Below are 44,440 nucleotides of genomic sequence, written 5' to 3'. Positions count from 1 at the left end.
ACCAGAGCCAGAGCCAGAGCCAGAGCCAGAGCCAGAACCAGAGCCAGAGCCAGAGCCAGAGCCAGAGCCAGAGCCAGAGCCAGAGCCAGTATCTCGTGATGGGCAAGATTATTCTGTTAGAACTGGTCAGCAAGCTGTGTTCGCTGTGCTAGGGACAGCGCAACGTAATAGTTTGGTAACCATTAAAAATAAATGGGCAGATATTTTGGCGCAATTTGATGTAGCTGGTCGAGCTTTATTGACAACAGCAACGCCAGTTGCTGCTAGTCAAGTTGCAGTAGTGCTGGCTTTTGATTATCCTGCCTTACTGGAACAAGTTTTACAAAATACGGTATTGCAAACGCAATTAAAAGCAGTACTGAATAAGCATGCGTTATCGAATGAATTGGTCATGATTTCGCAAGATGAGTGGCATCTTGATCGAACAGAATATGTTGAGAAACTTAAAACAGGTGCCGCACCTCAAATTGACTTGGCTACATTACCTTATGTCAAGGTTGCAAAAGCAACACAATCAAACAATGCGCAACAAAATGCTGAACATGAATCAATTAAAACAGATGAGCCCCAAATCGTTTCAGAAGCTAAAAAGCTATTTGGTGATGATCTCGTGAATATTGTTGATTAATGTGACTGATAAAGTATTTGAAAATGGGAAATAGTGATGCAGTATCCAGAACCAATCGCTAAGTTAATAGATAATTATACAAAGTTACCCGGAATAGGGCCAAAAACAGCCACCCGATTAGCTTTTTACACTTTGGGTATGGACAATGAAGATGTGGAAAGTTTTTCCAAGTCGTTAATTTCAGCCAAAAAGGATTTAACCTTTTGTGATACTTGTGGCATGATTACTGAAAAAGATATGAATCCATGTATTATTTGTCGTGATAAAAGTCGCAATCAAGGGACAGTTTTTGTCGTTGAAAATTCAAGAGATGTGATGGCGATGGAAAATACCCGTGATTATCATGGTTTATATCATGTTTTGAATGGTGTGATTTCACCAAGTGCCGGGACAGGCCCAGAAGATATTAACTTGCCGAGTTTGGTTAGGCGTTTATCCGAGCATGAAGAAATTAAAGAAGTGATTGTTGGTACCAATGCTAACGCGGAGGGTGAAGCAACTGCCATGTATCTGGCGAGATTGTTAAAGCCTGCTGGCATTAAAGTGACGCGATTAGCACATGGATTGTCTGTTGGATCAGACATTGATTATGCAGATGAATTAACATTAATAAAAGCTGTGCAAGGGCGGACAGAATTATGATTTTTGGTAAAAAAGAAAAGATATTCGTAAAGAATATGATCAAGCATTAGTATTTCAAATCGACAAGGCCAAAATAGATTGGGAATCAGCTCAAAACTCTGAAAACGCTTTACTGGACGGGCAAGTTAATGTACGCTTAATACAAGCGCAAACAGCTTTGGCTAAAGCAAAATTCTTTTATTTATATCGCGAAGCGCGACGGCGCAAAACAGTTGGTCATATGCAAACGCATGTTATCAAATCGGATAAATAGGAGTTGAAGATGTCAGAGGCAAAGTTTATTTCTTTTGAAGGTCCTGAGGGCGCTGGGAAAACGAGTGTGTTACAAGCTTTAATTGGAGAATTAGGACCCATGCTGGGTGATGATCTAGTAACAACACGAGAGCCTGGGGGTAATCCAATTGCTGAAGCGATTCGTGCTATTCTACAACCTGAAGAAGATAATGGGATGGATAAGCGTACCGAGGCATTACTTTATGCTGCTGCTAGACGCCAACATTTAGTTGAAACGATTCAACCTGCGTTAGCTGCAGGAAAAGTTGTGATTAGTGATCGTTATATTGATAGTTCTTTAGCGTATCAAGGTGGTGGTCGCGATTTAGGCGTAGACCGTATTTGGACGCTCAATCAATTTGCAACAGAAGGACTATTACCCGATTTAACGATTTACCTAGATGTACCAGCTGATATTGGCTTAAAGCGCGTTATGCAGCATCGTCAAGGTAAAATTGATCGCCTTGATAAGGAAGATTTGAGTTTTCATATTAAGGTACGCAATACTTATCTTGCCTTACGTGATCAGTTTCCTGACCGTATCCAGGTCATTGATGCAACGCAACCGTTAGAAATGGTTATTACAGCAACACGTGCATTGATTTGGCAACAATTAAAAAATAGAAATGGAGTTCACTCATGAAATTAATTACGGCAATTGTTCAAGATAAAGATACTAACAAATTAAGTAATGCATTCGTTAAGGCAAATGTTCGTGCAACACGTTTGTCTACTTCTGGTGGTTTCTTACGTTCAGGCAATACAACGTTCATGATTGCCATTGAAAAAGACCGCGTTCAAGAAGTTTTGGACATTATTAAAAGTATTTCACAAACGCGTAATCAATTCATGGTACCGCCAATGAATTTAGATGCTGGTATTGAAGGTGCTGCCTATCCAATCGAAGTGCAAGTTGGTGGTGCGACAGTATTTACGCAAGATATTGAATCGTTTCATCAATTCTAATGACAGTAGAGTTTATTGAAAATGCACGTCAAAGCTATCCAAAACAAGTTGGACAATTTCTCAATTTAATTACTGAAGAAAAATTGAGCCATTTATATTTATTGGTTGGATTTCCACAAGATCTCAAACTTGACTTTGCACGTTTTTTAGCTTGGCAGATTGTCGGAAATGATCATCGCAATGCGCAACGTATTGTTGATGGTGATCATCCTGATGTACATATTGTTACACCGATGACACCAGGAACTGCCTTAAAAGTAGCCCAAATTAGAGCGTTGACGCCAGAATTTGTGACGCGTGCAACGGAAAGTTCACGTAAGGTTTTTGTTTTGGATGCAGTTGAAACAATGACGACTAGTGCAGCAAATTCTTTATTAAAGTTTATTGAAGAACCAGCTGGTCCACAACTTATTTTGATGTTGACCAACAACTTAAATGATGTACTGCCGACGATTCAATCACGGGCTCAGATTGTTCATTTACAATCTGAACAGCATTCAGGGTTACCAGAAATAACGAATGATTGGCTCCAGCAGGCACAAGGCATAACGTTTAAATGGGTTGAGCTCATGATGCAACGACAAATTGAAGCCTTTGCTTATGTGCAAGCTAAATTATTGCCGTTAATTGAAACAGTAACGCAACAACAGTTATTTTTCAGATGGCTACATGAGGTGATCAGAGATATGATGATTTATGATTATATCTCTACAGAAGATTTGAAATATCCAAAATTAGTTGGTTTCTATAAAAGTCTCAGACGTAGCTATACTATAGATAAATTAGTACGTGTGAGCGATAATATTTTGGCAGATGATAAGTTACGCAAGGTTAATATTTCATTGCAAAGTCGTTTAGAAAAAATTGTATTGGATACATCCATTATTTTAGGAGAGTAGGATGCAACAACAAAAAAGTTTTGAGCAACACGAAACAGGTACTTTATACCTCGTACCTACTCCAATTGGAAATTTAGCTGATATGACACCTCGAGCAGTAGAAACGTTGCAGCAAGTACCATTGATTGCGGCGGAGGATACACGCCATACACAAAAATTATTAAATTATTTTGATATTCATACTAAACAAACGTCTTTTCATGAACATAATTGGCAAAATAAGCGCACAGAACTCATTGATCATTTATTAGCAGGTCATGACCTAGCACAAGTGAGCGATGCAGGAATGCCATCGATATCTGATCCTGGAAAAGAATTAGTTGCTGCTGCTGTGGATAACAATATTGTGGTGGTACCTATACCTGGCCCTACAGCTGGTGTTACAGCGCTGATTGCCAGTGGTTTAGTCCCACAACCTTTTTATTTTTATGGCTTTTTATCGCGTAAGAAGAGTGAACAACTTGAAGAATTGCATCAGTTATCCACATTTAGAGATACGGTTGTTTTCTATGAAGCACCACATCGTATCAAAACCACATTACAGCATATGCAAAAAGTAATGGGTGATGAACGGCGTGTTGTCTTAGCTCGAGAATTGACTAAACGTTATGAAGAATTCTTGCGAGGCACATTAGCTGAATTAGTATCTTGGGCAAGTAGTAATGAAATTCGTGGTGAATTTGTGGTGATGTTATCGGGTTATACTGGAGATATTACTGCTGTTGACCAGGTAAATGACGAAGAAATGGTTGCTATATCACCAGTTGATGCTGTGAAACAGTTGATTGAAGCAGGAGAAAAACCTAATGTCGCCATTAAGCAAGTTGCTAAGCAAAGAGGGTTAGCACGACAAGATGTCTACAATCAGTATCATGGTTTAGAGGGTAAATAATATGGGGATTCCTTTTGAAATAGTACATAAAATTGAATATTTTGAGAGTGATATGTCGGGCAAACTATCACTACCAATGATTTTGAATTTGGCCGTATTATCATCCAAAACACAAAGTGATCATTTGGGTGTTGGACAAGAAGAACATCTTTCACGTGGTTTGGGATGGGTTATTTTACAGTATGATGTCCACATCAAAAGGCGTCCTACTGTGAATGAGGTCATCCGCATTGAAACACAAGCCTCACAGTATAATCCGTTCTTTGTACATCGACCATTTGTCTTTTTTGACGAACAGAATGAAGAAATCATTCGTGTTGATTCTATATGGGCAATGTTAGACATTGATAATCGACGTATGGCACGTATTCCACAAGATATTATTGATAAATATTCAGCCGAACGTGTGAAACAGATTAATCATATTCCACGACCAGATAAAATCACGACAACGGACGACATTATTGAAAAAAATTATCACGTTCGTTATTTAGATATTGATACAAATCAGCACGTCAATAACTCTAAATATTTTGAATGGATGCAAGATGTTTTGGATTTAGATTATCTGAAACATCATGAAATCACAAATATCAATATTAAATATGAAAATGAAGTGCGTTTGGGACAAGAAGTTATTAGCCAAGTTGCGATAGCTGATAATGTGACTAAACATCGTATTATGGTTGCAGCGCATACATCTGCAGAAGCTATTTTCACATGGCGTAGTGTATAATTGGATACAGAACTAACTTAAAGTTACTGATATCAAAAGCTATTGGAGGCAAACATGGCAGTATTAGTATTAGGTGGTGCGGGTTATATTGGCTCACACATGGTAAAACGTTTAATTGAAGATGAACGTGAAGTCGTTGTTGTAGATAATTTGGTGACAGGACATCGTCAGGCAGTGCATCCAGATGCTAAGTTTTACGAAGTTGATGTACGTGATAAAGCAGCACTTAATCAAGTATTTGATCAAGAAAATATTGAAGCTGTTGTACATTTTGCTGCCTTTTCTATTGTTCCAGAATCCGTAGCCAATCCGCTTAAATATTTTGATAATAATACGAGTGGTATGATCACCTTACTTGAAGTGATGAAAGCACATGATGTGAAGCAGATTGTATTTTCATCTACTGCTGCAACATACGGTAATCCAGTCAACATTCCGATTAAGGAAACAGATCCGCAACAGCCAATTAACCCTTATGGCGAAAGTAAACTAATGATGGAAAAAATCATGGCTTGGGCAGACCAAGCAGATGGGATCAAATGGGTTGCTTTGCGTTATTTCAACGTTGCAGGAGCTGCTGAAGATGGCACAATTGGTGAAGATCATGCACCTGAAACACATCTAGTGCCAATTATCTTACAAGCGGGATTGGGACAACGTGATTATATCGAAATGTTTGGGGATGACTATAATACACCTGATGGTTTCAATGTGCGTGATTATGTTCATGTATTGGATTTAGCTGATGCGCATATTTTGGCATTAGACTATCTAAAAGAAGGTGGCGACAGTAATCAATTTAACTTGGGTTCTGCAACTGGCTTTTCAGTTAAGGAGATGGTTGAAGCGGCACGCAAAGCTACTGGTGTTGATATTCCGTCTAAAATTGGCCCACGTCGACCAGGGGATCCTGATATTTTGGTAGCCAATTCAGATAAAGCACGTCGGGTGCTTGGCTGGGCACCAAAATATGATAATGTTGAAGATATTATTAAAACAGCATGGCAATGGCATCAAAGTCATCCAGAAGGTTACACAAAATAAATCATAAAAAGCACCAATATTGTAAGTGAAAACATTTACAATATTGGTGCTTTTTTATTATAGAGTGGTTTATTTTGGTGCGTTAGTTGGATTTCTAGGATTGCTATTGTCTGTTAAAATATACTGGTTAATAATGCTAACGACTTCGTTATTATCTGGTAAATTTGAATGCTGTGCTTCATTACCTGATAAAGTAATTTGCATATATTTTTGTGTATAATTCTGGAAAATATATTTACCCGCCGTCACACTTTGAACAGGGACAATCCCATCATCAGTGTAATCTTCTGTTCCGGCAATCGAGTAGACTATAAGGTTTGAGGGTAGTTGGGTACGCCCCTGAATCATATCCTTTAACATTTCAGTTTTACGGCTAATCGATGTTTCTGAAAAATTATATGGTGTTCCCAAAGTCATTAAGTGATTCATCACAAATTGCTGATTGTTAAAGTATTTTTCTAGATAACGTGTCCAAATTAAGCCGCCATTTGAGTGACCGATGGCGTCAAAGTGATGAAAATGATAGCGATTTTGTAACAAAGTGAGGACATCGTCAATATAACTTGCTTGCTTTTTGATATTGCTATAACCATCGGCGTTATTTTCAAAGCCAATCACAATGAATGGTCGAAAGTCTGTTTGACGAATCGTACCAGATATATCATATTGACCGTCCTTTTTAATGTTAATTTTTAGTACACTGTGTTTTTGATTAGGATTAGCATTAAGCTTGTTAAATAAATCGTCGAATCGATTAACCGTGGCGGAGGACCCAGGTATAAAAATAACAGGGTATAATCGTGAATTTTGGATTTTGGACTGATTCAAACGTGTTTCATCAACCCATGAGCGACCTAATATACCAATGATAACCAACAGGATAATACTCAAGATGCATAAGATATATTTACGTTTGCTCATATTATGATTCTTTCTGAGATTTCATGGCGATATTGAAGAATGGTAAATAAATCAATACTGATACTATGATTAGGAGAATACTGACAGCTAAGGCTATTAGATTGCCGTTAGTAGCTAAGTATGCTCTGATGAGATATGGCGTACTGAGGGGAACTTGATAGACAGGAATTGTAATGACATGTAATTTAACGGCTAAATACCCTAGAGATGTTGTGACAACCGGGCTAACTAACATGGGTATGAGAAATAATGGTCGTAACAATAATGGATAAGCAAATAAAAGTAATTGATGATTATTAAATAGACTTGGTAATAAGGACCATTGCCCTAAACGTTGGTCGCCAATATTTCGCGATCGGAATAAAAGTAACAAACATAAAGCTAAACCACCGACAATACTAAACATACTAAATGTATTATATAGGTTAATCGGATAAGGAATATGTGCCGTCGTATGCTTGGTCAAAAAGAAGTTTAAATTTTCTGAAATCGCAGTAGCAGATGCCTGACTGACCAATAAGTCACTTGGAATTGAAATACCAATCCAAGATAACAACGGTAAGATTAAGGCAAAGATGAGAATAGCTGGAATGTGATTAAAGATACTAGACGATAGGTATTGATTAATGGTTGCTTGGAGAGCGGCTGAATGTAGGAAGGGCTTGAGTACTGTTGCAATTGTGATGATAATTGCTGCCCAGCCAATATTAGCAAACGACAATGGGTTTTGTGGTTGTTTTAACAGTTTTTGGTACAGGATGTAACTATTGACAACAGCATAGACTAACAATATTAAAATGAAATAGTTTTTAATTAAAATAACGTTGAAATTATTTTGATTTTGGAACGATGTCATCGTACTATAAAACATAGTCATCATAATTAGTGTGGCATCATGATCAGGACGACGACGTTGATAATACTCTTTAGCTAATAAGGTACTAAAAAAGGTCATGGTGATGATATCAATTATTAAAACAACATTTTGTACAATCGGGGTATAAAAAGGAAGTTGATAGTCAAGAATAGTCGGGAAAAGTGCATTGGGTAATAAGAATAATAATGCGATGATATGCGCATAAACATCGATGACTAAGATAGTAAATATTTTACGATACGTGGTATATATGGCGGAAATGAGGGGCTGATGTTGCCATCTTTTATCCCACTTTGTTAATAATGAAAGTCCTTTGGAAAATATAGACATCTAATCATCCTTATCTTTAATAAAGTAAAATTATATATTTCAGATACTTTTGTCATTCATGTGTTATATTATATACAATATTGACTTATTATGATATATACATTAAAATAATAAGCTGATTATATAAAAACGCTGGGGGAGCAAATATGTTGCAAAAGTTTTTTCAAAATCGCCTCGTTAATTTTATCGGGCGAACATTTTTTATTTTGCCATTATTATTGCACTCATCTACTTGTATAGTTATTCAGGTGTGGGGCAAGGCCACTTCATTTACAATGAGTTTTAAATTAGGAGTTAATAATGGTTAAAAGTATAATTGGGGCAATTGACCAAATTGCACAAGAAAATGGTCAGTTTGTTGCTTATGATGAACTAGGAGTAGTACATACTTATCACGATTTAAAGATTGCTTCTGATCGTATCGCAACGTACTTATTACAACAAGACTTACCTGCTGACGCACCAATCATGATTTATGGTGGACAGCAATTTGAAATGATTGCGAGTTTCTTGGGTAGTGTTAAAGCGGGGCATGCTTATATTCCAGTGGATGTTAATTCTGCAGATGAACGGTTATTAGATATTTTAGAAATTGGGCAACCAGCTGCGGTTATTGCAGTAGATGATTTACCCATCAAAATTGCTGCAATTCCAGTCATCACTAATGAAGCATTGGCAAATGTCATGAACACGGCAGTTGCATTACCAACACTACCAACTGTTGATCACGATCAAGATTTTTATATTATTTTCACATCTGGTACAACAGGGAAACCCAAGGGTGTTCAAATCAATCACCAAAATTTATTGAGTTTTGTGAATTGGATGCTATCGGATGAATTTGGCTTTAAGCAACAACAGTGTGTCTTATCACAGCCACCATATTCTTTTGATTTATCTGTCATGGATTGGGCACCAACATTGGTTTCAGGTGGTATCTTAAAGGCATTGCCTAAGACTATTGCGGATGATTTTAAACAATTATTTGCTACGCTACCGCAGTTAAATTTAAATATTTGGGTATCAACGCCTTCATTTGCTGATGTTGCATTGTTAGATCCAGAATTTAATGAAATTAATAATCCACACTTACAACGTTTCTTATTTTGTGGTGAAGCATTAACCTCTACTACTGCCCAAAAGTTGCATGAACGTTTTCCAAAGGCCAAAATTTTCAATACATATGGTCCTACTGAAGCAACAGTAGCAGTAACGGGCATTGAAATTACTGAAGAAATTTTGAAAAATCATACTAAATTACCAATTGGTTTTGTTAAGGCTGATACTACGATAACCATTCAAGATGTTGATAGTCATGCGACGCAACCCACTGGTCAGGCCGGAGAAATTGTGATTTCTGGGCCATCTGTATCTAAAGGTTACTTAAATAACCCAGAGAAAACGGCAGTTGCTTTTACAACTGTTGAAGGACAACCAGCTTATCGGACCGGAGATCTGGGTATGCTTGATGAACAAGGGTTACTCCATTATCAAGGGCGTAGTGATTTTCAAATTAAATTGCATGGTTACCGCATTGAACTTGAAGAAGTTGCACAGGTATTGCAGCATAGTCAGTGGATAGAACAAGCAGTATCTGTGCCACGATATGATCAAGATGGTAAAGTCAAGCAGTTATTAGCCATTGTTGTTGCAAAGAAAAATGATTTTGACAAGCCAATTTTATTGACTAATGCGATTAAAGCAGAATTGAAGGACATTATGATGCCTTATATGATGCCATCGCGATTTATCTACCGTGAATCTTTACCAATGACTGCCAACGGTAAAACAGACTTGAAAACCTTGATTGCTGAGGTGAATGGTAATGCTTAATTTGCAACCATATGCTGATCCAAAATACTTTATTGTGCTCATTTTAGCGCTTGTACCTTTGGCAATTGGTATGTATTTTGGTAAGCGTTTTGTTTGGTATGAATCAGTTGTGTCGCTTATTTTCATTTTCCTCATGTTTAATGGTCATAAATATCATGAGGGCATTGCCTTAATTATTTATATGATTTGGCAGTGGTTGTTAGTATGGGCATACACGCTTTATCGTAAAAAGTATAATAATAAATTTATTTTTACGGTGCAATTGTGATGTCAATACTACCGCTTGTGTTGATTAAAATGGCTGCTGCTGGACATTGGGCTAGCATCTCAACGGTATTAGGGTTCACAGGAATTTCATATTTGACATTCCGTTCGGTAGGTATGATTATGGAAACGCGAGATGGCTCCATCAAGGATTTTGATGCTGTTCTCTTCGCACGATTCATGTTATTTATGCCTACCATATCATCTGGTCCCATTGATCGGTATCGCCGTTTTGCTAAAGATGCCATTACTGTGCCAGACAGAGATAAATATTTGACGATGTTGTCAAAAGCAGTGCACTACCTTTTCTTAGGTTTCTTGTATAAATTTATTCTCTCGCATATTTTTGGTACACTTTTACAGCCCAAGATAGAGAGCTTAGCAATGGTTGCTGGTCAAGGACATGGCGGTCTGTCATGGTGGTTAATACCATTCACATATGTCTGGGGACTTAATTTGTTCTTTGATTTTGCTGGTTACTCACTCTTCGCAGTGGCAATCAGTTATATTATGGGAATTGAATTACCCATGAACTTTAATAAACCATTTCTATCTAAGAACTTAAAAGAATTTTGGAATCGCTGGCATATGACATTGTCATTTTGGTTTAGAGATTATGTCTTTATGCGACTAGTCTTTACCATGATGAAGCACAAAACTTTCAAAAGCCGTATTACGACGTCCAATGTCGCTTATATTTTAAATATGCTACTCATGGGGTTTTGGCATGGTTTGACATGGTATTACATTGCGTATGGCTTATTTCATGGTTTTGGATTGGTCATCAACGACGCTTGGTTACGTTACAAGAAGAAACATCAAGTACCGCATAATCGCTGGACAGAATGGCTATCTATTGTGATAACGTTTAATGTTGTCATGTTTAGTTTCTTGCTATTCTCAGGATTCTTAGATCGATTATGGTTTCATTAAAAGTGCAGTTTGACGTACAGTACAAAAAAGCTTTATGATGAGTAGTGGTTAACTTCAACAGTGAATTAAAGGCTGTTATACGATTTTAGGAGAATGAACAATGAACGTAAAAGAAGACGTAGTAGAGATTTTAAATACAATTATCGGTGAAGATATCTCTGATCAAATGGATGATAATTTTTATGATAGTGGTTTATTGGATTCAATGGCTACAGTAGAATTATTATTAGAACTTGAAAATAAGTTCTCAATTCAAGCACCAGTATCAGAATTTGACCGTAACGAGTGGGATACACCTAATAAAGTCATCGCCAAAGTTGAATCATTGATTGGATAAGAATATGAAAGAAAAGAGAGGGCTTTGGTGGATATTTGGGCCAGTGATTATAGCCTTTATCATGGTTATTTTCTTTTCTGGCACCATTCTCGTTACATTATTCATCAAATCAGAAATTAAAAGATGCGTCAGTTTCGTTTTCTAAAGACGTCTTCAAGGGGCAGACGGTGAAAATGGCGGCTTTTAATAATAAGACAACACACTATGTGCCTTTTTTGGTTCTAGTGAACTGCTAAGAATGGATGCCTTACATCCCGCTATTTTAGCTGCCAAATATCATCGTTCTTATCAACCCTTCTTATTGGGGATGGCCGGAACTCAATCCTTAACGCACTATTTGAGTATGCAAGGGATACAACCAGCGTTACATAAAAAGCAAGCCGTCTTTGTTATTTCACAACAATGGTTTACTAAACAAGGGATGCAAAAATGGGCATTTGACAGCTTTTATTCACCATTGCAGACAGTACAGTGGCTACAACAAGCAAAGTCTGATAATGCAACGGATCAATACGTTGCACAACGCTTATTATCGCAAGATCAGATTAAAAGTAGCTATACGTTAGAACCAATGGTGCGTAAGATTAAAGAAAATAAGCCACTCACTAAGACTGATATGACGCTATTAAATGTTCAAAAGCGCATGTTGTTGAGCGAAGATGGGTTGTTCTCTAATTTACCAGTTGGGCATAATTGGCATAAAAAGGTATTAACAGGCACAAAGCGATTACCTGAACAAGAGCAGCATAGTGTCTTAGAACAATATGCAATTCAAGCAGGTGAGAAGGCGACGAAGAATAGCCGGTTTGGCATTCGTTCTGGCTTTTATCAACATCGTGTCGCACCAGACCTTGATAAGTTGCGTCAGTCACAGACAAAATTTGATTATCGCGAGTCTATTGAATATGCTGATTTTCAAACAGTATTACAGGAATTTGCTAAGAATCAAACAGACGTCATGTTTGTGATACAACCGGTTAATAAAAAGTGGTCAAACTATACAGGTTTAGACACGAAGATGTATCAGCAAAGTGTTGATAAAGTAAAGCATCAACTTGTTTCTCAAGGATTTACGAATATTGCAGACCTATCAAAAGATGGAGCTAAGCCGTACTTTATGGAAGATACTATTCATATTGGCTGGCGTGGTTGGTTAGCTGCAGATCAAAAGATCAACCCATTTTTAACGAAGGGTTATCAAAAGCCAAATTATCGTTTAAATAATGATTATTTGACAAAGAAGTGGCAAAATCTCAACCCAACAGAAAAGAATTTATTGGCATTTCAATAAATGAACTATAAAAGGCTAAGTTCTCACATAAATTTGTTAGCACTTAGCCTTTTAATATCGTTATAATAAGAACATGATTATTGGAATAGGAAATGATACAGAGTCAATTAGCCGTATTCATGGTGCAATTGAACGTAGAGATAATTTTTAACTTTTATTCTAACGCCCAATGAATTAGCTGCTGCTTCAAAAAGAAAAGGCAAGCATTATACAGAATTTATTGCGGGCCGTTTTTCTGCTAAAGAAGCTTTTGCTAAAGCAACAGGTTATGGCATTGGAAATAAAGTGCATTGGCATGATATTGAAATTTTAAATGAAGATAATGGACGTCCTATTATGCGGGTGAAAGATTTTCCGTACACAACGCATGTTGCTATTACGCACAGTGGGGATTATGTCAATACAATGGTCGTCATTGAAAAATTATCATTATGGCATAGCATCATGCATTATTTGTTTAAGAAGCGTGAGGTATGATGAAGGTGAATAACAGTAAGCAATTAACACGGCCAACATGGTTGCAAGTTGATTTAGCAGCCATTCAGAATAATGCAAAAGCTATTATGAAGCACGCAGGTGCACAAAAAATGATTGCGGTTGTTAAGGCGAATGCGTATGGTCATGGCGCAGTAGCTGTTACTAACAGTTTGTATGCGATTGGCATTCGTGATTTTGCTGTGGCGACAATTGATGAAGGCATTGAATTACGTCAAAATATCACACAGCAAGATATCAATATTTTACTTTTGGGTGTTCAGGATGTTGCACAAGTTCCTGTTATATTGCAGTATCATTTGACACCAGCTATTGGTGATATACAATGGCTGATGAAAGCAACGCAACTAATGGCAATGGATGATGTGCTGAATGTTCATTTGGCAGTCGATACTGGTATGGGGAGAATGGGGGCACGTAATGAACACGATGTCCAAATGGTTAAGGACTTTATTGATCAAAGTTCTCACTTTGCCCTTAGTGGTGTGTTTACACATTTTGCAACTGCTGATGATCACAATGATGCGTATTATCAGCAACAGGTACAAAAGTTCCAACTATGGACAACTCATGCTCAAATACCAGAAGAACTATGTCATCTTGCCAATACAGGATCGGCATTGTGGCACCATAATGAAATCAATACGCATACCATTAGAGTTGGTTCAGCACTATATGGTTTCAATCCTGGGACACCTCATTTGGAGATGCCATTGCAGTTACAACCAGCAATGGCTTTGAAGACAAAAATTGGTGCAACCCATCAAATGGCCGTTGGCGAATCAATCAGTTATGGTGCGACATACACAGCACAACAACCGCAATTAGTTGCAACGCTACCAATTGGATATGCAGATGGTTATTTACGTCGCTTACAGGGAATGAAAGTGTTAGTTGATGGTCATTTCGAAAAAGTAGTCGGCCGTATTACAATGGATCAAATTTTAATTACTTTGAAGCAACCATATCCAGTTGGTACAATAGTAACGTTGATGGGATATGATGGGGAACAGCAGATATCTGTTGAAGATATTGCGAATTATGCCAAGACAATTCCACATGAAGTATTAACGATATTAACTAGCCGTTTACCAAGAATCTATTAAAGCAATGAAGGCCATGCCTTCGTACATATATGAAGTGAGTATGCTATGACAGAAAATCAAGAAATTACGCGTGGTGATATTTTTTTGCCGATTTAAAACAAGGCATGGGATCAGAGCAGTCTGGTGTGCGCCCTGTACTTATCATTCAAAATGATATTGGGAATATGAACTCACCAACAACGATTGTGGCGGCAATTACGTCTCAAATATCAAAGCCAAAATTGCCAACGCATGTTTTATTACCGGCACATCTAGGTGGTATCAAGCGAGACTCGGTTATTCTAACAGAGCAGGTGCGAACAATTGATAAACGACGGTTGCGAGATAAGATTGCCCATTTGAGTAGCCAATCTCAAGAAATGAAGCAAGTAGCACATGCTTTAAAAATTAGTGTTGGTTTAAAATAAAAAGTACACGATATTTATCGTGTACTTTTTATTTAAAGCGATCTAGATTTTCGATACTGTGGACGTCGTATGTTTTTCTCTTGAGTTGTTTAACAATTTTTTCAAGTTGTTCACTATCATAAGGCAATGCTAATGTGAAGAGAATGACCAATGGCTGTTGCGCATCATTTCGTAACGACTGAACGGAAACAATGTCTGCATATTTCGTAATGATTTTGGATATCTTAGTTAAATCACCACGTGTGTTGTGAGAAATAACAGCCATGGCAACACCACCGTCATGGACTGACCAACTTTGTGCTAATAAATTCATTAACGTGTCATGTGTGAAGATACCATAAAAAGAATGATGTTCATCTAACACGGCGATAAAAGGAAGATCGCGAATTGCAAAGAAAGCTTCGTAAAAGTTACTTGTGGTAAAAATAAATTTTGTTGAGTTACGCATCATCGTCGTAACCGGTAAATCTAAATCACCATTCTTTGCTACATGTTCAAAAACGTGTTGTTTATAAATATTGCCGCGAAATAAATCACCAGTCTGGTCAAGAATAGGAATGGCACGGGTATGTGCGTGCTCACTCTTATTAAAGAGTTCGTAGACTTCGGCAAGTGTTGTATTTTCAGTCACAGTTGTTAGTTGTGACTTTGGGATAACTAATGATTGTTGAAACATACTTATCAATCCATCTTAATTAATTTATAATATTTTGTGTCAAATATTATAATAGCATAGAAGCCAGTAAAAAATCAGTTTTTTACCATGGTATAATTAACGATTAGTATTGAAATTTTAATTTTAAAAGGTAAATTCACATGAAATATATTTTTGGATTAGGAAATATTGGGAAAAAATATGAGAATACACGTCATAATATTGGCTTTATGGCAATCGATGCATTAGCTGAAAAATATAATGCAACATTCTTGCCAAGTAAGCAATTTGCGTATACCGCCAAAATTAATATTGATGGGGTTGCTGTTATGCTCGTCAAACCAACGACGTATATGAATGAGTCCGGGCAAGCAGTTCGCGCTATTTTAGACTATTATAATGGTAATATAGAGGATGTTTTAGTGCTTGTAGATGACATGGATATGCCGTTTGGCAAGTTACGTTTCCGAGACAAAGGTTCTGCAGGAGGACATAATGGCTTAAAGAGCATAATGTCACATATCGGCTCATCCAATTTCTTACGTCTAAAATTTGGTGTAGGCCATCCTAATCATGAAAAACAGGCAGTGATTAACTATGTTTTAGGGCAGTTTAGCCAACAAGAGCAAATCACAGTTAACGAGATGTTTGATAGAAGCACAAGTGCTATGGAAAGTTGGCTACATGGTGCCAACATCGAAACACTTAGTAACCAATTTAATGGATAATGACAATTTTAAATTATTTAAAAACGACACCAACAATTAAAAATTTAAATCAAAATATTCGACCTAACAGCCAACAACTATTATTAGGTATTAATGGTACGGCTAGGGCTGCGACTATTGCAAGCTTATTTAGCACGCAGCCACGACCTATGTTAGTGATTACTGATACACAGGCGCACGCCGAACAATTATATAGCGACCTAGTGCAGTTACTGAATGTAGATGTTGTGTATCATTTTATTGCTGAAGAATCTTTGGCAACCGAAATGGCTGTGAGTTCACCTGAGTTGAGATTCATGCGTGTGACAACGTTATTAGCCATTCAAAAAAGCAACCGGTAATTGTCGTGGCAAATGTTATTGGTGCTGAGCGTTTATTACCCGCACCAAAAATATTACAGATAGCACAATTAAACCTGAAGGTTCAAAATCAATATAATTTATCTGAAATTCAAGATAAATTATTAACCATGGGTTACGAACAAAATAATTTAGTTCAAGGACCGGGTGAATTTGCGCATCGTGGCGCGATTATTGATATTTTCCCAATTAATGCTGATAATCCAATACGTTTAGATTTCTTTGATGATGAATTAGATCAGATTAAGGTGTTTGATATTGCGTCACAAAAAAGTCAACAATCATTAGATCATATTGGTGTGATTCCAGCCACAGAATTTGTTGTGACGACGCAGCATTATCAACAAGCAAAACAACAGGTTGAAGATATCTTTAATACGTATCGACAAGGATTAGTTGGTGTTGAAAAGAAACATGCGACTGAGGGCTTCGCACCATTGTTGCATCAATTGTATCAGCAGGAAAGATCTAACGCGTTGCTACCTTATTCACATTACTTCTTTGATGACGATACAACATTACTTGATTATTTTTCAGATGATGCTTTGATTATTTTTGATGATTATACGCGATTAATGGAAATCAAAGAAAACAGCAACAGCGTGATACTGATTGGATGGTACAGCAAGTCTCAACTTATCAATTGCTTCCTAATCAAATATGGTGGCGGACGATTGATGAGCAGCTTGCCAGCCAATCACGCTCAAGCTTATATTTGGCTAACTTTCAACGTGGCTTAGGTCGCATGCAGTGGACAAACATTGAAGAAGTGACAACACGTCCAGCAACACAATATTATGGTCAAATTCCAGCGTTAAAAGAAGACCTCAATTATGCGCAAGAATCGGGCACCACTGTTGTTTTATTGTTGAGTGATGATAAGCGGGCACAAGCTTTTTCTGAAAGTTTGACCGATTTTGAGATATCAATTGCTCAGACCCAAGCGGTCCAAAAAATCAAGTTCAACTGATGATTGGTGATTTATCATCTGGGTTTGAGTGGCCACAATTACATTTAACCATTCTCACTGAACGTGAATTATTTACAAAAACAAGAAAAGTAGCACCACGACAGCATAAAATTGCTAATGCTGAACGTTTAAAATCGTATAATGAGCTGAATGTTGGCGATTATGTTGTCCATGTTCATCATGGTATTGGTCGGTATGAGGGGTTACAAACAATTGAAGCGGATGGTGGGAAGCAAGACTATCTAACAATTGCATACCAAAAAATGCTAAGATTTTTATTCCGGTGACCCAGCTCAATCTCATTCAGAAGTATATTGGGGCATCTGACGCTGCTAAGCAACCTAAGTTAAATAAATTAGGTGGTAGCGAATGGGCTAAAACAAAACGACAAGTTGCGGTCAAAATTGAAGATATTGCGGATGATTTGCTTGAATTATACGCCAAACGTGAGGCACAAAAAGGATACGCTTTTGCACCAGACGGTGAAGCGCAATTGAAGTTTGATATGGCTTTTGGATACCCCGAAACACCTGATCAAGTTCGTAGTATCGAAGAAATCAAATCGGACATGCAAAAAGATCGACCAATGGATCGATTATTGGTCGGGGATGTTGGATTTGGTAAAACAGAAGTGGCTTTGCGTGCCATTTTTAAGGCCGCTCATGAAGGTAAACAAGTTGCTTTTTTGGCACCGACTACGATTTTAGTGCAGCAACATTATGAAACGATGTTAGCACGATTTAATGATTTTCCAGATATAAAAATTGGTGTTTTAAGTCGTTTCCAGACACCGACACAAAATAAACAAGTTATCCAACAATTAAAAGCGCATGAATTAGATATTGTTGTCGGGACACATCGTCTATTAAGCAAAGATGTCTCTTTTGATGATTTAGGACTTTTAATCATTGATGAGGAGCAACGATTTGGCGTTAAACATAAAGAGCGCTTAAAGCAATTACGTGCCAGTGTGGATGTCTTAACGTTAACAGCAACACCAATTCCAAGAACTTTGAATATGGCAATGGTTGGTGCGCGTGATTTATCAGTTATCGAGACACCGCCTGCAAACCGTTATCCAATTCAGACTTATGTAATGGAAGCAGATTGGACGGTTGTGCGCGATGCTATTGAAAAAGAAATTGCACGTGATGGGCAAGTTTTTTATCTGCATAATCGTGTGGCAGATCTTGACCGTGTGGCTAGTCAAATTGAGGATTTAGTACCTCATGCGCGCGTTGCTGCTATACATGGACAAATGAGTGAAACACAATTAGAAGGTATCTTATACGACTTTCTAAATCATGAATACGATGTATTAGTGACAACGACGATTATTGAAACTGGCGTTGATATTCCAAATGCTAATACGCTGGTTGTTGAAAATGCTGATCATATGGGCTTAGCGCAATTGTATCAATTAAGAGGGCGTGTTGGCCGATCAGCCAGATTAGCTTATGCTTACTTTACTTATCCCTTTAATCGAACACCAAGTGAAGAGGCTGAAAAACGCCTGTCCGCTATTCGTGATTTTACTGAACTAGGATCAGGATTTAGAATTGCGATGCGAGATTTATCTATTCGTGGAGCTGGTGATTTGTTAGGTAAGCAACAGCATGGCTTTATTGATTCAGTTGGGTATGATTTGTATACGCAAATGCTAAAAGATGCAGTTGCACGCAAGCAAAATCAAACAGCGACTAACAAGGAACCAGCTACTACTGATGCTGAGTTGATTTTGGGTGTTTCGGCCTATTTACCTGAAAACTATGTGGTAGATAACGCCCAGAAGATTGAATTATATACTAGAATACGTCAAGCACGAACAGATGAACAGTTTGAAGAGATTGAATCAGATATTCTGGATCGGTTCGGCGATATGCCAGACGAAGTAGCGCGTTTGATTCTGGTCGGGCAATTAAAACAATTAGCCGATCAAGCTCAAATTATCAATATGCGACGTCAAAAAAATCAAGTGATTATCACGTTCAATGCTGAAGCAACACAACGCCTATCAGGTGAAGCAATTTTTATTGCCTTAAAAGATGTTGCCTTAAAAGTGGCCGTACGTAGTGATAATGATCAACTGCAGGTGATCATGACGATTGATACAAACCAAGAAAGTAGTATTTGGCTCAATATTTTAAGAACATTTTTGTTAACAGTTATTAAACAGGAGAATAGTGGAACAGATGAGATTGGATAAATATTTAAAGGTGTCTCGCTTAATTAAGCGCCGTACAATTGCTAAAGAGATCGCTGATCAAGGCCGTATTTCGATTAATGGTAAAGTAGCAAAATCGTCCAGTGACGTCTTGACTGGCGATAACCTAGAGATACGTTTTGGTAATAAGACGTTAACTATCGAAATTACCAAAATTGTTGAAACAACTAAAAAAGAAGCTTCTGCTGAAATGTATACAGTCATTAGTGAGCAATATGAGCGCGATTATCGTCAAGTCGGGGATGAAAAATAATATTTATTTAAGGATTCTTAAAGAATGTTGTTTTATACTTAAGAAAGTGTCAAAATTAAGTTTAGGTGATACGACTAATGATAAGAAGTTCAAACAATCAGCAATCGAATATTACCCCGTTGAACCCCAAAATTGCCGAACAAATTCGTGATGCGCAAAGTGTTAATGCAAAGCGCGCGGCTTATTATCGCAAAAAGCATAAGCAACGTGAGAAACGAATTTACATTATTGGTGGCATTTTGATGGCTTTTTTGGCATACAGTTATTGATCGGTCAAGTTAAATTACATGCTAGTAATCAAGCAGTAACGAATACACAGCAAGAGTTACAATCAGTTAAGCGTAAAAATGCGAATTTAAAAGCCGATTTAACACAGTTGAATGACCCAACCTATTTGCAGATGATTTTGCGTGATAAGTATGGGTACACCAAAAAAGGTGAACTTATTTATAATTTACCGGATAAAAATTAACTAACGAGATAAAAGTACCCGATAGGGTGCTTTTTAATATAGGATAAATGACACAGAATATTTTAGATCAAGTACAGGCTTTACAATTACCAGATAAAGTGATTGTCGCAGTTTCGGGAGGTGTTGATTCTGTTGTACTATTAGATGCTTTGATCAAAACCCAACCCCAAGTTGAATTTATTGTGGCACACGTTAATTATCATTTGCGTCCTCAGAGTGATAATGATGCACATTTTGTAGCTGAAATAGCTAAAAAATATCATGTGGTATTAAGAAAAGTTGATTGGCAAGGTATTGACCAAGGGAGTGTTGAAGAAGCTGCTAGAGATTTCCGCTATTGCTTTTTTGAAGAACTGGCAAATGAATATGCAACAAATACCATTTTGGTGGCACATCATGCCAATGATCAAGCAGAAACGATATTATTAAAATTAGTGCGTGGTGGAAAATTAAGTCAATTATCTGGTATGCAACCAACACGCCAGGTATCAAAAACAGTTCAAATAGTGCGACCATTATTACCTTTTTCTAAACAACGCATTAAATTATATGCACAGCAACATCGTTTGGAGTGGTGCGAAGATAGTACAAATGCGGATAGTGCTTATACACCGCGAAACTTGATTCGACTAGAAATCTTACCTCGGTTAACGACCATCAACCACAAGGCCATTGAGCACATTAATCAGACGGCTTCTCAAATCATGCAACAAGAGCAGATGATTACCATGCAAGCGACACAATATCTTGATGACATCATGCAATCCCAAAAAAGCTGGGGAGATATCCCAGAAATATGGTTGAGTGCCGTATTATCTATATGGTTGCAGAAGCAAAAGATTTTCAACATTAAACAAGTCCAAATCGATAACGTTAAGCAGTTAATTCAAAACACGCATAAGACTTATGGTATGATACAAATTAATCACCAATATCAGGTTGTTAAATCGTATCAAAACCTTACGCTTGAAAGTCGATTACAAAATTCCAAATCATCCCTTGATTTTCCTGAGTTTATGTTAAAATTGAACCAATGGCAAATTAATGGACACATGCAGTTTCAATGGACAAATCAAAAACCACTATCTGGACGTTTTATCGCGGTGCATAGCGATCATGATATTGATCAGGTGACGATGCGTCGTGCTAAAACCTCGGATAAAATTGCTATCAAATCAGGGCATAAGACGATGAAGCGCCTTTTTATCGATAATAAGGTTGCCCACGATGAACGACATCAATCATTGATTATTGAGGGGAATGGACAGATACTAGCAGTACGGTTACGTGATGACCATTGGCGTATAAGTGACGATTTTATTGCCAAACAAGATAGTCAACCAAATTATTGGTTACTATGGCGAATTGAGGAATAATTAAGTGGATAACGATATTGAAGAGATTTTATTTGATCAAGCTAGTATTCATGAAGCGGCACATCGGTTAGGCCAACAAATTACAAAAGAGTATACGGATAGTCGCCCGATTGTACTATCTGTGCTGAAGGGGGCTTACCTTTGGACAGCTGATTTACTGCGTGAAGTGGAATTGCAAGTTGAATTAGAGTTCATTAAGATTTCTAGCTACCATGGTGGTGTTGAAAGTACCAACGAAATTAGTCTAGTAACCGATATTCACTCAAATGTTAAAAATCGAGATGTGATTATTCTTGAAGATATTGTGGATACCGGTCAATCATTGCAATTCATGAAGGAATTATTGCAAGAACGCGGTGCAAATTCAATTAAAGTAGCGACGCTACTTGATAAAAAAGAGGGCCGCAAAGTAGATATTAAGGCTGATTATGTTGGCTTTGATGTTAGAAATGAATTTGTTGTGGGCTATGGGTTAGATTACAAGGAGCTTTATCGTAACTTACCTTATGTTGGCATACTAAAACCACAAATATATGAACAGTAGGATAAAAGCCAACTTAATTGTGTGCTATTATCATATAACAGGAGAAACGGATGAATAACAATCGCCGAGGCGGCTTCATTCGAAGCAGCTTATTTTATATTATTGTATTCCTTGCTGTTGTTGGCATGATTTATGGGCTTTTCGGAAACGATAAGACCTCGTCAAAAACCATTACATCAAGTGAATTTATTAAAGCGCTGGATCGTGGACAGATTAAGAACATCACAGTTCAACCAGGTAATAGTATTTACAACATTACCGGTACTTATAAGAAAGCGCAGACAGTCAATCAAGATCGTGGTTGGAACGTGTTGCAACAAAAGCAGCGCGTGACAAAGTTTACGACAACATTGTTACCTAATGATTCGTCACTAAAAGAAGTCACTGAGATATCTAAAGATACGAATACAGATGTGACAACGAAGCAAGCAGAGACATCAGGATTTTGGGTTAATCTCCTTGTAACATTAGTACCAACTTTGCTATTAGTAGGTGTCTTTTACCTCATGATGAGCCAAGCTGGTGGTAAAGGTGGCCAAGGTGGTATGATGAGCTTTGGTAAGTCCAAGGCTAAGCCATCTGACCCAAAGGATAACAAGGTACGTTTTGCTGACGTTGCAGGTGCTGAGGAAGAAAAGCAAGAATTAGTTGAAGTTGTTGAATTCTTAAAAGCCCCAAAGAAGTTTGTTAACTTAGGTGCACGTATCCCCAAGGGTGTTTTGCTAGAAGGACCTCCAGGAACTGGTAAAACTTTACTAGCTAAAGCTGTTGCTGGTGAAGCGCGCGTGCCATTCTTCTCAATGTCTGGTTCAGACTTCGTGGAGATGTTTGTTGGTGTTGGTGCTTCACGTGTTCGTGATTTATTTGAAAATGCTAAGAAGGCTGCACCGGCCATTATCTTCATTGATGAAATCGATGCTGTTGGTCGTCGTCGTGGAACCGGAATGGGTGGCGGAAACGATGAACGTGAACAAACGTTGAACCAAATTTTGATTGAAATGGATGGCTTTGAAGGCTCTGAAGGTGTGATTATTTTGGCATCTACCAACCGTTCAGATGTCTTAGACCCAGCCTTGTTACGTTCGGGACGTTTCGATCGTAAGATTTTGATTGGTGCTCCTGATGTTAAGGGCCGTGAAGCCATTTTGAATGTTCATGCTAAGAACAAGCCATTGGCTGATGATGTTAACCTGAAGATGATTGCGCAACAAACACCAGGATATGTTGGTGCTGATTTGGAAAACTTGTTGAACGAAGCGGCTTTGTTAGCTGCACGTCGTAACAAGAAAGCGATTGATGCTGCAGATATTGATGAAGCAGAAGATCGTATTTTCCAAGGCCCAGCGAAAACAAATCGCGGTATGAGTGAATCAGAACGTCGGACAACAGCATTCCATGAAGCTGGTCACGCGTTGGTTGGTTTGGTAAAATCAGAAGCTAATATTGTACGTAAAGTAACTATTGTACCGCGAGGGCGTATCGGTGGTTATGCCTTAATGACGCCAAAAGCAGACCGTTACAATTTGAAATATTCTGAAGCAAAAGAACAGTTGGCTGGATTAATGGGTGGTCGTGCAGCAGAAATTGCCATGTTTAACGAAGCATCGTCTGGTGCTTCAAACGATTTCCAACAAGCGACGGGTCTTGCGCGTCAAATGGTGACAGCTTTTGGTATGAGTGGCAAGTTAGGTATGGTACAACTAGAAGGTAATGCCAGTGTTGGCTATGCCGAAACAGCTGGTAATCGTTCTTATTCAGAAGAAACATCGCGTTTGATTGATGAAGAAGTGCGACGTTTGTCTAGCGAAGCCTTTGATGATGCAATTGAAATTATCAAAATGCACAAAGATAAATTGACTGAAATTGCGGAAGCTTTGCTTGAAGTTGAAACATTGGATGAAAAGCAAATCCGTGATATTTACGAAACCGGCCAGTTTACACGTAAAGTATCTCAAGATGATAATGATGTGGCACGTGCTAGTTCATTTGAGGAAGCAAAGGCAGCAGCTGATGCTAAAGATTCAGAATCAGAGGAACAGTATCATGATCAAAAGGATGATGATCAGCAAGCATCTGATGATGCATCTGATAATTCTGGAGAAAAAGGACAAGATGAATCGGGTCCAAAGTCTGATGAGCAATCAACTCATCATGATGATAAATAATAAAAAGTTGGCTTCGGCCGGCTTTTTATTTTGGCTAATGTTTGAGACAATAATACTATTGAAATTTTATATAAGAGAGTAATTATGCAAGATAATTTAATTAAAGCAATCACTAAAGATGGTTATTTCCGTGCGTATGCTATTAATGGGACTCATTTAGTGAGTCAGTCTGCACAGACACATCAAACATCACGCTTAGGTAGCGTTGTTTTAGGTAGAGGATTATTAGCAACACTACTAACAGCAAATGCAGTATTAAAAGGTGAAGAACGTTTATCTATCACAATCAATGGTAGAGGTCCTATTGGTAATTTAGTTGTTGAAGCCAATGCTAAAGGCAGTGTCCGAGGCTATGTTACAAATCCGCAAATTGAAAATATAACCGATGATGCCGGCCATTTAAGTGTGGGCCAAGCAGTAGGTCAAAATGGCTTTTTACAAATCACAAAATTTGCGCCATATTCAGATCCTTATATTGGGCAAATCCAACTAGCTACTGGTGAAATTGGTGATGATTTCACTTATTATTTAGCTCAATCTGAACAAATACCTTCTGTTGTTGGTGTATCTGTTTATATGAATGAAGATGATACGGTGAGTCTAGCTGGTGGCTTCTTAATTCAAGGGCTTCCCGGTGTGACAGAATCTGCATTACGTCAATTAGAGGAATCACTGGCACAATTACCAGCTTTACCAGATATGCTAAAAGCTGGTTTAACACCATTGCAAGTTCTTGAAAAATATTCGGCATGGATGCACTTGATGTGTTAGTCGATGAACCCGTTGGTTTAGCATCAGAACCGACAAAGGCAGAATATGCTAAAATGCTAGGTAATTTATCTGCGAACGAATTACAAAATATGATTGATGAAGATCATGGTGCTGAGGTTGTTGGTAAGTTTTCTGGCAAAAAATATTTCTTTGATGAAGATGAATTAAAGGTGATTTTGAAAGAAATCGAATCTAAATAAATATGCCGGTTTTAAAGCAGCATTTTTTTGGTATGATTAATTATTAGTGAGATTGTGCAACAATAAAAGAATTGTCGCCACAGTCTAAGTTGAGGAGGATACCAACGTGGTTGAAGAAAAGGCTTTAAATGATCAAATGATTTCCCGCCGACAAAAATTAAAGGCGTTGAAAGACGATTTGCATTTGGACCCATTTGGTAAGCGATTTGAACGTACTGCCAAAGCGCAAGAATTACACGATAAGTATGATGATACATCACTTGAAACATTAGAGAATAATGGACAAGAAGTGATTATTGCTGGTCGTATGATTGCTAAGCGTGGCGCTGGTAAGATTATTTTTGCAGATATTCGTGATGTATCTGGTAAAATTCAAATTTATGCTAAGCGTGATGAATTAGGTGAAAATTATACTATCATTAAACGCTCAGATCTTGGTGATTTTTTGGGTATTAAAGGTAAAGTGATGAAGACAGAGGCAGGAGAGCTAACTGTTTTTGTTACAGAACTGACCCACTTAACCAAGGCCTTACGACCAATGCCGGATAAGTTCCATGGTATTGCCGATGTGGAAACACGTTATCGTAAACGTTATTTAGACTTGATTGCTAACGAAGATAGTTTTAAAAAGTTTCAACAGAGATCTCGTATTATTTCAGCAATTCGAGATTACATGGATAGCAACGAATTCTTAGAAGTTGAAACACCTATTTTACAAACTGAGGCTGGTGGCGCTGCAGCGCGACCATTTATTACGCATCACAACGCGTTGAATATTGATATGTACATGCGTATTGCAACAGAGCTCTATTTAAAGCGCTTGGTTGTTGGCGGTATGGAACGTGTTTATGAAATGGGACGTATTTTCCGTAATGAGGGAATGGATCCTAAGCATAATCCAGAATTTACGACAATGGAAAGTTATGCTGCCTATTGGGATTTCACTGATGTCATGAACGAAACTGAAGGTATTTTCAAAGCTGCAGCTAAAGTAGTGAGTGATGATTTGACAATCAATTATCAAGGAACAGATATTAATTTAGCAAAGCCTTTTGCACGTCAGCATATGGTTGATTTGATTAAGACGTACACTGGTGTTGATTTCTGGGAAGAAATGTCAATTGAACAAGCACGCCAATTAGCTGATGAACATCATGTGACCTATGAAGCTTATTGGCAAGTTGGACATATCATTAATGAATTCTTCGAAACGTTTGTTGAAGAAAAATTAATTGAACCAACTTTTGTTTATGGACACCCTGTAGAAGTATCACCATTGGCTAAGAAAAATAGTGATGATCCGAGATTTACAGATCGTTTTGAGTTGTTTATCGTGGGTAGTGAGTATGCGAATGCTTTTACTGAATTGAACGATCCAATTGATCAACGTGCTCGTTTTGAAGCTCAAGTAGCAGAACGTGAAAATGGTAATGATGAAGCTGAATCAATTGATGAAGATTTCATTGAGGCGTTAGAATATGGTATGCCACCAACAGGTGGATTAGGTGTCGGTATTGATCGCTTAATTATGCTGCTAACAAATTCAGATACAATCCGTGACGTTGTATTATTCCCAACGATGCGACCATAAAAAAGTTTGCTTAAAGTGTTGACAAGTCTAACTCTAGCTGGCATAATATAATAGTTGTGTTAAGCAATGAGTTAGTTATTCCGACTTAGCTCAGTTGGTAGAGCACCTGACTGTTAATCAGGTTGTCGTCGGTTCGAGCCCGACAGTCGGAGTTTTGAAATGGTCAGTCAATAAATTATTGACCGGCCATTTATTTTGCCGATATAGCTCAGTTGGTAGAGCACGGGTATCGTAAACCTGGGGTCGGAGGTTCAAATCCTCTTGTCGGCACTAAAAAAGCATCTTATACATTAAGATGCTTTTTTTAACGACTTAAATTATTGAGTACCTTAAGGACTGGTGAGAATGCTTTAAAATTTTGATAACGATCACCAATCAAAACACCATCATAACCTAAAGCATTGGCGATAGGTGAGCCGACTTCATCCATATGGCCACCGAGGATTAAACGATATTTGATATGAGGATAATGTGCTGACATAAAGGAGCGAATTCGATTATGGACATCGCGAATTTCATCAATCGAATAAAGTGCACGCCCCATTTCAGTTGAGGCCAAATTTTCATAAGCGATGATGATGGGTGCTTGAATATTTTGGTTGCGTAGTAAAATATCTAATTCTTCGGTGACAAGATCTAAATTACTATACTGACCAACCGATATAATCGGTAAGATATGGTGTTGCAGGGCATTAGCCAAACGATTACGGACAATGAGTAATCCCTCATTCAAGGATTTCCGTCGTTCAAGATGACCGATAAAGCTTGTCTTAATGTTGAGATGTGAGAGAACACTGGGAGATATTTCACCAACTGTGCGTTCTTGAATGGTTAAATTTTGAGAAATAATTTGAAAATTGTTGAAATCATTGGCTAGTGGTAAGGTAGGCGCTACTAATAATTCGGTTTGAATTGTAGCTGTATTGAGATCATGTAGAAATTGTAATTGTAATTTGAAATCAACTAAATTTTTGAAATTTAAGACTGTTAACATGACAGGGTTTCCTCCCAATTTGTTTAAAATGCATTTATAACTTAATTATAACAAGCCATATTTTGGTTCGCTTTAAATAAGTCTTTTTGGTATATTCTAAGAGACAATCAATAGAACAATCGAGGTAGTAACATGTACGAATATATCAATGGTTTAATTACTTTAGTTGAGCCAGCATATTTGGTAGTTGAAAATAATGGGATAGGCTATCGTTTGAATATTGCGAATCCATATCGTTTTACAGAAAAAACGAGTAGGATATTTTATATTGAACAAATTGTACGAGAAACGGAAATTAGTTTATACGGTTTTGCGGATGCATCTGAAAAAAAGCTATTTAATAAGTTGCTAGATGTCTCAGGAATAGGGCCTAAGAGCGCGTTAGCTATCTTGGCTAGTGATAGTGCTATAGGTTTAGCTAGCGCTGTTGAAAACGACGATGTGAGCTATTTAACGCAATTCCCAGGAGTCGGTAAGAAGACAGCGCAACAGATCATACTAGATTTGAAAGGGAAACTGGATGACTTAGTATCGGCGGCAGATGCGCCAGAACAATCTATAGTGTCTAAACAAGATCATCGGGCGTTAGATGATGCGTTAGATGCATTAATTGCACTGGGGTATACGAGTCGAGACGTGAAGATGATTGGTAAGAAGCTCGACGGGGTAGTGGATACGACAGATGGCTATATTCGTCAGGCATTAAAATTATTAGTAAAATAAAACAGACCACCCAATTGGATGATCTGTTTTTTATTGCCCCTGCTGGATTCGAACCAGCGCATGACGGGATCAGAACCCGTTGCCTTACCGCTTGGCCAAGGGGCAATGTCTTGAACACATTTATATATTTTACCGAAATAATGATTGTTTGGCAAGCTATATTTTTTAGACAGCAAAAAATTTGCAAAAAAGGTCTAGACCAATTAAAATAAGAGTAAAGATAAAGGAGGTTGATGTGTGTTATTAATCAATTGATGATGGATAATGCATGCATGATAGCTGATGAAGATAATTAAAGATGTTACTTTATATACGGGTAATGGCCATATTGAAGATGCCTTTATGCGTTTTGATAAAACCATTCAACAAGTTGGTTATATGGCAGACTATCAACCAAAACCAGACGATGTAGTTATTACAGAAGCCAGCCATAAGATTATTGTGCCTGGATTCATAGATGTACACAAGCATGGCGGTTATGGCTTCGATACGATGGACGGTGATCCTGAAAAATTAAATCAGATGGTTAATCGAATGGTTACAGAAGGAATTACGACGTTATTTCCAACGACAATGACGCAAACCAAAGAAAATATCGAACAAGCCTTACGTGTGATTGATGAAGTAGCAGCCTACAATCCGGTAATTCAAGGTATTCATCTGGAAGGTCCTTTTATTAATAAAGTATTTATGGGCGCACAACCAGAAGCTTATATTATTGATCCAGATGTTGATTTGTTAGAACGCTGGTACGCGTTATCAGGGCAGCGTATTCGTCTTGTGACTTATGCGCCTGAGAACGGGGGTATTCCAGAGTTTGAACAGTTCATGTTGGATCATCATATTGTGCCGTCAATTGGTCATTCAAATGCGACACGAGCACAATTGTTAGCATCGCGCGCACATCATGTGACGCATTTATATAACGCGCAAAGTCCGATGCATCATCGTGAACCAGGCGTGACTGGGCATGCCATGTTAGAATCCGAAATAACGGGTGAACTCATTGCGGATGGTTATCATGTAGTACCAGATATGTTACAACTCGCTTATAATATTAAAGGTGCAAAACATTTAGAACTTGTGACTGATTCTATGCGAGCAGAAGGTTTAGGCGATGGGCAAAGTGAATTAGGTGGTCAAAAGGTTATTGTGAAAGATAAACAGGCACGCCTAGAAAATGGCCATTTAGCAGGCTCTGTGTTGGCCTTTGATGATGCTTTTGTTAATATCCAGAAGTTTACCACTGCTGATATTGAAGATGCCGTTCAAATGAGCGCAGTTAATCAAGCAAGAGAATTCAACTTAACACAAAAAGGTGAATTATCAGCAGGAAAAGATGCTGATTTTAATATTTTTGATAATCAATTAAATTTGCAAGCAACGTATTCTTACGGTCGTCGATTTGCAAGGGAGGTATGATGGGCACACCACGTTACATTGAAATTCATAATCAAATTCGTGATCGTATTGAAAATGGTGAATGGCAAAGTAGAAAAAGACTACCATCTGAGCGTGAGTTAGCTGAGATGTTTCAAGTATCACGCATGACACTGCGGCAAGCTGTACAGACATTGGTAGATGAAGGGCTATTAGAACGCCGTGTCGGTTCAGGCACGTTTGTGGCAGAACAAAAGGTATCTGAACGGGCATTGGGCGTGACGAGCTTTACTGAACTAATGGCTGAAACAGGTCGACATGCGACCACCAAAACAGTTAGTTACAAGGTGACAACACCCTCTGCATCGGAAATTGAACATTTGGCATTAAAGCCAACAGATGAAGTGCTTGTTTTGGAACGGTTACGATATGGCGATGACGAGCCTATCTTATTAGAACAAGCAACATTACCAATGAAACTCGTTGAAAATTGTACTCGTAGCGCATTAACAGAATCATTGTACAAAACCCTTGCCAGTATCGGTATTAAGCCGGGGCGGGCTAATCAAACAGTTGGTGCAGCCTTAGCTAATGAGCGTTTATCTGAACTTTTAGATATCAAACGCGGTGATCCTATTTTGACTGTTCGACAGGTATCTTACGATCAAAATGATACGCCTTTTGAATACGTTCGTTCCTATTACGTTGGTGAACGATTTGAATTTTCTTTGGTACGCTAAATAAAAAAGATATCGCGCAATATGCGATATCTTTTTTATTGCTTATTTATGAGATAAACGACGTGCTAGAACATCTCCGATAATTTGAACGGCAAGAACTAAGATTAAAACAAGCAGTGTAGCTAAGACAGTTGTATCAGTAGCATAGCGGTTATAACCATAAGCAATGGCCATATTACCCAAACCACCGGCACCGATAGCACCGGCCATAGCAGTCAATCCAATCAAGCTAATGAGTGTCACTGTGGAGACACGGATAAGTTCTGATCGTCCCTCGCGAAGATAAACACCGAATACAATATCCCAGAAGCTAGCACCGATACTCTGAGCAGCCTCGACAATACCTGCGTTGACCTCAGTCAGGGCCACTTGTACTTGACGAGCGTAGAAGGGAAATACACCTAATGATAATGGTACCAATGAAGCGGTTGTACCAATTTGTGTCCCCACAATTAGTTTAGTAAACGGTGCGATAAAGGCTAACAAGATAATAAAGGGGATTGCTCTAAACAAGGAAACAACCTTATCAAAAATCCAAAACAATGTTTTATTGGGTGCAATACCACTTGGGGATGTAATAACCAGACCTAAACCGAAAATAAGTCCGAGTAAACCACCAAAAAGAGCAGACCAGAATGTCATATAAATTGTTTGTGTAATGGCCGTCCACCAACCTGTATCACCACTCCAACCCTGATAAACAACATTGGGAAAATTTTGTTCAAACCATGTACTCATAATGACTGGCCTCCTTTAATTTTTTCAACATCCACCTCGTTATCATTTAACGCAGCAATTGCGTTCGTAATTGCTTGGGGTGTGCCCTGCAGAATGACGAGTAAACTACCAACTGGTGTGCCTTGTAACACTTCGATATTGCCATATAAAATATTAGCCGTCACATTAAAATCACGAAATAGTCGCGTAATAAGCGGCTGATCAGTGGTTTTGCCAACATAGGAAAGACGGACAAAGACAGCATTTTCAGCTAAATTGTGTACGATAGGTTGATGACCAACTGTTTCGATGGCTTTATCAATATTGGTGGCTGTTTCAATAAATTCCCTTGTCAATTGTTCTTTTGGCTGGGCAAATATTTCAAGCAAAGAACCACGTTCAATGATCTCACCATCTTGCATCACGGCAACTTTATTGGCGATTTCTTTAACAGCTTGCATTTCATGAGTGATTAAGACAACAGTTAAGCCTAATTTTTGATTGAGGCTTTTGAGCAGTGCTAAAATTTGGTTGGTCGTTTTAGGATCTAAGGCGGATGTGGCTTCATCAGAAATGAGAATTTCAGGATCATTGGCTAAGGCACGAGCAATAGCCACACGTTGTTTTTGACCACCTGATAATTGGGACGGGTAATTGTCAGCGCGATCTGATAAATCAACCAAAGCTAATAAATCAGCAACTTTTTGTGCTTTTTCTTTACTCGACAACTTACTGTGTTCCAAAGCAAACGCAACATTTTCGGTCACTGTGCGTTCATTTAACAAATTGAAATGTTGGAAAATCATGCCGATTTTTTGACGACGTAATCTCAAATCATTATTTTTGATTCGGATTTTGTCATTGGTATTAGCATCGTGCTTAAAAAAGGTTGTACCATTGACGACAACTGAGCCACTGGTAGGTTCTTGTAGTAAGTTAATAACACGAACTAGGGTTGATTTTCCAGCACCGGAATAACCAACAATACCATAGACATCACCACGTTCAATATGGACACTGACATTATTAACAGCTGTAATGGTCCTTTTCTTTTGTTTAAAACTAACAGTAATATTATCTAGAGCAATAATGGGTTCTGACATAAAATTCTCCGTTTTTATTAATAGTAGCATGAATAGTGCGCTGACTATATGTTAGTATTTTTTGGTATAATCAGCGATGAGTGCTTTTATAACGTCGATGTGTTCAAAATAATCACGTAAGCGAATATTTTCATTAGGTGCATGATCAAATGAATGCGCATAACCAATGCCTAAACTGGCAATTGGTGCTTGTGTTGCATGATATACATCAAACATTGGGCCTGTTCCAGCTGACGTTGGCATAATCATCGGCTCTTTTTGAGAAATACGACGGACAATATCGATAACTCGTAATACTTCCGGATCACTCATATCAGAGCGGTAGCCGGATTCACCCAATGTCTGCGTGACAGTAATATCATCAAAGCCAAGCTGATGGAAATGGGTTTGAATTTGTTGCACAGTCTTTTCTGGAGACATGTTTGGTACAAGACGGGCTTCCATTTTAGCAGAAGCCAACGCAGGTAGAACGGTTTTAACACCGTTGCCTTGATAACCGGTTTGAATACCTTCTATGTTAAGCGATGGTTGAAAGTAAAGTGTTTCCTGTAGATCCTCGCCGGTCTGCTGCGTTAAAAGTGGTACAGCGAGATGATATTGTTCAACTAACGCACTTGATGTGAGTGGTAACTGAGCTACTAATGCTTTTTCTCGGGCATTTGGTTGTAATACATCATCATAGAAACCTTTGACAGCAACGTGGTTGTTGTCGTCATATAATGTTGCAAGTGCACGCGTTAAACGCCAAGCAGCAGAATCAACAACTGCAGAAAGAGAAGAATGGAGATCAATATCAGCAGTCTGGACCGTCACGTCAAAAGTAACGATACCTTTTGTGCCACCAGAAACTTCGACACGTTCATCAGTACTACGATCACCAGATTCCCAAATAACTAAATCTGCCTTTAATTGTGATTGGTACTTATCAAGATAACGGGTTAAATCTTTAGAAGCGAATTCTTCGGCACCTTCTACAACAAATACAATATTAACAGGCAATTGTTGGTCATGCTCTGTTAGATATTCAACTAAAGCAGTAATGCGAGCAATCAGATTACCTTTATCATCGTTAACACCGCGACCCCATAGATGACCATCAGCTTCTGTTAGTTCCCATGGTTGCGTGCGCCATTGATCTAAAGGTTCAGCCGGTTGAACATCATAGTGGTTATAGATGATGACCGTTTTCGCATCGGGAACACTGGCTTTGAATTTAGCGATAATGAAAAGGGGCATAAAAGCTGTTATCGTGTATGACCTCTGCACCTAGCGATTCAAAGATATGTGTAATAAAATTTGCGGCTTCATCTAAGTTTTCATGTTTAGCAGATACACTCGGAATTGCAATTAAATCTTTTAATACTTGTAAATAATGTGTTCTAATAGCTGATTGTGTCATATGTCCCTCCAATTAATATGTACGGCAAAAATTTGCCTTGGTTAATAATTTGTTTTGTTATTTTTTATAGTCCCAAACAGTAATTTGTGCGCCATCATAGAATTTATCAACAAGATCTTTGGTCTCTTTCGTTTGGAAAGATTTGACAACATCTTTGTATATTTGCTTATCTTTGTCTTTTTTGTTAGCGGCAATAAAGTTGAAATACTGCTCAGTATCCTTGTTCAAACCTTCAACAAAGATCGCACTTTTAATATTTAAACCAGCTGATTTGGCAAAATTAGTATTGACAACGGCGGCGCCGACTTTTGGATCATCTAAACTTTTGGCAGTTTGTGAAGCATCCACTGGGGTAACCTTCAGATTCTTGGGATTATCAGTAATATCCTTGGGCGTTGCTGTATTGGTGTCTTTTACTTTAATAACACCCGCTTCGGCTAGAACATGAATCGCACGATCTTGATTAGTTACATCATTGGGAACAGTGACCTGAGAACCAGCCTTTAATGCCTTAATATTTTTAGCTGAGTCGGAGTAAATGCGTAGCGGGGTTGTCCAAGTATCACCAATTGATACGATGTTAGTTTTGTGCGTTTTATTCCAGTTTTCAAGGAAAGGATAATTTTGGAATGCATTCAAATCAATATCGCCCTCTGATAAAGCTTTATTGGGCTGCGAGTAGTCGGTGAATTTCTTGGTTTTGACTGTAATACCATATTTGTCTTTTGCTGTTTTAGTGACAGAATCCCAAATTTTGTCTTCTTCTTTAGAACCAGACATAACACCAACAGTGACAGTCTTACTATCAGCTGATTGGCCGTTTGGTGCAAAACTAATGTAAGCAGCACCAGCAATCAATGCAATAACAATACCAGTAATTGTTCCTGTTTTTTATTCATTATTTATTCCTCCATTAATTGGCCATTATTTTGAAAAATCAGTATCCCAAGCAGGTAATTCAACACCTTTGTAGACTGATTTAATCGTCTTCTTAGTTGCATCTGTTTGATAGGCTTTGACAACATCTTGATAAAGTTGCTTATCTTTGTCTTTTTTATTTGCTGCAATGATGTTTACCCATTGCTTAGAATCGCGATTAAGTGGTTCGACATAGATTGCGTCATGATAATCTAAGCCAGCTGTGTCAGCATACGTACCATTGACAACTGCACCGGCTAAATCAGATAGTGAACGAGCGGTTTGGTCAGCAGATAATTCTTTGATTTTCAGTTGCTTGGGATTATCGGTAATATCTTTAACGGTTGCTAATGCTTTACCGGATTTTAGACCAATAAGACCTGCATTTTTTAAGACATAAAGGGAACGACTTTCATTAGATGGATCGTTGGGAACGGCAATGGTATCACCCGTTTTGAATTGATTAACTTTTTGATATTTACTGGAATATAGACGAATCGGGGAAATAACAGTATCGCCAATTGCCACGATGTTTGTTTTGCTAGATTTATTCGTTGCATCTAGGAAAGCATAATGTTGAAAGGCGTTCAAATCAATGTCACCATCTGCTAGGGCTTTATTAGGTTGGGAATAATCACTAAATTCTTTTAATTTAATGGTGATACCATATTTATCTTTTGCCGTTTTGGATACAGTTTTCCAAATGGCGTCATCTTGTTTAGAACCAGACATAATACCAATCGTGACGGTTTTATCCGAATTTTGTTGATTACGTCCAAAGCTGAGATAGGCAGCACCACCGATTAAAACGACAACCGCACCGCTTATTAAATATTTTGATAATTTACTCATAATCTTCTCTCCAGTGTCTATCACATTGTGTATTTATTTTTAAAACGTTCAAGGAAACAAAAAAGGTCGCTTCTGTATCTAATATTTAGATACAGAAGCGACCGAAAACGCGTTACCATTCTGAATTGTGGATGAATCATTACTAAAACACCCCTCAGCGATCATCGGGCATCAGAAGATGATCCTAGCCGAATGATGTGCCCAGTAACGAGGGCCAAACCGTTACTAGCTTAACGGTAAACCGATTCGCTAGTACCAATCACAGGTCATTTTCATAGCGCCACGCACAGCCGTTTTCACCAACCACGACTTCTCTATGCTTTGCAAAGCTATTACTTTTCTGTTCAACTTGTTTCGTTTTAAAAATCTGTAACACATATAATGACAGATTAATAAGGTTTTGTCAAATTTTTTTAATAATTATGGCATAAAAGCGTGAATACTTTTATTATCAAACAATGATAAATAGATGATTAACAAAATAAGACTCGAACCTAATAGAGATAGACTGTCTAATATTTGTGACAAAAAGCCTGACAACAACGCGCCGATTAAAAATGCCATGACGACTGAGAAAAATAAGCGGGCTTTATCAAAACTTTCTTGGGTATGGTTGAGCAAGTAATCCGCAGCGTGCTTACCAATATTACGAATGTTACCAGTTGCCATAACACTACCATATGGTAGACCACGCATCTTGGTAAAAGTATCAGCTTGAATGGCCATGATGAATGATGTCATGGTAATAAAGAAAGTTTCACTCAGATGGCTACCAAGTAGACTAATTAGTGTAATGCCGATGAGCTGGCATAAGACGCTGTGTTGTGCAATCGAAAGTCGTTTGGCTGGAAAAAAATGGGTAATAATTGTGTTGAAACTAACACCGAGGGCAAAGCAAATGATGGGCCAAACGAAAGTGACAGCATCATGCATATTGCCTTGCGAAAAATTAACGGCAGCTTGAATGACGTTTCCTGACTGTAAGCTGGCAAACCGTTGGTCTTGGTATTGAAAAGTATAGGCATCTACGAAACCAGAATTCATTGCAACAAGTAAAGCAATACTGAATTTTTCGTGAATGGGATGAATTTTTGACATGAGCACTACTCCATAGAATAAAGTATAAAAGAATATTTTATCAGGTTTCATGATGGTTGGGGGACTTATTTGAAACAATCGTACACATCATAAATTATACTATTCTGTCATAGAATTTAATTTAAAGGTTTGTTATACTTGAGACATAGATAATTTCTGAGGGAGTAACTGACGGAATGTTCGTGGCTGAATCGTCAAAGCAAAACAATTATGTTTTATATCGTGCTTTTAAGCACCGGTTCAGCCTTAAACAGTGAGACTCATACAAACGCTTATTTGTGTTTGTATGGGTCTTTTCTTTTAGCATATTCTAAGGATTTTATGTTGAAAAATGCTATGCTAATAGCATTAGGAGGAATAACCAATGGGAGATAAACCACTTTATAACCAGGACAGCCAAAAAATCTTAGCTGACTTGGGAACAGATGCACAACAAGGGTTAAGCATCAAGACTGCTGCCCAGCGTCTCGAAAAAACGGACCAAACCAGTTAAATAAGGCCAAATCAACGACTTTATTACAAAAGTTTATTAATCAATTTAAAGACTTTATGATTGTAATATTGTTAGTAGCAGCTTTGATTGCGGCGTTTACTGGTGAATTGGTTGATGCCATTTTCATTTTGGCTATCGTGATTATTAACGCTGTTTTCGGTGTCTTTCAAGAAGCAAAGGCTGAAGATGCCATTAACGCCTTGCAAGAAATGTCAACACCAAGTGCTAACGTTATTCGTGGTGGCAAAGAATCATCCGTTAAATCAACAGAATTAGTTATTGGTGATATTGTTCGTTTGGAAGCTGGCGATATTGTACCAGCGGACTTACGCTTAATCCAGTCAGCATCGCTTCAAATTGAAGAAGCTGCTTTAACTGGTGAATCTGTACCCGTCAATAAAGTTTCTGAAACACTGACAGATAAAGACTTACCTTTGGGTGATCGTACGAACCTGGCTTTCATGAACGCCAATGTGACTTATGGTCGTGGTGTTGGTGTCGTGACTGGTACTGGTATGGATACTGAAGTTGGTCGTATTGCTGGTATGCTGGAAACAGCTAATGAAACAAAGACACCATTGCAAGAAAACTTAATGCAACTTGGTCGTGTGTTAACTTATTTAATTTTGTTTATTGCGGTTGTAACATTTATCGTTGGTATGCTTCGTCACCAAGAAACATTTGTTAATATGCTGTTGACATCGATTTCTTTGGCCGTCGCTGCGATTCCAGAAGGATTGCCAGCCATCGTGACGATTACTTTGGCATTGGGAACAACGCGAATGGCTGCGCGTCAAGCATTGGTCCGTAAGTTGCCAGCTGTGGAAACATTAGGTTCAACGGAAATCATTGGTTCTGATAAAACTGGAACTTTGACACAAAATAAGATGACTGTTGAAAAGTTAGTTGTTAACGCTGAAATTTCAGAGGCTGATACAGCAACTTTAGATGGTACTTATGCGCGTTTGGCTGATTTATTGGCTCTAAACAATGATACAAAACGGACAGATGATGGCTTGATAGGCGATCCTACAGAAACGGCATTGATTGCCTTTAATCAAAAGCATGATCGTGATATTGATGCTTTATTTGATAAAATGCCACGTGTCGCTGAATTGCCTTTCGATTCGGATCGAAAGTTAATGACAACCATTCATCCAGCACCAGATGGCCATATTATTACGGTTAAAGGTGCACCTGATGAGTTGTTAAAGCGCTCAACACAAATCGAAATGAACGGCGAAGTTATTGCGTTAAGTGACGATATTCGTCAAAAGTTATTAGATATAAACTCTGAATTAGCACAACAAGCATTACGTGTTTTGGGATTTGCATATCGCTTATCAGCTACAATACCAAATGAATTAACATCTGATGTTGTTGAAAATGACTTAGTCTTTACTGGATTCGTTGGTATGATTGATCCTGAACGTCCTGAAGTTGCTCAAGCGGTTGCTGAAGCGAAGGCTGCAGGTATTCGACCAATGATGATTACTGGTGATCATCGTGATACTGCAGCGGCTATTGCGATGCGACTCGGTATTTTGGACGAAAAGGACAAAGATACCGCGGTTATATCTGGTTCTGATTTAGACGCAATGACTGAAAAAGAATTTGCTGATAACGTTGTTAACTATAGTGTCTATGCGCGTGTCGCACCAGAACATAAGGTTAAAATTGTGAACGCATGGCAAAAGAAGGGCAAGATTGTTGCCATGACTGGTGATGGTGTTAACGATGCACCTGCATTGAAGGCTGCTGACATTGGTATTGCAATGGGTATTACAGGTACCGAAGTGTCTAAGGGTGCCTCTGATATGGTATTGGCTGATGATAACTTTGCCACTATTGTGCATGCAATTGAAGAAGGGCGTAAGGTCTTTGCCAATATCCAAAAGGCGTTGCAATATTTGTTAGCTTCTAACTTAGCAGAAGTTATTTCAATTTTCGTTATGACATTGTTAGGTTGGAACATTTTAGCGCCAATTATGATTTTGTGGATTAACTTGGTGACAGATACGTTACCAGCTATTGCGTTAGGTATCGAGCCTGCTGAAAAAGGTATTATGAAGCGCACACCGCGTGGCCGAACCGCAAGTTTCCTATCCGGCGGGGTTGGACCAGCTATTTTGTGGCAAGGAACATTGCAAGCAATTATCGTACTTTCTGTTTACGGCTTTGCTTTGGCACATCCTGTCCACATTGAAACGGATTGGGCCCATGCCGATGCTTTGACAATGGCATTTATGACACTTGGCTTAATGCAGATGTTCAACGCCATTAACGTTAAGTCTGTCTATGGTTCAATGTTTGGACCACAAGCCTTTAAGAACAAAATGTTTAATTGGGCCTTGGTTGGTTCGCTGTTAGTTATGGCCGCTGTTGTTGTTATTCCACCACTTAATCCAGTGTTCCATGTGACACACTTAGATGCTTATCAGTGGGGAATTGTCTTAGTTGCCGGTTTGAGTATCATTATTGTCGTTGAACTGGTAAAATTGATTCAACGTAGAATATTCAACAAAAGGTAAGAATTCAAGTGGCTAAATTTAATCCAAAAGCAGCACAACAATATGTGCAAACATTACAAAAAGTACTCGTTTCAACTGAAGAAATTGCAACGAATGTTGAACCATTCTTTTCAAAACTTGCAACCGCAATGGATGCGCAAGATTTGACGCAGTTATCTCAGGCAGAGTTTTCTGAAATTAAAGCAGAGTTTGAAGACACAGTAAGTGCCTATCAAAATAATGCACAAACATTGCAACATGCACAAGCACCTGTTCGTTTGTTAGGTACACATAAAAGTTTAGTTAAAAACTATCAAAACTATGCTGACGCAACACAGATGATGAGTGATGCATTGCATATTGCAGACCAAAGTGTCGACAATGAAGCTTTCAAAAAATCTGAAAAAGACCAAGAAGATTACATGGGTAAAATTCAAACGAATATTCAGAAAATTATGATGGCTAGTAGATAAAAAGCAGCGACAAACGTCGCTGTTTTTTGTACAATAAAATGGATGACGAATGATGAATTACAAAACTTAGTACAAAAAATATCACAGCAGGATTTCAAAAGATCTTTTAAGCACCAAGCAATATTTAATGTGCGTTTAAGGACAACGGGTGGACGATATATTTTGAAAACACATAATCTGGAATTCAATCCTAAAATGATTAGTGTTCCTGAATTTGAAGCGATTATTAAGCATGAATTGGTGCATTATCATTTACATTTGATGCATAAAGGGTATCGTCATGCGGACCAGGATTTTAAAACATTACTTGCTCATGTTGGTGGTATACGATATGCACCTAAATTGGCAATATCACAACATTATTGGCATTATCAGTGTGAAAATCGACATGATATTTTTCGTATTAGACGGTTCCAAGTTACGCATTATCGCTGCCGACAATGTGGTGGGCGATTACAGTTAATTAATCGAACATAAATGACATTAGACTATTGATAATTCTAATAAAAATGATTATAATAGTATGGTATTGCAGATGTGGCGGAATTGGCAGACGCGCAGGATTAAGGATCCTGTGCCCGCTTAGGGCGTGCGGGTTCGACTCCCGCCATCTGCACTCATATGACCACTTTATCATTAAGCTGATAAGGTGGTCTTTTTGATGTGATGAAACAATACGCGTTATAATAACTCATGATGTCATGGATAAAGATGAGGCAGTAATCAGTATGGCGAATGAATTAAGTACAACACAGGCAGCAGCATTTTTAAAAGATGAGGGGTGGGATTTTGCTGCAATTCAGGCTTACCGGAGATATGTCAGCAGTATATTTCGTCGTGTTGTTGCGCCAATGAAACCCAAACTTGCGCTAGAGCTTAAGCAAAATTGTTATCAAATTGGTTCACCGCTATATACAGTTATGTATCGTGCTAGTCGACTATCAGCAGCAGATAAGTTGGCATTAATACTACAGCAATGCACAGCAGTGATTGATCAGCACGGTTTTTTGCAATTAGGACAGCGCTACAGTTTTAGTCCAACAATGGCGCCACATGACCAATTTTTGCGCTATTTAAGAAAACAAGTGCAACGGGCATTTCCTAAAAAATCTTTAAAACAATATGCGACAGATGGGCCTCATGCTGATGTGGCACGAAAAATTCATTTATTTAGGAGTTACATCGATCGACATAATATTATCTATATTCGAGAGCATTTTGCGGGTAGTAACGACTTGGAGAAGCTCTTAAAATATGGTCAAAAGTTTCATTTGAAATTTGATTATAGTACTGGTGCTAATTATCATAACCGCTTTTTGAGTCATCAAACATGGGACTATCCTAAAAATATGAAAATACAAGTGACAAAGCATAGTCGTATGTCAGAATTTATTGTGGATTTAGTGAGCGGTCAGTTTGTGAGTGAATGGACACTTTATCAAATTCATTCTAATCAGATGGTGGATAGCGATCCGATGCACTATGATTTAACGACAATTGCTGCAATTGCTAATACGGCATCATTCAATTATGGCTTACCAATCGGACAAAATGTGACGCTAGATTTCTTGGATCATCATAGTCATCGGCGGTTGGATGTACAACATCCAGACGACCCTGATATTCGCCGATTAGCGACGAATAGCTATCAGACCACATATTGGCAGTATGAAAAGGACTATCCAACTGGTCGCTATGCGGATATTGTTAAAAAGGGGATACGAGATAATTTGGCTTGGCAAAAAATACCAGCTCATCAGCGCTCAGAAGTGTATGATGATTTTGTAAATTATTGTATTCAGCGGTTACCTTTGCGTAATCCGGGATTTTATCATTATAACAAGCAACGGCATTATAACGGTACGCTAAAATAATGGTTAGAGATAATATCTGTATGAGAACGTATAATAACAAAGCAGCATTAATTGTAACGATTAAACATTCATAACGAGATAAGAACAATGCGTGCTGTGATTGTTGAATTTTAGAATGAAAATTTGGCAACCAAAAAACTAGTACGAGTAAAATAACAGCGTAAACGTTATCAAAAATTAAGAAAGTTTAAATATGTCTTAAAAAGGACATATCAGCTGTTAGGATGGTTATATGATTAATTTTAAAGTTTTACCTAACATTTTAACTTCTTTTCGTATGGCCCTTAGTCTTATCAGCATTTTTATGTTAGTGTCACGCACAACTAATTTATGGGTATGGTTCTTTGTTGTTGCGCTAGTGCTTGATGTATTAGATGGCGCAGTAGCACGTAAATTAAATGTTGCGAGTGAATTAGGCACACAATTAGATTCTTTTGCTGATTATATTGCATTCGGTATTATTCCATCACTATTTATTTTCATTAAATGTCATTATGATAGTACGATTGCTATTATGCTAATGTTTTTCTTGCTAGCAGGTGCTTTTCGTTTATCACTGTATAATACAAAATATGCTAATCAATCGTGTTTTCATGGCGTACCTATTCCGTTTGCAGCTTTTGTATTAGTTATTAGCATGAATTTAAATTTATATTTTCTCATTCTTGTGATTCTGATTTTAGCTATAAGTATGATTATGCCAGTTAAAGTACCAAGTTTGAAAGGAATGCTAGATAGTGAATAAATTCGCTTATGACTTCGTCTGTACACTGAGTAATAATATGATGACTTCAACGTTCATTAATCGAGTAAGTCGACGACGTTTAAGTCGTTTTTTATAGCACCATATCGTGCGCTTTTTAAGATTAAAGATGATGGTAAGCAGTATGCTAGTTTGCATGATTTCTTTACGAGGTGCTTACCATTCAGCCAGCAACAAGAGTTAAGCAATCTTGATATGACGACAGATGACATTATAAGTCCTGTGCAGGGTAAAATTGCTTTCGTTGGTGAAACTAAAGGGCAGACACAGTTTTTAATCAAAAATCAAACGTATACACTAAGTGAATTGCTCGGACAAGAAGTGGACATAACAAATAACTATGCCTGTGTCTTGTTTTATTTAAGTCCAGCAAATTATCATCGCTTCCATGCACCAGTGACTGCAAGTTTTCAATATCAAAAAGCCTTGGGGAAATATTCCTATCCGGTTAATGATATGGGTCTCAAATACACGGAAAAATTGTATGCTAAGAATTATCGACATGTGTACTGTATGAATGAGCAATCATATTTTATTGCGATTGGAGCAATGAATATTAATTCAATTACGACACACCTCACTCAAGTACCGACAAAACAGTGTATCGGTGAAGAAATTGGCTTTTTTCTTTTGGTTCATCGGTATTACTACTACTAGATCAGTCAGAATATAAGCTATCTAGTACATTAACAGAAGGTATGCTAATCAATGTTGGTGATATCATAGGGGGACGGGCACATTGGCAGTCAGTCAAATAGAACAATTAGTATCAGAATATGGTTATTTTATTATTTTTGCATCGATGGTATTGGGGTTAATTGGCTTACCGATTCCCGATGAAATTTTATTGACGGTATCCGGTTATTTTGTTAGAAATGGTCACCTCACTTATTTCTTGACGATCGTTGTGGCAACACTTTCATCATCTCTGGGTATGGCGATTAGTTATATGATTGGGAAATACTCGGGAAAATTGTTTACAAAACGATTCCAACATCGCAAGGCCTATACTTGGGCGCAAAAATGTATTCATCGATATGGTCATTTTGCAGTGATTTTTGGTTACTATATCCCTGGCGTGCGGCATATGACGAGTTACATTACTGGTATTATGGGGATGCCATTTAAATTTTATATGATAAATGTTGTTATCGGTGCGTTCTTATGGGGAAATGTCTTTATTGGTATTGGCTATTTCTTAGGAATTATGGAATAAAAAAG

At 38.0% G+C, this 44,440-nt stretch carries 36 protein-coding genes, 4 tRNA genes and 11 pseudogenes; 40 read left to right on the top strand and 11 right to left on the bottom strand.

Going from position 1 to position 44,440, the window contains the following annotated elements; genetic code table 11:
- The 9 genes and pseudogenes from LEUFL_RS12925 to galE all read left to right on the top strand — a co-directional run.
- Positions 1-628 (top strand): annotated as a pseudogene (locus LEUFL_RS12925) (DNA polymerase III subunit gamma/tau); the annotation flags it as partial.
- Between the two features lie 36 nt (positions 629-664).
- Positions 665-1,270 carry a recombination mediator RecR gene (recR, locus tag LEUFL_RS0103680; RefSeq protein WP_010007543.1) on the top strand — a complete coding sequence of 202 codons (606 nt, stop codon included), beginning with the start codon at positions 665-667 and terminating at the stop codon, positions 1,268-1,270.
- Positions 1,267-1,523: pseudogene (locus tag LEUFL_RS12620) on the top strand (YaaL family protein). Before recR ends, LEUFL_RS12620 begins: the two are co-directional and overlap by 4 nt.
- A gap of 9 nt (positions 1,524-1,532) precedes the next feature.
- Positions 1,533-2,186 (top strand): dTMP kinase, encoded by a 654-nt coding sequence (tmk, locus tag LEUFL_RS0103675; protein ID WP_010007541.1) that lies wholly within the window; start codon positions 1,533-1,535, stop codon positions 2,184-2,186.
- A complete protein-coding gene (gene darA, locus LEUFL_RS0103670) occupies positions 2,183-2,509 on the top strand; it encodes a cyclic di-AMP receptor DarA (RefSeq protein WP_010007539.1) in 327 nt (108 codons plus the stop codon). Before tmk ends, darA begins: the two co-directional genes overlap by 4 nt.
- On the top strand, positions 2,509-3,408 hold the full coding sequence (locus tag LEUFL_RS0103665) for a DNA polymerase III delta subunit-related protein (protein ID WP_010007537.1): 900 nt from the start codon (positions 2,509-2,511) through the stop codon (positions 3,406-3,408). The genes darA and LEUFL_RS0103665 overlap by 1 nt, the downstream gene beginning before the upstream one ends.
- Position 3,409: 1 nt before the next feature.
- A complete protein-coding gene (gene rsmI / locus LEUFL_RS0103660) occupies positions 3,410-4,300 on the top strand; it encodes a 16S rRNA (cytidine(1402)-2'-O)-methyltransferase (RefSeq protein WP_010007535.1) in 891 nt (296 codons plus the stop codon).
- A gap of 1 nt (position 4,301) precedes the next feature.
- The gene (locus tag LEUFL_RS0103655; protein WP_010007534.1) at positions 4,302-5,036 is read left to right on the top strand and encodes an acyl-[acyl-carrier-protein] thioesterase; all 735 of its coding nucleotides are present in this window, start codon (positions 4,302-4,304) and stop codon (positions 5,034-5,036) included.
- A 54-nt stretch (positions 5,037-5,090) separates the two neighbouring features.
- Positions 5,091-6,080 (top strand): UDP-glucose 4-epimerase GalE, encoded by a 990-nt coding sequence (galE, locus tag LEUFL_RS0103650; RefSeq protein ID WP_010007533.1) that lies wholly within the window; start codon positions 5,091-5,093, stop codon positions 6,078-6,080.
- A gap of 69 nt (positions 6,081-6,149) precedes the next feature.
- On the opposite strand, the gene LEUFL_RS0103645 is transcribed toward galE, so the two are convergent.
- Together LEUFL_RS0103645 and LEUFL_RS0103640 are read right to left on the bottom strand one after the other, a co-directional pair.
- A complete protein-coding gene (locus LEUFL_RS0103645; protein WP_033192912.1) occupies positions 6,150-7,001 on the bottom strand; it encodes an alpha/beta hydrolase in 852 nt (283 codons plus the stop codon).
- A 1-nt stretch (position 7,002) separates the two neighbouring features.
- The gene (locus tag LEUFL_RS0103640; RefSeq protein ID WP_010007531.1) at positions 7,003-8,208 is read right to left on the bottom strand and encodes a PTS sugar transporter subunit IIC; all 1,206 of its coding nucleotides are present in this window, start codon (positions 8,206-8,208) and stop codon (positions 7,003-7,005) included.
- A 146-nt stretch (positions 8,209-8,354) separates the two neighbouring features.
- On the opposite strand from LEUFL_RS0103640, the pseudogene LEUFL_RS13110 reads away from it, so the two are divergent.
- The 8 genes and pseudogenes from LEUFL_RS13110 (at position 8,355) to LEUFL_RS11295 (ending at position 14,874) form a co-directional block, all read left to right on the top strand.
- A pseudogene (locus LEUFL_RS13110) lies at positions 8,355-8,494 on the top strand (teichoic acid D-Ala incorporation-associated protein DltX).
- A gap of 14 nt (positions 8,495-8,508) precedes the next feature.
- A complete protein-coding gene (gene dltA, locus LEUFL_RS0103630; RefSeq protein WP_010007528.1) occupies positions 8,509-10,041 on the top strand; it encodes a D-alanine--poly(phosphoribitol) ligase subunit DltA in 1,533 nt (510 codons plus the stop codon).
- A pseudogene (dltB, locus tag LEUFL_RS11310) lies at positions 10,034-11,238 on the top strand (D-alanyl-lipoteichoic acid biosynthesis protein DltB). Before dltA ends, dltB begins: the two are co-directional and overlap by 8 nt.
- Positions 11,239-11,338: 100 nt before the next feature.
- A complete protein-coding gene (dltC, locus tag LEUFL_RS0103620) occupies positions 11,339-11,575 on the top strand; it encodes a D-alanine--poly(phosphoribitol) ligase subunit DltC (RefSeq protein WP_010007526.1) in 237 nt (78 codons plus the stop codon).
- Positions 11,576-11,579: 4 nt separating this feature from the next.
- A pseudogene (gene dltD, locus LEUFL_RS11305) lies at positions 11,580-12,866 on the top strand (D-alanyl-lipoteichoic acid biosynthesis protein DltD).
- Between the two features lie 73 nt (positions 12,867-12,939).
- Positions 12,940-13,343 (top strand): annotated as a pseudogene (gene acpS, locus LEUFL_RS11300) (holo-ACP synthase).
- Positions 13,340-14,467: an alanine racemase gene (gene alr / locus LEUFL_RS0103605; RefSeq protein ID WP_010007522.1), complete on the top strand. Its 1,128-nt coding sequence runs from the start codon at positions 13,340-13,342 to the stop codon at positions 14,465-14,467. The pseudogene acpS and the gene alr overlap by 4 nt, the downstream one beginning before the upstream one ends.
- A gap of 45 nt (positions 14,468-14,512) precedes the next feature.
- Positions 14,513-14,874 (top strand): annotated as a pseudogene (locus tag LEUFL_RS11295) (type II toxin-antitoxin system PemK/MazF family toxin).
- Between the two features lie 28 nt (positions 14,875-14,902).
- Here the strand turns inward: LEUFL_RS11295 and cbpA are convergent.
- Positions 14,903-15,550, bottom strand: coding sequence for a cyclic di-AMP binding protein CbpA (gene cbpA, locus LEUFL_RS0103595; protein WP_010007520.1), 648 nt, complete (start codon positions 15,548-15,550; stop codon positions 14,903-14,905).
- A gap of 140 nt (positions 15,551-15,690) precedes the next feature.
- Here cbpA and pth point away from each other — a divergent pair, with 140 nt between their 5' ends.
- The 12 genes and pseudogenes from pth (at position 15,691) to LEUFL_RS0103540 (ending at position 27,452) form a co-directional block, all read left to right on the top strand.
- Complete coding sequence (gene pth / locus LEUFL_RS0103590) at positions 15,691-16,257, top strand: aminoacyl-tRNA hydrolase (RefSeq protein WP_010007519.1); 567 nt, start codon at positions 15,691-15,693, stop codon at positions 16,255-16,257.
- Positions 16,257-19,792, top strand: a pseudogene (gene mfd / locus LEUFL_RS11290) (transcription-repair coupling factor). The gene pth and the pseudogene mfd overlap by 1 nt, the downstream one beginning before the upstream one ends.
- Positions 19,779-20,063 (top strand): RNA-binding S4 domain-containing protein, encoded by a 285-nt coding sequence (locus LEUFL_RS0103580; RefSeq protein WP_010007518.1) that lies wholly within the window; start codon positions 19,779-19,781, stop codon positions 20,061-20,063. The pseudogene mfd and the gene LEUFL_RS0103580 overlap by 14 nt, the downstream one beginning before the upstream one ends.
- A 77-nt stretch (positions 20,064-20,140) precedes the next feature.
- Entirely contained in the window at positions 20,141-20,332 is a 192-nt protein-coding gene (locus tag LEUFL_RS13105) for a hypothetical protein (RefSeq protein ID WP_010007516.1), read from the top strand.
- On the top strand, positions 20,329-20,535 hold the full coding sequence (locus LEUFL_RS13100) for an FtsB family cell division protein (protein WP_010007514.1): 207 nt from the start codon (positions 20,329-20,331) through the stop codon (positions 20,533-20,535). Before LEUFL_RS13105 ends, LEUFL_RS13100 begins: the two co-directional genes overlap by 4 nt.
- Positions 20,536-20,582: 47 nt before the next feature.
- Entirely contained in the window at positions 20,583-21,911 is a 1,329-nt protein-coding gene (tilS, locus tag LEUFL_RS0103570) for a tRNA lysidine(34) synthetase TilS (protein WP_010007513.1), read from the top strand.
- Between the two features lie 4 nt (positions 21,912-21,915).
- Entirely contained in the window at positions 21,916-22,455 is a 540-nt protein-coding gene (hpt, locus tag LEUFL_RS0103565; protein WP_010007512.1) for a hypoxanthine phosphoribosyltransferase, read from the top strand.
- Positions 22,456-22,505: 50 nt separating this feature from the next.
- Positions 22,506-24,620, top strand: coding sequence for an ATP-dependent zinc metalloprotease FtsH (gene ftsH, locus LEUFL_RS0103560; RefSeq protein WP_010007510.1), 2,115 nt, complete (start codon positions 22,506-22,508; stop codon positions 24,618-24,620).
- Positions 24,621-24,704: 84 nt separating this feature from the next.
- Positions 24,705-25,591 (top strand): annotated as a pseudogene (gene hslO, locus LEUFL_RS11280) (Hsp33 family molecular chaperone HslO).
- A 106-nt stretch (positions 25,592-25,697) separates the two neighbouring features.
- Positions 25,698-27,182, top strand: coding sequence for a lysine--tRNA ligase (gene lysS / locus LEUFL_RS0103550; RefSeq protein WP_010007509.1), 1,485 nt, complete (start codon positions 25,698-25,700; stop codon positions 27,180-27,182).
- 79 nt (positions 27,183-27,261) lie between these two features.
- Positions 27,262-27,334, top strand: a tRNA-Asn gene (locus LEUFL_RS0103545).
- A 45-nt stretch (positions 27,335-27,379) separates the two neighbouring features.
- A tRNA-Thr gene (locus tag LEUFL_RS0103540) sits at positions 27,380-27,452 on the top strand.
- A gap of 34 nt (positions 27,453-27,486) precedes the next feature.
- Here the strand turns inward: LEUFL_RS0103540 and LEUFL_RS0103535 are convergent.
- Positions 27,487-28,176 (bottom strand): triose-phosphate isomerase, encoded by a 690-nt coding sequence (locus LEUFL_RS0103535; protein WP_010007508.1) that lies wholly within the window; start codon positions 28,174-28,176, stop codon positions 27,487-27,489.
- Positions 28,177-28,308: 132 nt separating this feature from the next.
- Between LEUFL_RS0103535 and ruvA the strand changes: the two genes are divergently transcribed.
- Positions 28,309-28,899: a Holliday junction branch migration protein RuvA gene (gene ruvA / locus LEUFL_RS0103530; RefSeq protein ID WP_010007507.1), complete on the top strand. Its 591-nt coding sequence runs from the start codon at positions 28,309-28,311 to the stop codon at positions 28,897-28,899.
- A gap of 33 nt (positions 28,900-28,932) precedes the next feature.
- Here the strand turns inward: ruvA and LEUFL_RS0103525 are convergent.
- Positions 28,933-29,004, bottom strand: a tRNA-Gln gene (locus tag LEUFL_RS0103525).
- 177 nt (positions 29,005-29,181) lie between these two features.
- Between LEUFL_RS0103525 and nagA the strand changes: the two genes are divergently transcribed.
- Both nagA and LEUFL_RS0103515 read left to right on the top strand, forming a co-directional pair.
- Positions 29,182-30,321, top strand: coding sequence for an N-acetylglucosamine-6-phosphate deacetylase (nagA, locus tag LEUFL_RS0103520; RefSeq protein ID WP_010007506.1), 1,140 nt, complete (start codon positions 29,182-29,184; stop codon positions 30,319-30,321).
- Positions 30,321-31,019 (top strand): GntR family transcriptional regulator, encoded by a 699-nt coding sequence (locus LEUFL_RS0103515; RefSeq protein ID WP_010007505.1) that lies wholly within the window; start codon positions 30,321-30,323, stop codon positions 31,017-31,019. Before nagA ends, LEUFL_RS0103515 begins: the two co-directional genes overlap by 1 nt.
- A gap of 42 nt (positions 31,020-31,061) precedes the next feature.
- Here LEUFL_RS0103515 and LEUFL_RS0103510 read toward each other — a convergent pair whose 3' ends face one another.
- The 6 genes and pseudogenes from LEUFL_RS0103510 to LEUFL_RS0103485 form a co-directional block, all read right to left on the bottom strand.
- Positions 31,062-31,757: a methionine ABC transporter permease gene (locus LEUFL_RS0103510; RefSeq protein WP_010007504.1), complete on the bottom strand. Its 696-nt coding sequence runs from the start codon at positions 31,755-31,757 to the stop codon at positions 31,062-31,064.
- Positions 31,754-32,839, bottom strand: coding sequence for a methionine ABC transporter ATP-binding protein (locus tag LEUFL_RS0103505; protein WP_010007501.1), 1,086 nt, complete (start codon positions 32,837-32,839; stop codon positions 31,754-31,756). Before LEUFL_RS0103505 ends, LEUFL_RS0103510 begins: the two co-directional genes overlap by 4 nt.
- A gap of 51 nt (positions 32,840-32,890) precedes the next feature.
- Positions 32,891-34,238: pseudogene (locus LEUFL_RS11275) on the bottom strand (M20/M25/M40 family metallo-hydrolase).
- Positions 34,239-34,295: 57 nt separating this feature from the next.
- Entirely contained in the window at positions 34,296-35,096 is an 801-nt protein-coding gene (locus LEUFL_RS0103495; RefSeq protein ID WP_010007499.1) for a MetQ/NlpA family ABC transporter substrate-binding protein, read from the bottom strand.
- Positions 35,097-35,162: 66 nt separating this feature from the next.
- Positions 35,163-36,008, bottom strand: a complete 846-nt coding sequence (locus LEUFL_RS0103490) for a MetQ/NlpA family ABC transporter substrate-binding protein (RefSeq protein WP_010007497.1) — start codon at positions 36,006-36,008, stop codon at positions 35,163-35,165.
- A gap of 420 nt (positions 36,009-36,428) precedes the next feature.
- Complete coding sequence (locus LEUFL_RS0103485; RefSeq protein ID WP_010007496.1) at positions 36,429-37,106, bottom strand: YoaK family protein; 678 nt, start codon at positions 37,104-37,106, stop codon at positions 36,429-36,431.
- Between the two features lie 364 nt (positions 37,107-37,470).
- On the opposite strand from LEUFL_RS0103485, the pseudogene LEUFL_RS11270 reads away from it, so the two are divergent.
- The 8 genes and pseudogenes from LEUFL_RS11270 (at position 37,471) to LEUFL_RS0103445 (ending at position 44,435) form a co-directional block, all read left to right on the top strand.
- Positions 37,471-40,130: pseudogene (locus LEUFL_RS11270) on the top strand (cation-translocating P-type ATPase).
- A gap of 8 nt (positions 40,131-40,138) precedes the next feature.
- Entirely contained in the window at positions 40,139-40,582 is a 444-nt protein-coding gene (locus tag LEUFL_RS0103475) for a hypothetical protein (protein WP_010007491.1), read from the top strand.
- Between the two features lie 42 nt (positions 40,583-40,624).
- Positions 40,625-41,059, top strand: coding sequence for a SprT family protein (locus LEUFL_RS0103470; protein WP_010007488.1), 435 nt, complete (start codon positions 40,625-40,627; stop codon positions 41,057-41,059).
- Between the two features lie 54 nt (positions 41,060-41,113).
- Positions 41,114-41,198, top strand: a tRNA-Leu gene (locus LEUFL_RS0103465).
- A 112-nt stretch (positions 41,199-41,310) separates the two neighbouring features.
- Positions 41,311-42,456: a DUF3114 domain-containing protein gene (locus tag LEUFL_RS0103460; RefSeq protein ID WP_010007487.1), complete on the top strand. Its 1,146-nt coding sequence runs from the start codon at positions 41,311-41,313 to the stop codon at positions 42,454-42,456.
- Positions 42,457-42,688: 232 nt separating this feature from the next.
- Positions 42,689-43,201, top strand: coding sequence for a CDP-alcohol phosphatidyltransferase family protein (locus LEUFL_RS09490; RefSeq protein WP_010007486.1), 513 nt, complete (start codon positions 42,689-42,691; stop codon positions 43,199-43,201).
- A gap of 213 nt (positions 43,202-43,414) precedes the next feature.
- Entirely contained in the window at positions 43,415-43,876 is a 462-nt protein-coding gene (locus LEUFL_RS11265; RefSeq protein WP_010007485.1) for a phosphatidylserine decarboxylase, read from the top strand.
- A gap of 82 nt (positions 43,877-43,958) precedes the next feature.
- Positions 43,959-44,435 (top strand): DedA family protein, encoded by a 477-nt coding sequence (locus LEUFL_RS0103445; RefSeq protein WP_010007483.1) that lies wholly within the window; start codon positions 43,959-43,961, stop codon positions 44,433-44,435.
- The last annotated feature ends 5 nt before the right edge of the window (positions 44,436-44,440 follow it).

The organism is Leuconostoc fallax KCTC 3537, from assembly GCF_000165675.1.
Taxonomy (GTDB): Bacteria; Bacillota; Bacilli; order Lactobacillales; family Lactobacillaceae; genus Leuconostoc_B; species Leuconostoc_B fallax.
The sequence above is the reverse complement of the archived record's forward strand: the minus strand, read 5'-3'. Positions and strand labels throughout refer to the sequence as shown.

What these genes read in the sequence shown, in the direction of transcription:
- recR (WP_010007543.1), top strand. Translation starts at nt 665, where the DNA reads ATGCAGTATCCAGAACCAATCGCTAAGTTAATAGATAATTATACAAAG.
- tmk (WP_010007541.1), top strand. Translation starts at nt 1,533, where the DNA reads ATGTCAGAGGCAAAGTTTATTTCTTTTGAAGGTCCTGAGGGCGCTGGG.
- darA (WP_010007539.1), top strand. Translation starts at nt 2,183, where the DNA reads ATGAAATTAATTACGGCAATTGTTCAAGATAAAGATACTAACAAATTA.
- LEUFL_RS0103665 (WP_010007537.1), top strand. Translation starts at nt 2,509, where the DNA reads ATGACAGTAGAGTTTATTGAAAATGCACGTCAAAGCTATCCAAAACAA.
- rsmI (WP_010007535.1), top strand. Translation starts at nt 3,410, where the DNA reads ATGCAACAACAAAAAAGTTTTGAGCAACACGAAACAGGTACTTTATAC.
- LEUFL_RS0103655 (WP_010007534.1), top strand. Translation starts at nt 4,302, where the DNA reads ATGGGGATTCCTTTTGAAATAGTACATAAAATTGAATATTTTGAGAGT.
- galE (WP_010007533.1), top strand. Translation starts at nt 5,091, where the DNA reads ATGGCAGTATTAGTATTAGGTGGTGCGGGTTATATTGGCTCACACATG.
- LEUFL_RS0103645 (WP_033192912.1), bottom strand. Translation starts at nt 7,001, where the DNA reads ATGAGCAAACGTAAATATATCTTATGCATCTTGAGTATTATCCTGTTG.
- LEUFL_RS0103640 (WP_010007531.1), bottom strand. Translation starts at nt 8,208, where the DNA reads ATGTCTATATTTTCCAAAGGACTTTCATTATTAACAAAGTGGGATAAA.
- dltA (WP_010007528.1), top strand. Translation starts at nt 8,509, where the DNA reads ATGGTTAAAAGTATAATTGGGGCAATTGACCAAATTGCACAAGAAAAT.
- dltC (WP_010007526.1), top strand. Translation starts at nt 11,339, where the DNA reads ATGAACGTAAAAGAAGACGTAGTAGAGATTTTAAATACAATTATCGGT.
- alr (WP_010007522.1), top strand. Translation starts at nt 13,340, where the DNA reads ATGATGAAGGTGAATAACAGTAAGCAATTAACACGGCCAACATGGTTG.
- cbpA (WP_010007520.1), bottom strand. Translation starts at nt 15,550, where the DNA reads ATGTTTCAACAATCATTAGTTATCCCAAAGTCACAACTAACAACTGTG.
- pth (WP_010007519.1), top strand. Translation starts at nt 15,691, where the DNA reads ATGAAATATATTTTTGGATTAGGAAATATTGGGAAAAAATATGAGAAT.
- LEUFL_RS0103580 (WP_010007518.1), top strand. Translation starts at nt 19,779, where the DNA reads ATGAGATTGGATAAATATTTAAAGGTGTCTCGCTTAATTAAGCGCCGT.
- LEUFL_RS13105 (WP_010007516.1), top strand. Translation starts at nt 20,141, where the DNA reads ATGATAAGAAGTTCAAACAATCAGCAATCGAATATTACCCCGTTGAAC.
- tilS (WP_010007513.1), top strand. Translation starts at nt 20,583, where the DNA reads ATGACACAGAATATTTTAGATCAAGTACAGGCTTTACAATTACCAGAT.
- ftsH (WP_010007510.1), top strand. Translation starts at nt 22,506, where the DNA reads ATGAATAACAATCGCCGAGGCGGCTTCATTCGAAGCAGCTTATTTTAT.
- LEUFL_RS0103535 (WP_010007508.1), bottom strand. Translation starts at nt 28,176, where the DNA reads ATGTTAACAGTCTTAAATTTCAAAAATTTAGTTGATTTCAAATTACAA.
- ruvA (WP_010007507.1), top strand. Translation starts at nt 28,309, where the DNA reads ATGTACGAATATATCAATGGTTTAATTACTTTAGTTGAGCCAGCATAT.
- nagA (WP_010007506.1), top strand. Translation starts at nt 29,182, where the DNA reads ATGAAGATAATTAAAGATGTTACTTTATATACGGGTAATGGCCATATT.
- LEUFL_RS0103515 (WP_010007505.1), top strand. Translation starts at nt 30,321, where the DNA reads ATGGGCACACCACGTTACATTGAAATTCATAATCAAATTCGTGATCGT.
- LEUFL_RS0103510 (WP_010007504.1), bottom strand. Translation starts at nt 31,757, where the DNA reads ATGAGTACATGGTTTGAACAAAATTTTCCCAATGTTGTTTATCAGGGT.
- LEUFL_RS0103505 (WP_010007501.1), bottom strand. Translation starts at nt 32,839, where the DNA reads ATGTCAGAACCCATTATTGCTCTAGATAATATTACTGTTAGTTTTAAA.
- LEUFL_RS0103490 (WP_010007497.1), bottom strand. Translation starts at nt 36,008, where the DNA reads ATGAGTAAATTATCAAAATATTTAATAAGCGGTGCGGTTGTCGTTTTA.
- LEUFL_RS0103485 (WP_010007496.1), bottom strand. Translation starts at nt 37,106, where the DNA reads ATGTCAAAAATTCATCCCATTCACGAAAAATTCAGTATTGCTTTACTT.
- LEUFL_RS0103470 (WP_010007488.1), top strand. Translation starts at nt 40,625, where the DNA reads ATGACGAATGATGAATTACAAAACTTAGTACAAAAAATATCACAGCAG.
- LEUFL_RS0103460 (WP_010007487.1), top strand. Translation starts at nt 41,311, where the DNA reads ATGGCGAATGAATTAAGTACAACACAGGCAGCAGCATTTTTAAAAGAT.
- LEUFL_RS09490 (WP_010007486.1), top strand. Translation starts at nt 42,689, where the DNA reads ATGATTAATTTTAAAGTTTTACCTAACATTTTAACTTCTTTTCGTATG.
- LEUFL_RS11265 (WP_010007485.1), top strand. Translation starts at nt 43,415, where the DNA reads ATGACGACAGATGACATTATAAGTCCTGTGCAGGGTAAAATTGCTTTC.